The organism is Limnovirga soli (assembly GCF_013106755.1).
In the GTDB taxonomy this organism is placed as follows: Bacteria; Bacteroidota; Bacteroidia; order Chitinophagales; family Chitinophagaceae; genus Limnovirga; species Limnovirga soli.
In genome coordinates this window covers 115,343-159,928 of record NZ_WHPF01000015.1, presented here as the reverse complement: position 1 = coordinate 159,928, position 44,586 = coordinate 115,343, and the positions used below count along the sequence as shown (strand labels likewise).

Here is a 44,586-nt window from a genome sequence, read left to right as displayed (position 1 = left end):
GTTTGGGTTGTATATGCAGCTTTTTGTACAATAAATGTTTTGGCGTAGCATAAACACAAAAGGGCAGCCTGTTACAAACGGCTGCCCTTTTTATATACTGGGTTTTACAAAATTCGGGGCTTAATTATTTACCAACATAAGTACCGTCAGACAAGTAGCTGGCAGTCATGGTTTCGCCATTATAAATAAATTTAACCTGATAAAAAGTATGGTCTTTCCATGTCCAGCGAATGGTAGTAGCGCCGGGGTACATGGCGTTATAGGAAGCCAATACCGGTGGTGGTACATATCTGGCCGTTTTACGGGTTTCTATGGTAACTTTTTCTACTGCACTTTGGTATTGATTGGCAGATACTGCGCTAACGCTTACTAACAGAACTAGTGCGAAAATGATTTTTTTCATAACTTTTGTTTGACTTTTAAAATATGTTTATGGGGAATAATGTTTTTATTGTGCCCATTTATACATAGTTGCAGCCAAAAGCAATAATGTAACCAGCCGCCGTTTTTTATTTTTAATTTTTATACAATAACAACTACCTAGGCTGTATCTATAAATTTATTTGGTAAAATCTGGGATTGCCTTTTTGGTTTTTTAGCTGCACAAAGTACTCAACCGTACAAGTGTGCGACGCAACGGCTGCCCAATAAATGATTTGTTGCCGGGCCCACAAAAAAATGCTTTCCGGTTTATACATATGGTCCCGGAAAGCATTTTCTTATTGTACAATTTATAATGCTACTGTAAAGTTTTTCAGAAGCTCGGGAAGTCCTCCATCGGCCTGCCCTTCGATTGCAAAAATGGAGCGATCTGTGCATTGAATATTGCAGTTAAAATTCCCAAATTCGTTGGTGTGGCCTGTTCCAAAGGGCAGCGCTGTACCACCGGTAACAGATACGCCTACAGCAATACCATCGATTGGGGTGCCGCTATTATTATCGATCTTAAGCAGCACATTTATTTTCAGCAACCGTTCCTGACCGTTAGTTATGCCTGCATCAAAATTGGTATTTATGAGTAAAGACAGGTTTAAATTTGACTGGATAATATCAGGCGAAAAGCCATCGTTGGCTCCGTCAAAACCCAATAGCTGTGCATTGCCTGCAATATCAAATGATAAGCGTACCTGCTTAATATCATTATTTTGTTTTGCCCTGTCAATTGCATTATTCAGGGAAGTAAACATGGCTTGTTTGGCGAGGCCCAATCCTTCGGTTCTTTCGTTTATCAAAGCATCATCTATGCCTGTTGCTTCTGCTTTTGCCATCCAGCTTAGCAGCTTTTTGAGTTCAGGTTTTAATTTTTCAAAATCTGAGGCGGCAGCAGGGATAGCTGGTTTGATATTTTTGTTATAATCATCTTTCATCAACTGCACTATTTTCTGCTCATCGCTTGTTGATAAAGCACCTGCCGGAGAAGCTGCTGCATTATTTAATATATCGTCTATTTGTTTTGATTCGGGAACTGCAGTAACCACCCTATCCCGTTCGTTAGATGAAGCCCCTGAAGTAGGTGACGGTAGTGAAATGGGGGCTGATGAAGATGTAGTTCCAGTTATTTTATCCAGCACTTTTTGCTGGTTAGGGGCTGTAGTTCTTAGGAATGATTCAGGGGAAATGCCACTATCCAAACCAGGTGTGGATTGTTGAGTATCCAATGATTTGGCTGCATTTAAGGCGGCACCTCCGCCTGAGATAGTATTGGTAGCAGGTGTTGGCAATGGTGGCAAGCCCAACAGCATAGGAGCAAGTGATGCAGCAATTTTTGCCATTTCTACCTGGAAATTGGCGAATGTGGCCATGTTGGCGCCTGCCTGATTACCTGCAGCAATAGCGCCGGTAGAAGATGCATTTAATGCACTTTGGGCAAGGGCGGATGTTTGTGCAATACCGCTCATGTCACGGAATAAATTAGCCGCAGTAATGGCCTGCAATACGCCCTGCATGCCGGTTGGGTCTGGTAACGCCTGTGGGGCCTGAATGCTTAATACGGAAGGGTTTAGGTTACCAGTGGTTGGAGCACCATCTACCTGGTGCTGGCCTGCTTGTATGGCTGCAATTTCCGGTGCGGCAAAAGGTATTGGGGAATCCTGCCAGTTCCAGAAGCGGGTCATATCTAATTTTTCTGCAGAGTTAAAGCGACCGAGGACTGCTTCACCGAAAATACCATCGGTGGGTAAAGCTACTTTTTGACGGCTTATTTCTTCTTTATCAATATTGTCTTCTTGCCATTTTATCCATTTAGTATCTTCATTGTCATGAAATATAAATGCTAAACAATTTCCCATAACTGCAATGGGTTTGGGGTCAATATATTCAGTAAGGCTTACCTCTCTTTTAGTAGCAGATCCGGCTCCGACTGTTACTTTATAGGGGCTTAATTGCATAGATAGAAAATTGGGATCCATATTCATCCAGATCTGTTGGCTATAGTAGAGTGCATCCTCGTTTAAGAGGACCCCGAGTTCATTAGTTTTTACAGTTGACTTAAACTTTAAAAGTTCAATTTTGCTTGTATCTGGCGGTATAAGAAAATCAATAGGCATAAAAGCATAAAAGTTACCGCTAACATTAAAATTGAAATTTATAGTAGCGCCAAATTGGGTATGAGATTGCTTACATTCCACATTTATAGAAGCAACAGAGCTTAATGCTATTGGTTCTGGGATAGCCGGATTAATTCCATTTTTGTTATAATTGGTTCCTATATTATTTTTTGTAATCGCTATAATACTGCCATCCTCCTTAACAATATTTATCTTCTCAATCATTTCGTCTCCTATTCCACCCATCCCATCAACATTTACCAAAGAGGAATTTGAAGACATTTTCCATTTAGAATTTTCATGATGATCTGCTGTTACAAGATTTGGCTGAAAGTCTGTTACAAGCCCGGTATTTACACTGAAACTAAGAAATGCTCCCTTACGTGAATTCTGATCATTAATTCTATTATGAATTGCCTTAAGGCGTAATAGCTTACTAGCCTTATCATCAGCGGCAGGCGGCAGTTCTATGCTTTCATAAATATGCTTCGCTACCTGTTCAACATTCACGAAGCTGTTTGTAGTAAAAATTAAATCTTTTATATACTGCGAACGGGCGGTGTTATACAAAACTGACTTAAACTTATTGATTACTCTTTCATCAATAAAGTTTATAATATCCATCGGTACAAAAATGCAACGCTTATATCTGTCAATTTGTAATTCGGTAGTAAAAGACTGCACCACCTGCCAGTATTGTATGGTAAGTGCATGCATGTGATTGTAATTCGTAATACTTCGGGTTGTTATGGTTTCAGATTCAGACTGTGATACTTCTGAAACAATAGAAGAGCGTTTATTTCTTGAGGAAAATGAATTTTGCTGTGTTGAGTTATTAATGTTTTGCTGCATAGAAGAAGAAATATCCCTTTGCCCCGCAGTGGCAGAAACAGAACTTGCAGCAGTGGTATTTAAAGAACCACTTACAGTTCCTCCTGTAAGCACCGGGCCAACCATTCCCCCACCAGCTACTGCAATATTACTAGATGTGCTGATGCTTCCTGTCATAGAAGTTCCAGCCTGTATTTCTGATGCAGTTGCACCAGCAACTTCTGCAATGGCCCTCTTTTGTGTTTGCGAGTTTTCTAACTCTTCTTTCTGAGTTACAATTTCTGCTGTTGTACCTGTCGTTTTACGTTGCCAGTCAATAACAGCAATCTTTGTACTTTCTCCGGGTGCCAGTGCAATACTTTTTATCAGGCTACCCAAGGTAATTCCTTGTGCAAACCAGCTTTGCTTAAATGTAAGGATGGCTCCGAAACCAGGCTCATCATACCCCATACTTCTGTCATCATAGTTCAAACTTACTCTTCCGCTTAAGGGTTGAAGGGCTGCTCTTCTTTTTGGAGCATCCGTCATTACCACAGTATCATAATACACCACTTCTACCGGGTATTCGCCCATTTTGGGTACTAATTCCTGTGGAGCTTCGGGATCGGCAGGTGCTGCTTTTGACGTAATAATAGCAGTTTGGACCGGAACTGTTGCTGGTTCATTTTTGGTTGTTGAACTGTTTGAAGCTGTATTTATACCGAGGTGTTCATTTACAATTATTCTAGCAGCGTAATAGGGTTGCCATTTGGCGAGGTCTTCTATTTTTTTAAATCCAAAATCGCTTTTTAATAAGCCGGCTATAGCATTGCCAATACCAGTAAGTATGGCAGGCTCACGAAACTTTAATTCAGTTAGTGTACCTAATATGTTTTTTTCATCCACCATATCATCCGGCAGTAAACCAGCTTTTGCTTTTAGGTCTTTATTACTGATGCTGGTGATGTATCGGGCATTTTGAAAAATATCTGAAAGACCGAGATCGTATAGGTTATTTATTTTTAAATGTTTAAGCGTGTTTGCCTGCTTTTCTGATACATCAGCTAATACTGATGGGCTCTTTTCTAATAAATCGCCTAACGGAATACTTAGAAATTCTTTCTTAACGAGTTTTTGTAATTCTTTCTTGTCCATAGAGTGGTGTTTATAGTGTGATAGTCGATAGATGAGATAATAGAGGCAACAGATTTAAACAACTATTTTTAGCTTTTTTGCCCGGTATTGGTATGCTGTACAAGTGTGCGACGCAAGCGGTGTTGCCAGTTGCTTTGCAGCCAGGTACATACTTATACGATGAAATGGTTATTGTAATACCATTGTTTTGGTATCAATTAATTGCCCATTCATGATAAGGCTATAGCGGTAGGTACCTGCAGCCAGTTGCGCCGTTTGCAGATTTACCTGTCCTTTACCCCTGGCGGTTAACGTAATTTGTTTTATCAATTTTCCATCTGAGGTGCTTATTTGCAAATAGGCTGTTGTTGCCTGCTGCGGTAGAAAATATTGAATGGTTGTTTGTGCTTTAAATGGATTTGGTGCATTTTGATAAAGTACAGCATTGTTGGGCTGTGTTGCGGGGGAAGATAAAACAACTGTTTGTTGAGGTATTGCCGTATTGGTATTTACAAGGAGGAGTTGTTCAATTTTATCCAACCTGTTTTTAAGTTCTTTGTTCGCAGAGGATAATGCATCATTTTCTGCTGATAGCTCCTGTACAGCTTTTACCAATGGCACAACAAAATCGCTGTAGCGCAGGCCCCAGGTGCTTTTACTGTCGTCTTCGGGTTTATCAATTCCACTAAAATCATATCCAACACTTTTTGCTGCTTTGTCTACATCCTGTGCAAGAAAGCCGGAATAACGTTTCTTAAGTTGTGCAGCTTTTGCTTTTTGTACATCAGCATTTGCTTTGTCTTCTGTGGTTTCTTTTATGCCCCAGAAATTATCAATGCTGTTTACATTATAGTTGTAAGAAACAGGTTTAAGTTTTTTAATAAAATCAAGGCCGTGGGTTTCTTCTTTAATGTTTTGTTTAAAACGGCCATCGCTAAAGGTGGTATAGCTTACCTGTCCACCAATGGAGGTAACAGCCGTATTGCCGAAACGAATTTTGTTACTTGCATCAGTAATAGCGCCATTACCAACAGCGGTAGCATTGGTTAAATTTCCAACTGATACATTGGCACTGCGGCCAATGGCGGTGTTATTGCTGCCGGTAGCATTTATATTAAGTGCATTAACACCAATAGCTGTATTATTGGCTCCTGTGGTATTGGCTATTATTGCATTGGTACCTATGCCAACATTAGATATACCAGTAGTATTATTTACCAGTGCACTGGTACCAAATGCAGTATTAAAATTACCGGTATTGTTAAGTAAAGCATTGTAGCCGGTTGCTGTATTTTCCTGGCCGGTAATGTTTGCAAACAAAGCTTTTGAGCCTACAGCTGTATTAAATCCATTGCCCCCGTTTTGGTTAAGCATGGCAGAGTCTCCAATGGCTACTAAATTATTGCCTGTTTGATTATTGCGAAGCGCATTAATGCCAGTTGCAACATTTGAAAAACCGGTTGTGTTGTTTAGCAAAGCACCGATGCCGTTTGCAACATTGAATGAACCAGTTGAGTTTGAAACCAATGCACTGCTACCAATTGCGACATTAGAGGAGCCGGTTGTATTTGAAAGCATAGTACTGTTGCCAATTGCAGTATTGGATGAACCTGTAGTGTTTAAAAACAAAGCACTATTACCATTGGCAACATTGCTAGATCCTGTGGTGTTTAAAAACATGGCATTGCTGCCATTTGCAACGTTGGATTGCCCAGTGGTATTTGAAAACATTGCATTAAAGCCGGTTGCAGTATTTCTACTGCCGGAAGTATTTGCAAACAGGGCCTTTGAGCCTAGTGCAGTATTTTGCCCAGCACCTCCGTTTTGATTATATAAGGCAGAATCGCCAATAGCTACCAGGTTACTACCTGTTTGATTATCGTGAAGCGCACTAATGCCAGCTGTAACATTTGAAAAACCTGTGGTGTTTGAAAACATGGCATCTCTGCCATTTGCAACATTGTTTGAACCTGTAGTGTTTAAAACCAAAGTACTAGCGCCATTTGCAACATTGTTTGAACCTGTAGTGTTAGAAAACAAAGTACTATTCCCAATCGCAGTATTGGATAAACCTGTGCTGTTTGATAACATTGCATTGCTTCCAATGGCTACATTCGCTGATCCTGTGGTGTTTGCGACCAATGAATTACTGCCATATGCAACATTGTTAGAACCGGTGGTATTTAAGAACATGGCATTATAGCCAGCTGCAGTATTTCGGAAGCCGCTGGTATTTGTAAATAGGGCTTTTGAGCCTAGGGCAGTATTTCTGCTAGAACCACTGTTTTGATTAAATAAAGCAGAATCGCCAATGGCTACCTGGTTGCTTCCTTCTGTATTAAATCTTAACGCGCTGGTGCCAATGGCTACATTAGAGAAACCGGATATGTTTTCCCCCAATGCATTATTGCCATAGGCAACATTATTTGAACCCGTGGTGTTTGAAGTTAATGCACTTGTGCCATGTGCAATATTATCGTTTCCAGAGATATTTTCATATAAGGCACTATTGCCGTTGGCAATATTGCCTGTACCAATGGTATTGGCACTTAATGCGTTAACTCCAATAGCAATATTTGCAAATCCGGTGGTGTTTGAATATAATGCACGTGCACCGTTTGCAACGTTATATGCACCTGTTGTATTTTTAAATAATGCATTATCTCCAATAGCAACGTTTCCATATCCTGTAATATTTGATGCAAGGGTATTTATGCCATTTGCCACATTCTCCCTACCTGTTGTATTTGCGCTTAATGCATTACTACCGGTTGCTGTATTATTTTCACCTGTAGTGTTTGAGGCTAATGCATTATAACCATTGGCTACATTACCAAATCCGGTGCTGTTTGCAAATAGTGTATGAAAACCAGTTGCAGTATTAAAGGAGCCGGTAGTATTAGCAAACAATGCTGATGCTCCAAATGCTGTATTCAAATCGCCTCCAATTCCATTCCCTCTTCCAATTGTGATTCCGTTGATTCTAGCGTCACCATTAACAATTTCCAACTTTGCCTGTGGGGTAGTAGTACCAATACCCACGTTGCCGGCAGTATAAGAAATATTATCTGTACCAGTTGCCCATTGAGAACCTGTAAGTGTTGAGGCTATAGTAAAATTGGGATAAGCGCCACCTATGTTAATACCTGTGCCAGGGTTTAATACTACAATTTGATCTGGCGCTATATTGGCAACAGTGTTACCGCTGATGTTTATGCCATTTCCTGCAATATAAGGGGTAAAAGCAGTTGTTTGCGTACTGCCATCTGCAAATTTTACATTGTACAAATGCACATCTTTATAACGTAAAGACGCAGCCCCAAGACTGATTGTATTGGTTACATTGGGTAGCAGATCAACATTTAATGCCGTGGGTGCAATAAGATTACTTAAACTTTTATCTGCTCCATTACTAGCTCCGCTACCAGTTAAAGAAACCCAGGCGGTGCCGTTATAGCCCTGAAAGTCTCCATTGGCCCAACGTATATTACCAGCCACGGCGCTGTTGCTGTTGCCCACCCTTACGCCACCGGTAAATACGCCATTACCATCATCGGCACCAACGTAAAAAGAAGGAGCAGCTGCATTGTTTCTAAACTCGTACCGCACATTTGTTTGATTAAAATACAAACCATAATTGGGGTTACCAGCAAATGCAAAGGCATACTGATTACCGCCTACACGGTATTGGCTGCTGCCATTAAACGAGAGGTTACCGGTTGCACTATCTATATTGAGATAGTTGGCATTGGAGAAGCCAAATCTGGCGCCACCTTTTACCTGTAGCGTTGCTGATGGATTTGTGGTGTATATGCCAGCCCTGCCTGCGGGAGGAAAAATATTTTGTGCATTAATTTGGTTTACGGTTATCAACAAAAGGAGCGGAAGGCAAATTTTGTATTTCATTTAAATTGATTTTTAGGTATATTTTCTTAATTAATATATTATTAGGTTTAAAGGCTCCATTGCTACAATCATCCCCAGTTGTCTAGATTTTTCCGGTTGAAATAGGACTGACTTTTACACAGTGGCAATAATGATCAAATCGAAATGATTCAATGGAATGTCACATATTGCAGTTGTTAGGTACAGCAGATAAGAATACCATTGGCAGCCATTTATTTTATGAGCACCATTGTTTTGGTGTCAATTAATTTGCCATCCACAATTAATGAATAACGATAAGTACCTGCGGCCAGTTCTGAGGTTTGCAAATTCAACTGGCCATTGTTTTTTGCAGATAGATTAATCAACTTAACTATTTTACCATCTGCGGCAGTAATATTTATTACAGCCTGTTTTGATTGCTGAGGCACCTGGTACCTGATAACTGTATAGTTATTGAAAGGGTTAGGAATGTTCTGCGATAGCGATGCATCTATGCTGCTTAATACGGCCTGCTGTGTTGTTGTGTTTTCAGGCATTGCGTTGCTGTTTGCTGTAATCATTCTTTTTATTTCTTCTATCTGCTGCTGTAAATAATCGTTTTGTTTAGATAGTTCATCATTCTTTTTGAATAGTTCATCATTTTGTTTTGATAGCTCCTGTACTGCATTTACCAATGGCACAACAAAATCGCTGTAGCGCAGGCCCCAGGTACTTTTACTGTCGTCTTCGGGTTTATCAATTCCACTAAAATCGTATCCAACACTTTGTGCAGCTTTGTCTACATCCTGTGCAAGAAAGCCGGTGTATCTTTTCTTAAGTTGTACAGCTTTTGCTTTTTGTACATCAGCATTTGCTTTGTCTTCTGTGCTTTCTTTTATGCCCCAGAAATTATCAATGCTGTTTACGTTATAGTTATAAGAAACAGGTTTAAGTTTTTTAATAAAATCAAGTCCGTGGGTTTCTTCTTTAATGTTTTGTTTAAAACGCCCATCACTGAAAGTGGTATAGCTTACTTGTCCACCAATTGAGGTAACTGCCGTATTGCCGAAGCGAATTTTGTTACTTGCATCAGTAATGGCGCCATTACCAACAGCTGTAGCATTGGTTAAATTTCCAACAGATACATTGGCACTGCGGCCAATGGCGGTGTTATTGCTGCCGGTGGCATTTATATTAAGTGCATTAACACCAATAGCTGTATTATTGCCTCCTGTGCTATTGGCTATTATTGCATTGGTACCTATGCCAACATTAGATATACCAGTAGTATTATTTACCAGCGCATTGGTACCAAATGCAGTATTAAAATTACCGGTATTGTTAAGTAAGGCATTGTAGCCGGTTGCTGTATTTTCCTGGCCTGTAATGTTTGCAAACAAAGCTTTTGAGCCTACTGCTGTATTAAACCCATTGCCCCCGTTTTGGTTAAGCAAGGCAGAGTCTCCAATAGCTACTAAATTACTGCCTGTTTGATTACTGAGGAGGGAATTAATGCCATATGCAACATTTGAAAAACCGGTTGTGTTTGAAAATAATGCACCGCTGCCAGTGGCAACATTGGAATAACCAGTTGAATTTGAAGCCAATGAACCACTACCGTTTGCAACATTAAAGTAGCCAGTTGAGTTTGAAAACAATGCATCCTTGCCGTTTGCGACATTTGAATGTCCGGTGGTATTTGATTCCAATGCACCGCTGCCGGTTGCAACGTTGAAAACACCTATAGTGTTTGAAAACAAAGCATTGTAACCATTTGCAACATTGAGAAAACCTGTAGTGTTAGAAAACATTGCATTAAAGCCGGTTGCAGTATTTCTACTGCCGGAAGTATTTGCAAACAGGGACTTTGAGCCTAATGCTATATTTTGCCCAGCACCGCCGCTTTGATTATATAAGGCAGAATCGCCAATGGCTACCTGGTTATTACCTGTGGTATTGCTTCGCAAAGCATCAACACCAATAGCCACATTTGAACGGCCAGATGAATTACTAAATAATGCCGCTACCCCAAATGCTACATTTGTATTGCCGGTTGTATTAAAACTGAGCGCATTAACCCCAAATGCACTATTGGACTTGCCCGTTGTGTTTTCAAAAAGCGCACCTACTCCTACAGCGGCATTACTACTCCCAGTAGAATTTTTAAACAAGGCGGCGTACCCGTTTGCAGTATTATTGGAGCCTGAACTATTTAATTGCATGGCGGCAAAACCTGTTGCAGTATTAAAGGAGCCTGTAGTGTTGGAAACCAAGGCAGTTACGCCAAATGCTGTATTCAAATTACCTCCAATTCCATTCCCTCTTCCAATTGTGATTCCGTTTATTTTAGCGTCACCATTAACAATTTCCAACTTTGCCTGCGGGGTAGTAGTACCAATACCCACGTTGCCAACAGTATAAGAAATATTGTCTGTACCAGTTGCCCATTGAGAACCTGTAAGTGTGGAGGCTATTGTAAAATTGGGGTAAGTACCACCTACACTAATACCTGTGCCAGGGTTTAATACTACAGTTTGATCTGGCGCTGTATTAGCAATGGAATTACTGCTTATACTAATGCCGTCTCCTGCATTATAGGGCGTAAAGGCAGTAGTTTGCGTTGTGCCATTGGAAAACTTAAGATTAAACAAATGCACATCTTCATATCGAAAAGTAGTAGAACCAAGACTGATTGTATTGGTTGCGTTGGGTAACAGATCAACATTTAATGCGGTGGGTGCTATAAGATTACCTAAACTTTTATCTGCTCCATTACTGGCTCCGCTACCAGTTAAAGAAACCCAGGCGGTGCCATTATAGCCCTGGAAGTCTCCATTGGCCCAACGAATATTACCAGCCACGGCACTGTTGCTGTTGCCTACCCTTACCCCACCTGTAAATACACCATTGCCATCATCTGCTCCTACATAAAAAGATGGTGCAGCCGCATTGTTCCTGAACTCGTATCGCACATTTGTTTGATTGAAATACAAACCATAATTGGGGTTGCCTGAAAAAGCAAATGCATACTGGTTACCACCTACACGGTACTGGCTACTACCATTAAATGAGAGGTTACCTGTTGCACTATCTATATTAATATAGTTAGCATTGCTGGCGCCAAACCTGGCTCCACCTTTTACCTGTAGCGTTGCTGATGGATTAGTAGTGTAGATACCAGCCCTGCCTGCTGCTGGAAAAATATTTTGTGCTTTACTCTGTTGTACAGTTAATAACAACAGTAGAGGAAGCCATATTTTGTATTTCATTATAAGTGATTTTGTATGCATTTTGTTATTTACCTTCTTTTGCTGGCTATATTGCTACTGGCATAGATTAATGTTTGTGATTTTCTTAAACAAAAGCACCCTTCTATAACCTGTTATTATCATAGGTAAAGTAAACTTGTAGCTTGAGCTTTGATTCTGAAGTACAAGTGTGCGACGCAAGTAAAGCTGCCATTGGATCTACTGCCTGGCTAAAACTTTTTTATTGCTTTAAAATTTTTATTGATTTGTAAGCTCCACCATTGGTATAAGTTAGCAAATAAATACCTGCACTTAAATGGGCAATATTTACAGTTGTACTGCCGCGGCCAATGGATTGTTGAAGCATAATTCTACCTTGTAAATCAGTGATTACTATGCTATTTTTATCAGTATTGAAACCTGATATTTGAAGTATGTCTTTTGCAGGATTTGGTGAAATTCTTACACCGATATTTTTTAAATCATCAACCCCATTTGATACAATTGCAAAAGCCGCATCGTCATTTCGAATGATACCCAGTGCTGTATCAGCTGCGCCCAGTATGGTGTTTACCGGATTGCTAAGGATTACATTAAACTGTTCGTTGGGTTCTGGTGTTATATCTCCCAATACGCTGATGGCGATGTTTTTTCTTACCTGACCGGGACTAAATCTTAGTACTTTATTTATAGGTACATAGTCGCTACCTGCGGTGGCAGTTATATTTGCTGTTTTATAGCGCACTGAAATTGTACTGTCATAAGGGCGGTTTAGTGTTACTGTAAACTTCATGTCTGTGGTATCTGTATTGTCCTCGGCTAAACTTTTATTGGCTATAGAAATGGTAGGTATTACGGTTCCAATACTACCTAAGATATACTCCGCATTATCACCGGTAAGTGTAAATGTATTAGATGTTAGGTTTTGCGTAGCTGAAGTAATACCCCAAACCGAAGCCGCATTATCGGATCTGCTAAATAAGCGCATGGTAGGCTCTGTGGCAATGAAAGGGTTGCCGGTATAATTGTATACTGTAGTAATTTGAGGGCTGTTGATATTAGCGGTGAATACACCGAAATACCTATTGTTATTACCCACACCTTCTATGCCATTGGTGGTATTCGGTTGTTCGTCTACGCGAAATAGATGCACGCCTGCAGTACCAGAATAAGTTCCTGAGTTTACTGCTATTGATAAATTATCCTGAGCAGGAAAAGAAAGGCTAGTGGATGGCAATCCAGTTGTTACATAATTATTAGCGCTAGCATTGCCAATTGGTGCAGCGCTAGTTACCCTTGCAAGTCCATTGATAAGCGTGCCGTTATTATTATTGGCAGTTGCGTCAAATACAGTTGTACTAGTGCTTTCATCAAAATTATAGTAGGCAGTAAGTGTACTGAATAAGGCATCGTTATTGGGCATTTTCCGACACATTCGTTCACGTATTTGCGTTTGGCTAAGGGCTATATTCCAAATACGTACCTCATCAATTATAGCATTTGGAAATTCTGATATCCCGCCATATTGCTTGCCAATCAATGTTGTGGTTCCGGCAGCACTAATTGCATAATTAGAGATTGATGAAACAAGTATGCCATTCATGTATAAAAAGCCATTGGTGGCGGACTTTACAACACAGAGATGCGTCCATTTATTCAGGGGCATTAAAATACCGGTGTTTTGCCAGGTGTCACCTAATCTTATGATTCCCGTTAAATTGGTAGTACCAATATAAAATGCATCTCCACTTGCACCCTGAGAAATAAATTCACGAAAGCCCTCTGTATTATTCCTGTTAAATACCCAAAGGTCAACAGTAAAGTCTCCGGTAGTTGGAACAGCATAGGCATTTATTGTTACATGGTCGTCTACCCCATCAAAGTTTAAGGCATTGCCGCTACCAGGTAAGTTTTGCGACTGTGCATTTAATGCAAGGCTTAGATATAAGCCTGCAGTTAAGAATAATACTTTTTTCATAAATTCTGTTTGTTTTGGTTTGAAAAAAAGAGGGTATATAAAACTATCAGCAGGTTAGCAACGGGGCAATAACTTAATGTATCTATACAGTTTTGTAATACATGAGCAATCGTTTTCGCAGCTGTTGGCGTCCCGCCAACGGCCTTCGCTTCTATAAAGCCCAATAGAATTATCCCAAAGTACAAGAGTGCGACGCAACGTAGATGCTGTAAGTAATACAGCCGGTTACATATAAATACGTCCCGGCTGTATTTTACATTTTTATTCTTTTATAAACTTTATTGTTTTATAGGTATTGTGCTCTGCATACCGTAGCATATATAAGCCGGGTGTAAGTGTTGAAATATTTACAGGTGCATTGTTGCTTACATTTTGTTTCAACAATACCCTACCTTGTAAATCCATCACTTGTATTAGTGTGCCTACGGTTAACCCCGTTATATGTAACTGGTCTTTTGCAGGATTTGGTGAAATTCTTACACCGATATTTTTTAATTCATCAACAGATGTTGATGTGATTGCAAAAGCCACATCATCATTTCGAATAATACCTAATGCAGTGTCAGCTGCGCCCAGTATGGTGTTTACGGGATTGCTAAGGATTACATTAAACTGTTCGTTGGGTTCTGGTATTATATCTCCCAATACACTGATGGTGATATTTTTTCTTACCTGACCGGGACTAAATCTTAGCACTTTATTTGCCGGCAGATAGTCGCTACCTGCGGTGGCAGTTATATTTGCTGTTTTATAGCGTACAGAAACAGTGCTATCGTAAGGGTGGTTCAATGTTACAGCAAATTTCATATCTGTAGTATCGCTGTTACCCTCAGTTATACTTTTATTAGCTATAGAAACAGTAGGTATACAGGTTTCGTCAATCAGCCCGTCGCCATCATCATCTATGTTGTTGCAGACTTCAAAATTATTATACAGATCATTTACCTGTGCAGCCGTTAAAGCAGTGTTGTAAATTTTCACTTCGTCAATGGAACCGTTCATAGGAAAAGCAAGGCTATTGTTTTCAAGTGCGGCGCCAAAAAACATAACATTGTTATCATAGGGTATTGCACCAGAGTATTCAGATGTATTCACCAAAATGCCGTTTATGTACAACTTCAACTGTCCACTAACGGGGTCTGCCGTCGCGGCAACATGAATCCATGTATTTATTGATAAAGGTGTTGTTACCTGTGCGAAATCGCCACAGGATGTAGTTCTTGAAATCCATGTAGAATAATCAGCGTTTAGTGCTCCAAAATGCCAGGAATCGTTAATGCAAGGCGACAAAGGTTTATCTATGAAGGTTTGCAACCCAGAGTTGTTATTAAGGAATATCCAGGCGGCAATAGTTATGCTTGCAGGATGTAGCAATACATTGTCTGCAACTTCTACACGGTTTGCGGTATTGCCGTTAAATGATATTGCGCTGTTTGCATTGCCAAACCTATCGGTTGTAAAAACAGGAGCACCTATAATACTGCCATTCAAGTTGTTGCCGCTTACATCGTTGGCATTGCCATTAAAAGGATAAAAAGCAACTGGAGTTTGTGCAAAAATCAACTGGTTTAGAAATAATCCTGCAGTTAAGAGTAATACTTTTTTCATAAATTCTGTTTGTTTTGGTTTGAAGAAAGGGGTTTATAAAACTACTTGCAGGTTAGCAACGGCACTATAGCTAGATGTAGCCATAGATTGATAGCGCGGCACTTGGTATTTTTACGAACAAACATATTGTGCTTTTATAGCCACAGCAATAGGTATTTATCCCTATAAATTTTTTATGATGCATTTTAACTACACCTTATTAAGTCCGGTGAAAGAGGAAGATCTCCGGTTAACTTTTGGTGCTTCCCGGATTGTATCGGTGTCTGAGGATCCCATTGCCTTATTTGCACCTACCATTACACATTTTAAAAAACTGGCTATTGGCAATTACTTTTGGTTTATTGCAGACCCTGTACAATGGGTGGTGCATGCAGCAGGTGGTATGCTGGAACAAATGACAGGCATAAAAGAAAGGGAGCTTGTTGGTAGTTCTCCGGAATTAATTTTCAAACACACACATCCGGAAGACCTTACACATATGTTTGCGTTTAGTACCTATTGGGTTAATTATTTTACCAATCTATCAATGGAGCGAAAACCCCATGTTCACGCAACAGTTTATTTACGTTTTAAAAATGCGGCAGGTATATATAGATGGGTAATGGTGCAATACGCAGATACATTGTTGGATACCGATGGGCGAATAAATTATGGGCTTACTCTACTTACGGATATTTCGCATATTAAAAAGGATGGAATGGCTATGATGAGTATTCTTGATACATCAGATGATAGCTGCCAGCAGTTTCTTTGTTTGGATGGCGGAAATTTATCTAAATCTAATGAGGATTTGCCTAAAATTTCGCCACGTGAATTGGAAGTGTTGCGTTATCTGGCTGCAGGCTATAGCAGTAAACAAATAGCCGGTGAGTTTAATATAGCCATTAAAACTATTGATAATCACCGGCAGAATTTATTGCATAAAACCAATACAAAGTCTACAGGCGAGCTGGTTGCTTACGGTATAAATAATGGGTTTATTTAACTACAACTTTTTTATAAAGTAAAAGGAGTATTTAAATAGGAGTAGATGCTGTTTCGGTTATCAAATGCCTACAATAGCTGTAACCAAAAATACATTTGTATTGGGCTGTTTAATAAGCTGCCCTGCCTGATGCAGCACAAGAGTGCGACGCAAGAAATGCTGCCAGATGATTTATGCCCGGTCCAACAACTTATACCAATTTATTTTTGTGTGCCATTGCTACTGCCTCGCCAAGTGAATGTACCTGAAGTTTTTCGTAGATTTTTTTTACATGATTATTTACCGTGAAATAGCTAATGCCCATTTGATCGGCAATCATTTTATAACTAAGGCCTTTTGACAGATGTTTTAATACTTCGGTTTCTTTGAGGGTAAGGTGATAATTGTTAGGTTGTGCTTGTGTACTAAAATAGCGCATTACTTTTAAGGCAATAGAAGGGCTCATACTGGCGCCACCATTCATTACTTCATCAATACTTTGTGATAGCTGTACTATTGAGGCGTTTTTTAAAATATAGCCTTCTGCCCCTGCCTGTATGGCTGCAAAAACTTTATCATCATCATCAAATGCGGTTTGCATTATTATTTTTATATGGGGGTAATTTTTTTTGACCTGTAGTACCCCGCTAATGCCATCTGTTTCAGGCATTTCAATATCCATGAGAATTAAATCGGGTTCAGCGGATTGTATATTGGTAAGAATATGGGTACAGTTTTCAAAGCCACCGGCAAAAAATAAACCCGGCGATAATTGCAAAAACGCCTCCAGGCTTTCGCGCCTTGCTTTATTATCATCATATACCGATACTCGTACCATATAACAAAAATAGAAGTATATAATTTAAAGGGTATGGCTAATTGTAGCTATAGGAAATGTACAATCAATAGTAACCCCACTGCCTGGAATGGATTGTATACTGCAACCCCCATTTAATTGCCGGCAACGCCGTTGTATATTATTTAGGCCGTTACCTGGTATTGTATTTTCTGTATGATACCCTATACCATTATCACTAATAGTAAGTAATAAGGTTTCATTTTGCCGGGTGAGCACTACAGTGGCTGTTGTTGCATGGCTGTATTTTGCAATATTGTTCATGGCTTCTTTGGCAATTAACAATATGTTTCTGCGTACCTGCGGACGTATAATTTTCTTGCTTAGTGTTTCATCTATATTAAACTCACATTCAATATTTTTTGCAGCCAGTAATTCGTTACTATAGTTTTTAAGCCTTGCTGTAAATGAATGTTTTTCCTCATCGGGGGGCTTCATACTCCATATGATATCGCCCATTCTTGTCATTAATTCTTTAGACTGCACAGTTATTTTTGCCACCATGTCTTTACTTGCCTCAGGCTGTGTAAACCATACCTGCTGGGCAAGATCACCATAAATATGCATACTGCTAAGGGTGGCGCCAATATCATCGTGCAGGTCGGCAATAATACGTTCCCTTTCCTGTGCCACAGCGTTTTGTTTGTCCAGTTGCCTTTTAAGCCTTAACCTGTTTAAATAAATGGTAAATAATACCAGCAATACCACTAATAGCCCTGCCAATAAATAATTAATAGTTTCTCTTTTTTTTATTAAATCCTGGTTTAAATTATTTGTAAAATTAAGTGCAGCAATTGACTGATCTTTTTCCTTTACTTTATTAATTATGTAAAGGTTGTTACTGGCTTCCAGGTTTTTTAAATTGAGTAAACTATCGCTGCATTTTTCTTTTTTCTGCAGGTATAATACGGCGCTTTCAAATTGATTTTGTTGAATGGATATGTCTGCCAAAAGCTGGTAACAATCTATTGCCTGTTTCAGATTATTATTGCGGTAAGCCCATTCTAAAGTACTATCGCAAAACTGTTTGGCTGCTGTAATGTTTCCCTTTTTAAAATTGATTGTTGCCAACCTTATATAGGCGGCATCTAATTTATAATATTCACTGCTACTATAAAATAAACCAATTGCTTTTTGATAATAGAAATAAGCGCTATCCGCATTGCCTTTGTGGCTGTGTATATCTCCCATATCAAGATATGCGTATGCATACACGTGGCAATAATCGCTTGTGTCTGGTTCAGTAAAAAGCTTTGTGTAAAAAATGGGTGTTGCTTTTGCATATTCTTTTTGGTCTATATACAAATTAGCTAATGCTTCCAGGCTTTGTAATAATGGGCATCTGGTTGGCTGATTAGCAGCTCTTTGAACAGCCAGCTGATAATACTCCGCCGATTTTTCATACTGGTGCTGCTCCTGGAAAATACTGCCCAGTGCGGCTGCAGTATATACGCCTTGATCTCTTAAAATTTTTTCAGTGGCAATTGCATACAAACTGTCGGCTATTGAAAAATACAGAATGGTATTTTCCATTTCGCCCAGCTGATTATAGATCCTTGCTTTTGTTTGATAGTAATTTGGCAATAGCCTTTTATTGCTTATTTTATTTAAAGCTTCCATACACTTAGCGGAGAAATAAAGTGCACTATCATAATTGGATTTGGTAAGATAAATATTGGCCAGCAGGTCGTTGGCATTTATAATATCATTGCTATCAGTTGCAGCGCCTGTTTTGCTGATGTATAATTGCAGTAACTGTATGGCTGCGGGTAATTCTCTTTTAAACCATTTTGCTTCACCTGCGGTAAAAATGGAACTATAGTTTGCATTTTGTTGTGCCTGTAAATTTTTACCGGTACAAAATAGCAGTGCAAATAAAAGAAATGTGATATACCGTTTGCCATTAAACATATGCATAGTAAAATGTGTATGAATTTATAAAATATATACTATTACAGCATTTTGATTGTATTGGGCCGGGCAACAAATTACTATGGCATCTTTACTTGCGTCGCACACTTGTACTGTAGCAAATAATGGGGCTTTTAACAGCCGGTTTAATTAAAATACAACATATAGGGCAGGTAATTTCAGCCTTTGTTACCAGTATGCCTTAGCGGTATAAAATATTTTTCTTTTGTTTGCTGCACAAAGTATCTAACTGTACAAGTGTGCGACGCAACGGCAGCTATATTTATTACCTGTTGCCGGGTAAATAATTCTACATAGTAGCCTAAGGCTATTTATTTTTTTGTACCGCTTTTTGCATTGGACTAACCCCTTCAGTTTGGCCAAAAGCCTGCGATTTTTCCCTGTAAATAGTAAATCGGGAAGGGGCAGATAATTTGGGCCAGTTATTATTGGTTTCGTCTATATCGGCAGTTTCTTTCATGGGGTCAATTTGTATAGATGCCACTTCTTTAACGGTGATAAACACTTTGCTTACTGCATTTTCATTTTTGCGCCATACCTGTGCAGGAATGTGGTTTAGCGCTTTTGTACCATCAGTAAAAGTAAATTCAACAATAATGGGCATTACCAAACCACCTTTATTGCTAAAGCTTAACTGGTACAGGTATTTGTTGGCGAACTGCTGTTTTTCGGCTGCGGTAATATCTTCCAGTACCGGGGTGGCTTTATAGCTAAAATTAGCATCGTAAGGCTCCAGTCCGCGGTCGTACTTCCAGTAAAAATCACGCAGGCTGGTATCCTTGTCTGTTAAGAACTGTATATTTTTATCAGTACGGTTTCTTATTTTAGAAATATCTTCAAATGCATGCACTATGGGGGCATCTATTTTTTTCATACCCATGCTGTTTACTTCGGGATCGTTATACAGGATTTTGGTTTTGGCAGTTGCATCTAACTTGAAGGCTTTAACGCTGTCTAAAGCAATATCGCAGGGGTCTATACTATAAAACCAGCCACGCCAAAACCAGTCTAAATCCTCGGCACTGGCATCTTCCATGGTTCTGAATAAATCTGCTGGTGTTGGGTGTTTAAATGCCCAGCGCTGGGCGTATTTTTTAAATGCAAAATCAAATAGTTGCCGGCCCATAACGGTTTCGCGCAGTATGTTTAATGCAGTGGCGGGTTTGGCATAGGCATTGGGGCCAAATTGGGCTATGTTTTCGCTATTGGTCATAATGGGCTCCAGCTCGCTTTTAGGCAATTTCATATAATCTGTTATCAGAAATGCGGGGCCGCGTTTGGTAGCATAACGGTTATCATATAATTCCTCGGTAAGGTATTGGCAAAAGCTGTTAAGGCCTTCATCCATCCAGCTCCATTGTCTTTCATCGCTGTTCACCACCATGGGGAAAAAGTTATGGCCTACTTCGTGTATTACTACCATTACCATCCAGTTTTTGGTGGCTTCGCTGTAGGTGCCGTCTTTTTCTGTGCGGCCGGGGTTAAAGCAAATCATGGGGTATTCCATTCCATTGGCAGCTTCTACACTTTGTGCTACCGGGTAAGGGTATGGAATGGTAAAATGAGAATAGGTTTTTATAGTATGCGCCACCAGTTTGGTAGAAAATTTACTATACAGGTTATAGGCTTCTTTACCATAAAAACTCATGCACATTACTTTCTTGCCTTCTACAAAAGCGGGCATTGCATCCCAAATAAATTTACGGGAGGATGTCCACGCAAAATCACGCACCATATTGGCTTTGAATATCCATGTTTTTGTAGCAGTGCTTTTTTGCATTTCTGCTTTTTGTGCATCGGCCAGTGTTACAATTTGCAAGGGCTCTGTAGCTTTTTGTGCCTGCTGCCAGCGGCTATATTGGGTTGGACTAAGCACTTGTTGGTAATTACTGCATTCGCCGGTTGCGCCAACAATATGATCGGCAGGCACCGTCATTTCTACGGTAAAATTGCCAAAAGTAAGGGCAAACTCTCCGCGGCCGGTAAACTGGTGGTTTTGCCAGCCCTGAAAATCGCTGTAAACACAAAGCCTGGGATACCATTGGGCAATAGTAAAAAGGGCATTGCCATCTTCTGAAAAATATTCATACCCACCCCTGGTTCCTGCAAAATGGTTTATTCTTTCTGGTATTCGGTAATGCCAGTCTATTTTTAATACTATGGTAGCACCGGGTTTCATCGGTACATCCAAATCAATACGCATCATGGTTTTATTAATAATATAATTCAGTGGCTTACCGGTTGCATCAGTGAGTTTTGTAATAATATCACCATATCCGTTATCAGTTTGTTGTTCTTCAATTTTTTCCAGTTGTGCCATGGCCATATCGCTGGATAATATGGCAGTATCTTCATAACCTGCATTGTTAACAGAGCTATGTTCGTTCTCGTCCAGCTGAATCCACAAATAGTCCAGCTTGTCAGGAGAATTATTATAGTAAGTAATTGTTTCAGATCCTGTTAAAACCAGTTTATTTTCATCCAGCTTACATTTTATATTGTAATCAGCTCTTTGCTGCCAGTATTTATCGCCGGGTGCGCCGCTGGCGGTACGGTATTCATTTGGCGTAGGTAATATGGTACCCAACTGTTCAAATTTATTACCATGGTTAGAGCCCGGATTGTTTTGAATATTTTGAGCCACAGCATGTAAAGTGGTGATACAAAGCAGCAATAAGAGTGTATATTTCATACAATAATTTATAAGAATAAATGAAGTTTGGAAGTTAACTAAAAAAAGAATGCCATTGAGGTGCGGTGGAATAGTTCAACTGCAGGTAATAGGCTTTGAGGAAAATTGATTTATTTTTACACCTATTAAGGTTTACCACTTTATACAATAACCAATGGCAATATCAAAAGATCCCCTGCATGGCATTACTTTAGAAAATATTGTAAAAACCCTGGTGGCACATTTTGGATGGAATGAACTGGGCAGCATTATTAATATCAACTGTTTTAACAGCAATCCCAGTATTAAATCCAGCCTAACCTTTTTGCGCAAAACGCCATGGGCCCGTAAAAAAGTGGAAGATCTCTATATCTCCATTCTGCCCTATAACAACAATTAATCCGCCAATGGTTTTACCATGATGTTTTTAAAATAAACAATGCTCTTTGGGTCGTGGCCTTGTAAGGCAAAAGTGCCGCTTGAAATAACCCTTTGTACATCATCGGGGTCGCGTTGCACATTGTCGGGCTCAGTATAATCCACAACTGTTTTATCATTAATTTTTATAATAACCCTTTTGCCTTCTACTTTAATATACTCGGTATACCATTCATTATCTTTTACATACACTTCCTTTACATCCTGAATGCCATAAAGGCTGCCTGTTCTTCTCCAGTCGCCATGAGAATTATTTACCTGTACTTCATATCCTTTTTCGGGCCAGCTGCTTTCCTGATACACTGTATGAAAATAAATACCCGAATTTGAGCCAGGCATGGTTTTAACATCAGCCTTAAATTCAAAATTTTTAAACATATGGTTTTTTACCTCGCCATCATAAAATAAATGCGCCGTTGAGCCATGCACAATTATCATCCCGCTATCTACTGAGAATGTAGCAGCGTTACTACCCACTTTCCAGTCTTTAAGCGATTTCCCATCAAATAAAGAAATCCAACCTTGTTTACCTGCCGGTTTTGCCGAGGATAAAAAGATAAGGCAGGTAACTATCCCTGCCAGCAACAGTATTTTTTTCATACACATTATTTAGCGTTCGTTCAATCTTATTTACCTTATGAAGCTACTGCTTTAGCAGGATTTAATGTAGAAAAAACCAGCTGCGGGCTTTAATTGTATTTTTTGAGGCAATGAAAGCCTATTTAGGCCAAATTTTACAGGTGTTGTGTTTTTTATGTAGCAAACTGCAGGTTAAGAATCAGGCTTTACTTGCCACGCTCGGTTCAGGGTTCCTCCCTTGTGGCATCAAAATACAGTTGTATTTAAGCACAAAACCGTAGAAGGTATTAGCATAATAAATATATAAAACCAATGGTTACAACCTCATTCATGGCTGCTACTATAATATGTACCGGTTGAACAAAGGCTTATAACAAGTAACTGTTCTCCGAAAAAAAATTAAACAAACAACAAAAAAAATTTTATGAAAAAAGTTATCCTGGCCGCCGCTTTACTAATTACTATGAGTTCTTCATTTGCAGCAAACTATACTTCAGCAAATGCTGCTGCAACACTTATTCAAGCCGGACGTCCTAATACAACTATTCCACAGGCTTGTGTTAATTCATATAATGCCATGTATCCGGGTGCAACTACGCTTAAATGGGCCAGAAAAGGCGAAGGCGTTTATCAGGTTACTTTTCTGTATGGTGGTGAAAAAATGACAGCAAGGTATTCATACGATGGTACCTACCTGGGAAAATAAATTTTTCCGTTTTTAGTTAAATGATGATGAAAAAGTCCATGGCAATAATTTGCCATGGACTTTTTCATCATTGGTGGGTTAAGTGTAATCTGATTGATTAAGATGTGCTGTTAGAATACATCTCAAAGAAAAATGATCAAATTTTTTAGAACAGTGGTTACATTCTTCATTTTGGTAGCTACTATAATATGTACCGGTTGAACAAAGGCTTACAGCGAGTAACTGTTCTCCGAAAAAAAATTAAACAAACAAACAAAAAAATTTTTATGAAAAAAGTTATCCTGGCCGCCGCTTTACTAATTACCATGAGTTCTTCATTTGCAGCAAACTATACTTCAGCAAATGCTGCTGCAACACTTATTCAAGCCGGACGTCCTAATACAACTATTCCACAGGCATGTGTTGATTCTTATAACGCTATGTATCCTGGCGCAACTACACTTAAATGGGCAAGAAAAGGCGAAGGCGTTTATCAGGTTACTTTTCTGTATGGTGGTGTTAAAATGACAGCAAGGTATTCATACGATGGTACCTACCTGGGAAAATAGAATATTTCAATTTATTTGATAGTACAATAGTCTATGGTGAATAATACACCATAGACTATTTTGTTATCGCATATTACCGTTTGGAATTATTTGTAACCGCTATTGTATTGTCTGGCAATTTTTGATTTGAAAGGAAATATGAGAAATTGTATAGGTAATCGGCAGATTTAAATTGGTGAACCTGTTTGTTGTAAACAGCTGAGGGGCAGAAAGCTGTACAAGTGTGCGACGCAACGGCTGCCTAAGTACATTCTGTTGCCTGGCTAATACTTCCTAATCCCTTACAAAAGCTTGGTGTATACCAGATATAAACATTTTTCTTAATTTTTATGTTTGGTAAAATAATTTTTTTACCAAAGGCAACCTTTGTACACAAATACAGGTTTGCTATAATATAAGATTTGCAAACTGAATTTTTTTGATATCATTTGAAAGAACTATCAGCTATATTAAAAGGATGTGCTGCAAACGAAGCTGCAAGCCAAAAGCTATTGTATGAGCAATATCTGGGCTATGCATTAAAGATTGCACTTCGTTATGTTGGAACCTATGATAATGCTGCCAATGCTGCAAATGATGCTTTTATAAAAATATTCAGGAGTATAGCAAAATTTGAAATTAGAAACTCGGAGGCACTGGAGCCTATGTTACTGGGCTGGATGCGCAGAATTATTATTAACGTATCCATAGACTATGTACGCAAAGAAAGTTTAACAATTGGATTTACCGGCCTGGACGATGCAGAATGGTTACAAGCAGATACCACAAAGGATGGAGATAATCAATTGATGTATAAAGAATTGGTGGGATTAATTAAAAAATTAAGCCCTGCATACAGGGTAGTATTTAACCTGCATGTAATTGATGGGTATTCTCACCAGGAAATTGCAAGAATGCTGGGCATTTCGGCTGGTACTTCAAAGTCTAATTTGTCAAAAGCCAAGGCATTTTTACAAAAATTTCTGATTAAAGATCAAAAAGGTAATATTTTATGTTTTACCTGAACCACGATAATATGGACGATTTGTTTCGGGAAGCCGCTGAAAATCTTCAGCCGGAAACTGATGCTGCCTACGACTGGAACAGGATAGAACAGGCATTGCACGAATCTTCCGATGATGGAGCAGCTTTTATACCCGAAAAAAAGAAAAAGCGCCGCTTTATTTTCTGGTATCTGCTGTTTATTCCATTGGGCTGGTTAGGGCATTATGAGTGGACCCAAAATTTTGGTAATGCACCGGCACCGCAGCACCGCATTAAACCAGGTGTACAGGATAAAGCCATGGAGGATAAAAGACCCGAAATAGCGCATTCAAAGGCTCAAAACATTGGGGCATCTGTTGCAACCAATACAAAGCAAATAGGCAATACCTATACAACACAACAAAAGCAATTAACTGAGGTAAGTAATAATAACAATGTTGGCAGTTTTGCCAATATGCTGTCTGCTGCCAATGGCAGCGCAGTATATGCGGCATCAGAAAATGAAATTGGACTAATTACTACACCAACCTTGCCTGTAAACAATGAGAATGCAGATAAAATTGCACTTAATACAATGTTGAATGCTCCTGCATCTCCATTATCAGAGGAAAAAAGCATTGCTTCTTTTGAACGTACAGATAGTGTAGCAATTACACCAGCCATAAAAAAGAACACAAATAGCATTGAACCACCTGCCGCACCCTTGGCTAAAGCAGCAAAAAAAACGATTTCAGTAAATAAAAAGCAATCGGGCTTTTATGTGGGAGTATTATTTGCACCAGACCTGAGTTTTATTAAAATGCAGCGCACTTCTACGGTGGGTACCTCGTATGGAATAATTGGCGGGTACCAAATAAATAATAAGTGGAGCGTTGAAACCGGGTATTTATTTGACAAAAAAAATTACTATACCAAAGGCGCCTATTTTGATAAAAGCAATGTGCCCTATCTTATAAATAAAGACATTGTATCGGTTGATGGCAAATGCGAAATGACGGAAGTGCCATTAAATGTGCGGTATACGGTTGGCGAAACTAAAAAAGGAAGATGGCTGGCAAATATGGGTACATCAGCCTATTTTATGAAAGAAGAATATTATGGGTATATCTTGAATATAAATGGCCAAAATCAATTTAGGGATCGCACTTATTACCCATCATCCAACAAACTTTTTGCAGTATTGAATATAGGTGGCGGATACGAAAGAAAAATAGGCAGCAGTTTTAATGTAAGGGCCGAGCCTTACTTAAAAATTGCACTGGGAGGTATAGGCACAGGAAATTTACCTATGTCTGGCACGGGTATAAATATTAGTATCACAAAATCTTTTCGCTGATTATGATTTGTTTGTAACCAATTGTTACAACAAACCTGCAAAAGCGATTATAAATAAATACACCAACATACAAATTATTACAAGTGGCCATAATTCAAAGCAGGCCATTAGAATAATGGTATGGGTATCAAACAACAAGACTGGCTGTTGCACATATTTTAAAACACAAATAAAACATTACTATGGAAAGGAGAGATTTTTTTAATTCGTTTGGTACAGCTGCATTAGTGGCAGGCATATCCGGTGTTGCTGCTTCATGTTCAAAATCATCTGGCACACCCTCAGGTGGAACTACTGGTGGCAACGCATTAATTACGGCTGATTTATCTTCAGAACTTGCTTCTATTGGCAGTGCAAAACAGGGTGGAGGTGCCATTCTTATTCGTACTGGTGCAGGTAATACCGTTAGCGATTTTTCAGCGCTTAGCCTTACCTGTACACACCAGGGTTGTACAGTAGCTTACGATCAGTCAAGCTCACAATTTGCTTGCCCCTGCCATGGCAGCGAGTTTACTTCTACAGGTGCCGTATTGCAAGGTCCGGCAGCCACCGCATTGGCTAAATTTAAAATTACTATTAACGGTAATACCATTACAGTAGGATAAGTTTAAGTAACGGTTCCTGTTTTATAGGTTGTGTGGAAGCGCCTTAAGCCGGAATAAAATCCTTCCTTAAAGGATTTTCTAAGCGTTACAGTTGTTGCAGTTTCAAACCCCGGGGGCCAAAACGCCCCTCGGGGTTTTTTATGCAATTCATTTTATAACCTATGACAGTACATAAATTCCCGAAAATTATAGCTATGATATGTGTGGGTCAACTTCAGTTTTTTATGGCATCGCCGCTTGCCACGCTCGTTTCGGGGTGCTGGTTTTATGGCGGCAAAATGTAGTTTTGTGGTATAAAATGGCTGTTATTTGCTGCCATAAAAGTGGAACGATAAAGTGCTTGCGACGCAACAGCCGATGCCATAAAAATATACTGCTGGTATTTACATTTTACCCTAATATCATTGCATGATATTATGCCTGCTGTGGAATAACCGATAATAGTTTAGTAAGCTGATTGGATACGCCAGTAATATGTTGCGGTATGCCTGCTATGCGTAATAGCGGGTATTTTTTTTGCGTATTTGTATACAACGTAAATACGGTTAGGGGTGTTTTACTTTTTGAGGTGGAATAGCTAATACGTTCAATACCCGACACCGGAATATTAATATGCTTACTGCCGCTAATGGATTGCTGAACCATTTCTACCCCCGTTGATGTGATGGTTATTTCAACCATATTTTTTTTGGTAAAACCATATAATGCAACCAGCACTACACCAGTAATAATTACATATATCCAACCCATGGGAATATAGGCGCCAATTTGCTGTAATACAAGCCAGGTTAGCATTATAAGCCCAATTGGTAAGGCGCGGGTAATAATAAAATTAAACCTTTCTCCAACGGCACCCAATGCAATTTGCAAACGGCTATCATCATCTGTAATAACCATATATGGTTCGTAAATATTCATTAATTGTACATCTGGTTTGTTGGTGATGAATAAGGTTACAGGTTTATATCCACTTCATTATCCCAGTTGGGTTTTATGGTTAATTTGCGTGGAATACGCTGTACCTTTTCAGGTTGTTTTCGGGCATCAAAATTTCCAGCATCCCATACACCATTTTTATTGTCATCATATAAAAGCCTTAATTCATATTCTCCCGGCTCAAATAATTTTGCGCTCCAATCTGCACCTGTAAGTATTACTGATTGGTAAATTTTATTCTCCAGCATTAATTGCAGCACCGGGTTTTTGTCAAGATTCAGGTTATTAAAATGCAATCGAACACTACCATACTGGCTTTCTCTTTTAGAAACAAATTTGATGGTATCGTTTTTACTAAGTGTAATGCCGGCACTATCTGCAAAAGATTCTTTTTGAATTACCAGAATAAATGGTTCATTCTCCGGCCATTTATATTGCAGCGAGAATTTTTTAAACGAAGTATCTTTTATAAAACTATAACCACTTAGAGGCTTATAATTGGTATCGCTTAGTATAATTTTTGCAGAATCAAATACAGTAACTTTTCTGCTTAACAGCATGCTTAAAGGGGTAAGCAGGCCTTGTTCGTTTTTATCAATATCGGTACTTAATTTCAGGCGTTTGTCCTCTTCTTTGGCATTCTTTTTATCGTTATTATTACTTGATGAAACACTTGGTTTTGGTTTAGCCTTCTCTTGCTGGTAGGCAAATAACTGAACGCTATCCTTGTAATTGTTTACATCAATGGTGGTATCAAAAAAGGCAAATATTTTGGTACTATCGTCATATCGTTTTGAATAATCGTTGGGCACTACATAAATAGCAAATGTATCTTTTGGAAGGTATTTAAATGTAAAATGGCCGCTGCTGTCTAAATGGGTAAAAAATTCTGGTTTGTTTTTCTTAACAGCACTATCTGTCAGGTTGGTATATAATAAAACCAGCAGGGTAGAATCTGTTTCGCCAGTTTCTGCCAGTGTAACCTTACCCGAAATTGTGCCGCTGGACAATTCTTTTCCGGTAGAAAAAACATAGGTAAAATGCCTTAGTTTATTCCCCTCATTTACATCTTTAATGGCATTGCCAAAGTTGATATAATAAGTGGTATTGGGCTTAAGCGAGTCTTTAAGCTTTACGGTAACATTTTTTAATTTGCCTTCTACAATGGGCATAAAATCAGGGTTGGGCGATACTACCAGTTCATCATTAATCTTATCATCCAGCAATACATATTCTTCAAAAGTGAAAACTATTTTATTGCCTGTAAAATTTAGCGTAGAATCTTTGGGTAATACACTAATCAATACCGGTGGTAAAGAATCTTTTGGGCCACCTGTAGGTGGAATGATATTGGCACAACCCGTATTAAATTGTACAAAAACTACCGCCAGCAAGCCGGCCAGTAAAATGGCTGATACCCTCTTCATGTATTCGTTTTAATAATTCAAGGTGCAAACATAATGGCTTTATATGGTTTAGATTCCTAACAATCCCCTAAAACAATTTAAGCCGATAGCTTTTATGTGCCAAACCAAATGCTGATATCAGCTTTACTTGCGTCGCACTCTTGTACGCCTGGGCCATTGCGCAGCATTTTTACACTTCATCCTCTTCTTCCTGTATTTCGTGCAGGGCTATGGCCAGGTTATTTGTTTTTACAAAATTGCACCAATGGCAGTCGGGCTTTCCGCAGCCAGTATAAAAATCACGTGATTGGATTTTTTCCCACACACTGCTAATCTGATGTTTTACAGTGGTAATATCCTCAGGTTTGATTACCAGTTTTTTGCGTTGGTATTCTTTCTTTTTATCGGGTTCAATAAAATCAAATTCACTGCTTACTACCTGCCAGTCTTTTTGTCCGTAATTATCTACCAGAATTTTATAAAAAACAGCCTGACGCCAATAATCACCACCATCAGGTGCTTTATCATTGGGTGGCAGCAATTTATCTTTTGCATTATCTACATTACCCGTTTTATAATCAACCACGTTTACCTGTTTTCCGTCAAATTCCAGCTTATCCAGTTTGCCCTTTAAAGGCACATTGTTTACTGTAACATTACGTATGTTGCGTTCTACCGCTACAATACGGTTCCAGCTGCCCAGGTATTTTTCGTAATAGTTGCTTAATACTTCCTGCCCATATTCCAGCCGGCGGGCAAATTGTTCTTTTGTAAAACTTTCGCGGTGGCGGTGCAGGTACCATTCAAAATCGCTGATAAATTCCTGTTTGGCAGGAAAAACATTATTGGCCAGTTGCATTTTGGTAAACAGTTTTTCCAACGCATAATGCACTGCCGATCCAAACTCCGTTGCCTCATTTTTTGGCGAGGGTATACGAATCAGGTTTTTATAATAAAACTCCAGCGGGCATTTCAGGTAATTGTTTAATGCCGTTACATTCATTACAAATTTATCCAGCATGTTATGGATAAAATCTTCCTCAATCCGGGCAATTTCAGGTGCAATTATATTGGCTATTTCCAATGCCTGAAATTCTGCTATATCTTCTGCTGGCAGATTAACTTTTGTAAATGATAATGGCTGTTGTTGCTGTATTTCGGCAATAAACATCGAGGGCTCCATTTCCTTACCATCGTTTTTAAACTGACTGTAAGAAATATGCAATTGTATTTCTGCACGTGTTAAGGCTACATAAAATAAGCGGCGTAATTCCTCAATTTCGGCCTGTTTTGGCTGGCTGGTAAAAATAGTATCAGGGAAACTATATCCACCACCTGGTTTGCGCTTTTTTTCCCAAAAGGCAGCATTGCAACCGGCCACAAAAACATAGGCAAACTCTAACCCTTTGCTGCCATGTGCAGTAAGCAGGTTTACACCTTTATCGCTGCCACTTACTTCTACCAATGGTAAAGAAAGGTTTTCCTTTTGCATCAGCTCAATAATATTTACCAACTGCTGCAGCGTTAAAAAGGGGTTGCGGCGGGTTTCTTCTTTTACAAAATCAAATAAGGCCGTAAGTACTTTAAGCAACCATAATTTCTCATCACGCTGCATTATCTGGTTTAATATACCCACCTGCTGAATAATTTGCTCAAACAGCATTTGCAGGGTGGTATTGGGTACGGCACCCACCAGATTTTCAATAATTAGACTCGCCTTTTTTAATTGAGGGTGTACACCCTGTGCAAAAAGATCCCTGGGGGGCTGATTGCTTTTATCAACCAATATTTTGCGTATAGAGGTTTTTTTATCGCTAAACTGGGTGGCCGCCACTTCAATACTGGTTTTGGCAATTTCAATGGGCGGAATGGCAAACCAATCAAAATGCAATAACTCAAACAGCATTTCATCGCCACCAAAGGGAGTATCATGTTCGGCTGCCAGATACCGCAATAGCAATATTATCTTTTGTGCCAATGGTATTTCTAAAATATTCAGGTTGCGTTTACTGTATACCGGTATATTACGCAATTTGCAATATTTGGCCAGCTCCTCGCCATACTTGTTTTCTTTATAAATAATGCCAATACTACCCGGTGCTATGCCTTTTTGTAATAGGGCTTCAACCTGTAGTGTAATGCCAATTAATTCCTGCCGCTGCGTTTCGTATTGAAAAATTTGAGGTTGGTTGGTAAGTTGGTTAATACTAGTATTGGCAGCTTCCAGCTCTTTTGATAATCCTTCTATCTGCCTAACCAGTCGTTCTTCATTATTATCAATTAATATTTTAGAAACATCCAGAATTGGTTGGGTGGAGCGGTAATTACTGGTAAGTACCACAGTTAACAAATGCTGCTGAAACCGATTGGCAAAGGCCAGCATATTTTCTACATTGGCACCCTGAAAACGGTAAATGCTCTGATCATCATCGCCCACTACAAAAACATTGGGTTTATCCCAATAGCTAATTAATTGTTGTACCAGTTGGTTTTGCGTACCACTGGTATCCTGATACTCATCAACCAACACATATAAAAACTGCTCCTGATAACGTGTAAGCAAATGCGGGTTTTGGGCAAAAGCGGTAATTACCCAATTAATCATATCATCAAAATCGTAACGGTTTTTTCTGCGCATCAATTGTTGAAAACGGTCAAACTCATTAACTGCTGCACGCAGTTTTTCCATTTTCTCAGTTTCTTCGTCTACCTTATTTTGTTTTAAATCGCCGGCTTTAAATTGTTTATAGGCTTTTTTATAAATAAACTCGTCACGGGTAGTGATATCCTGCAAATAGGTATCAATGCTGTTATTAATCAACTCAGGTGTCCAGCCTTCCCTTTTCATGGTACTAAACAAAGACTGCAGGTTATTTATTTCAAAATACACATCCCCCCGATACCGTTTTAATGGATGATTTTTAGGAAAGGCATCAATCAATTCCTTAAAGTATTCAATCCTTTCCAGGTCAGATACAGGGTCCATGGCGGTTTTCTCAAACAACTGTAAATTTTCCTGTATAATATCGTTACAAAATGCATGAAACGTATATAAGTTCACCTTGTAGGCATCAGCACCAATAAATTGTAAAAGCCTTTTACGCATGGCCACCACACCTGCATCAGTATAGGTAAGGCAAAGAATGTTCTCGGGTTTTGAATCTGTCTCCAGTAATATTTTGCCTATGCGGGCACTTAGAATTTGGGTTTTACCGGTTCCCGGACCAGCAATAACCATCACAGGGCCTTCAATAGTGTCTACTGCCAGTTTTTGTCTGGCGTTCAGGCGGTCATAAATCTGTTGGTATTTATCGGTTTGCAATGCGTTTGCCATGTTTCAAAGATAGTGCTAAGTGCCAATTGTTTGTGTTACCGGCATGGGTAACATTGTGCAGCATCCTTGTGTCACTCACTTGTACGGCTGGTAATACTATGCAGCTGTTTTAAAATACAAAAATTGGTGAAACGGCATATTAATCAGCCGTAATTATCCGGCCTTAATAATATCGTTTATAATGCTTAGATGATGGGCAGTATGAATTTGCAGAAACTTTATGGTATCCTTTAACCTAAGATGACCAAAAAAAGGATGATTAAAATATTGATCTGCCTGACAGGTTGCAAGGCTGTTTATTTTTTCTTTGGTAAGTTGAATGTGCTGTTGTAGGCTGCCTTCAGTAAAGGTATTGGGTTGCACTGCAGCCGGTGCTTTTGCCCTGCCTCTTGGTATCTTTTTGGTGGTAAAAACAATAAGTTTTGGCAATTTAAACTTCCATTTATATTTAGTTGTATCAGACCGGTGTAATTGATCAATAATAGCATTGATGGTTAATAAACTATGTTCTATATGCCAGCCTACCGGCGATGCTGATATAGCAGCTACTCCAAGGCCTGCCTGCGGAATTTTTTGTGCTAAGTTTGCTACAAGTGTATCTAATGATGGCATATTTTTTTATATAAAGTAACAGGAAATTTACACTAAATAAGTAAGATTTTCAGTTGTTTACCCCATATTTTATCATGTATTAATTGATGATAGGTGCCCTGGAGTACAAGTGTGCGACGCAAGTAATGCCTGATGATTGTTCTTTGCCCGGCCCATAAAAAAGCCCCGCAATGTGTATTTGCAGGGCAATTATTATATGATTGTACGTTTAGTTATTTAGCATTAAAGGCATTACCAGCATTAATACATCTTCATTATCGCCCTGCTCGGTTGGTTTTATAATACCGGCTTTGGTGGGGGTAGAAAGTTCTACTTTAACTTCAGCAGAATCGGCCACACCCAGCATTTCAATTAAAAACTTGGCGTTAAAAGCAATTTGTAAATCTTCACCATCGTACTGGCAGTTCATGCGTTCGTTGCCTTCAAAGCTAAAGTCAACATCCTGCGCTGCAAGTTGTAATTCGCTGCCGCTGATATTTAGTGCAACCTGATTGGTGCTCTTATTACTAAATACACTAACGCGGCGCAAGGCATTTTGAAAATCTTGTTTGTTTACCACCAGTTTATACGGGTTGTCGGTAGGTATTACTACTTTATAATCGGGGAAACGGGCATCTATTAACCTACATACCAGTTGTGTTGAGCCATGGGTTACAAAAAGATGGTTGCTGTTATAGCTAATGCTAAGCTCATCCTCGTTATTAGGCAAGGCATTTTTTAACAGGTTTAACGGCTTTTTGGGCACAATAAAACTGTCTGTTTTGGGGCAGGTAACATCGGTTCTTTTATAACGTACCAGGCGGTGTGCATCGGTAGCTACAAACTGAAGCGCTTCTTTTTTTAGTTCGAAGAAAACACCTGTCATTGCAGGGCGCAAATCATCGCTGCTTACGGCAAATAAGGTATTATTAATGGCAGTTACCAATGCAGTACTGCTCATGGTAAAAGTATTGGTATCATCGGCCACCGGTTCTTTTGGAAAGTTATCGGGGTTTTCGCCCATTACTTTGTATTTACCATTATCGCTGGTAATTTCTACTGCATAGTTCTTGTCTATATTAAAGCTAAGTGGTTGATCGGCAATGTTTTTTAAAGAATCGATCAATATTTTGGCAGGTATACAAACTTTGCCATTTTCTTTACTTTCTACATCCATTTGAACCCGCATAACGGTTTCTAAGTCAGTGGCAATTATATTTAGTTTTTTGCCATCTATGTCGAATAAGAAATCTTCCAGTATTGGTAAAACCGTATTGGCATTAATTACACCACTAATCTGTTGCAGGTGTTTAAGGAGTGAGGAAGCGGAAACTATGAATTTCATAATGCGTAAATGTTATTAATGTATTGCAACAAACCTACTGTAAAATAACTATATAATGCAAGAGGTATTTTTATTACAGCTACTTATTAACAGGCATATGTTAATTATGCGGCTAAAATTAATTGTGCAGGGTTTGTAATACCTGGCTAAACATGTCTTTATATACTGGTTTAATCAGGTAATCTTTAACCAAACTAATTTGTTTTGATCTTGACATATCGTTTTTATCAACCGAGGAGCTCACCAGATATATGGTAATTTTTTTGGATAACATATCTTCAATATTGCGGAAAGAATCCAGAAACTGCCAGCCATCCATTACCGGCATATTAATGTCGAGAAAAATAATATCAGGCAAAGCGGTAGTACTTTGCATTAGGGTGGTTAAATGTTCAATGGCATCACGGCCATGGTTACATACTTTTACCTCACCCGCTAATCCGGTTGCTTCTATGGTTTTTCTTGCAGCAAACTGGTAAACCTGATCATCGTCTACAAGAAGAATATTATATTGGCTGGGATTCATTTTTGTTTGTTTAGTCTCAGAAAGAGTAAATTACGAAATTTTAAAAAGCAGATTCACATTATTTATTAAGACATTGTAAAGATACCAAAGTGCCTGTAGACATACCACCCACCATTGCAGCCAAAATAAAGCAATTCTGTGCTTATCAGGAAAGAAGCCATCAGGAGGTAAAAGAAAAACTATACGGTATGGGTTTATATAAAAGTCAGGTAGAACCCATGCTTAGTATTCTTATTGAAGAAAACTACCTGAACGAGGAACGTTTTGCTACCCAGTTTGCCGGTGGCAGGTTTAGAATAAAAAACTGGGGTAAAACCAAAATAAAATATGAGCTGCAACTTAAAAAAGTAAGTACTGCCAATATAAAACTGGCTTTAAGCCAAATAAACGAAGATGATTATTTGGCCACAGCCCATAAGCTGGCTGCAAAAAAATGGGCACTATTACAAAAAGACCCTGTTCATCAACGCATGTATAAAACACAGCAATACCTGTTACAAAAGGGCTTTGAAAGCGCCATTGCTAAGCAGGCTGCCGATAAAGCTGCTGCCAACACAACATCATAATCCAACTATCTGTTACCTTCGCAAAAAAAATCTTTATGGCACAGTTCCGCAATTTTAAAATGGTTAGCTATGTGGTATATGGCAGGGGCAGTTTTAACCAGTTAGATGAGATACTGGCACCACAACGCAAAGCGGGTGCCCCCATGATATTTTTAATAGACCATTTTTTTACAGGTCATGCTTTACTAAATAGAATTCCGTTAAGGGGCAACGATAAAATTATTTTTGCCGATGTAACACATGAACCAAAAACAACCTATGTAGATGCATTGGCCAGACAACTAAAAGAAGAGTTTGGCACTATTAGCGGCATTATAGGTATTGGTGGCGGTTCAGCAATGGATCTTGCCAAAGCAGTTGCTTTAATGATGAATAACCCCGGCTCTTCGGCCGATTATCAGGGTTGGGATTTGGTAAAATATGCAGGTGTGTATAAAGCCGGTATACCTACATTAAGCGGTACCGGTGCTGAGGTAAGCCGCACAACCGTATTAACCGGCCCTACCAAAAAATTGGGTATGAACAGCGATTTTACCCCCTTTGATCAAATAGTATTAGACCCCGAATTATGTGCCGATGTTCCAGCTAACCAACGGTTTTATACGGGCATGGATTGTTATATACATTGTATTGAAAGTTTACAAGGCACTTTTTTAAACGAGTTTAGCAAAAGCTATGGCGAAAAAGCCCTTGATATTTGCCGCCATATATTTCTTGAAAAAGATGTTTGGGATGCAGAAAGTGACGATAAATTAATGATGGCCAGCTATGCAGGTGGAATGAGCATTGCTTACAGTCAGGTAGGTGTGGCGCATGCCGTAAGTTATGGTTTAAGTTATTTGCTGGGTACAAAACACGGAATTGGCAATTGTATAGTAATGAACCATTTGGATGAATATTATCCCGAAGGCGCCGCCGAATTTAAACGCATGGTAGAAAAGGGGGGATACGAAATACCCACCGGCATTTGTAACGGACTTACAGATGAGCAGTTTAATGCCATGATCAATGTTTCGCTGGGTATGAAACCTTTATGGGAAAATGCACTGGGCAAAAACTGGGAAACTATTATGACCCGCGAAAAATTAAGGGCACTTTACGAAAAGCTATAAAAAGACCTGTTTAATTTTCTTAATACATTTTTTGTAGCCGGCTGTAGTTAAATTATGTGGCTTTACTTGCCACGCTAGGTTCGGGGTTCCACTTTCATGGCGGCAGGAATTTGGGCAGTTATTGGTAAATTCCTGCTGCCCCATAATCAACCGTACAAGAGTGCGACGCAAGAGGCGATGCCCAATGTTTTACAGTTGGGCTAATAACCCATAAAAGCTTTTGAGATTAAGATTGTTTGTTTACACTACCCAGCACAAACATAGCACTGGTGGTGGGGTTTATACTGCCGCCTTTGGGTTCAAGCGTAATAGCAAATGCGGAGGCACCTTCTATAGATTTTAGTTTGCAAAGACCATCGGTACAATCACCAATTAAACCGGCATCAACAGGTTTGCCATTAACAATGGCCCAAAGCTGGTATTGCTTATCCTGTGGTACCTTATCCATTTTTGTTGATAGAAAGTAAACGTCGTGTGAAGTACTGTTCCAGTATACAGTAGCGTGGTTATTTTCTTTGCCTGGTAAACCATTTAATGCAACAAGGGTGTATGCGGGGTTTTGTACAATATCCATACTTTGCTGCAATAAATTCAGCCTGGTTTGGTAAGCGCCATTACTGGCTTGCAGCGAATTTTTCTCCGTTAAAAGCGCCTCGTATTTTGTATTGGTATTTTGGTAATTGCTGTATAAATAAAAATTAAGTATGGCGCTGGCTACCAATAAAATAACCGCGGCTGCGGCAGCAAATTTCCAGTAACCTGCAGCAGGTTGTATGCTGATGTTATCATTTGCATTTGTTGTGGGCAATGTAAAAATAGCGGCTGGTTGTTTAACTGCAAATTCGCCAGCCAGTTGCTGCATCAGGTTTTCTTTTACAGCAGGCGGTGGGGTAATGGCACCTGCCATGGCCTGTTGCTCTATTACAAGTGCAAATGCATCTACGGCGGCTTTTATTTCGGGATATTGAGTACACAATAATTCCAGCTCGGCTATTTCTTCCGGGCTGGCCACACCTAAAATGTAGCTTTCAATAATACCGCTTTCTATATATGCTCTTGTATCCACTTTAATTTTTAACCAATTCTCTTAGTTGTAATAATGCGTTTCTTAGCCGGGTTTTTACCGTACCCAAGGGAATATTTAGCATTTTGGAGATTTCATCCTGCGTATATCCTTCAAAATAAGAAAGCTCAACAAGTATTTTGTATTCGTCTTTTAAAGAGTGTACTACTTTGCGTAATCCTATCTTATCTGTATTGGTAACGGTAGTACCGGCATTAGCATATACGTTTTCTGTTAGCTCCCGGTTTTGTTGGCTGTTATTATAGCTTTTACTGCGTAAAACATCAATTGATGCATTGCGTGCAATATTCATCATCCAGGTAAATAAGCGGCCTTTTGTTGCATCATACAGGGCTACCTGCCGCCATATTTTAACAAATACCTCCTGTAAAACATCGCTGGCTAATTCTCTGTCGGGTATAATTGCCAATACAATATTGAATAATGCCCCTGAATAATTATCGTATAAATAACCAAATGCAGATTGGTCCCGTTCTTTTAACAAGAGCACCAATTCTGTTTCGGTATATTTTATTGTATCTGGCATTTTATAGCGGAAACTGTTAATAGGTTAGCTTTCAGGTTATATTATTTTACCTGCACAACAAAGTACAGCCATTTGGCTTATAACAAAAGATTTTGCCAATGGTTTATTCACCTGGCATTCAACATTGCCATTCTTATCCAACTAATTGCTCGTAAGCTGCAGCATCCATCAGGCCATCAATATCGGCTATATCAGCTACTGCCAATTTAATCATCCAACCTTCTCCATAGGGGTCAGTGTTTACCAGATCTGGTTGTTTATTCAAGGTGGCGTTTACTTCCAGTACAGTGCCGCTTACAGGTAAAAAAAGATCACTTACTGTTTTTACAGCTTCTACGGTGCCAAATACTTCATCTTTTTGTAAGGCGTTACCTACTGTGGCAATATCTACATATACAATATCACCTAATTCCTGTTGGGCAAAATGGGTAATACCAACAAGGGCAATATTTTCAGATTCAATCCTGATCCACTCGTGGTCTTTGGTATATTTTACATTAGAAGGGAAGCTCATTTGATTATGTTTAGATTACAAATATGAATTAAAAATTTTGATAAACCGCAAATGCTAGTTAAGCATTTTCATTTTAAAACGTACGTTTTGTAACGGCCTGTCGCTGCCATCTTTTGGTAATGCTGCAATTTTATCAATTACCTCAAGGCCTTTGGTTACTTCTCCAAAAACGGTATAATTCTGGTCGAGAAATGGTACACCGCCAATGGTTTTATAAATATTTCTTTGTGCGGTGGTATAGGTGAAAGCAGGGTCACTACTGCGAATATTACATTCTACCTGGTTAATTTCAATATCGGTGCATTTTTTACCCTGTACAATATAAAACTGGCAATTACTGCTGGCTTTTTCAGGGTTGTTATCCCTTGCAGCGGCCAAAACACCTTTTTTATGAATCAGCTTGGTATTAAACTCCTGTGGTATTCTGCCACCAGGCGCATCACCAGCTCCCAGCATTTGTCCATCGGGGGCATATTTGCTATCGGGGTCTCCACCCTGAATCATAAACTCCTGAATAATTCTGTGAAACAACAAACTGTCAAAAAACCCAGCTTTTACTTTACTTATAAAATTATCGCGGTGCTGTGGTGTTTCGTTGTACAGCTTAATAATCATCGTTCCATAATCGGTAGTTACCTGTACCAGTCTTTCTTTTACAATGGGCGCAACTTTCTGCCCAGTGGCGGGCTTAGGTTTTACTACAGGTTTGTTTTGCGCATGGGCAAAATTTAATAAAAGAAGTGCGGCTAATAAAAAAAATGATTGCTTCATGAATTTGTTTTTAGAATCCTTGTTTATCGAAGTAAAGTAAAATATGGTCTTTTAAAAAATTTTCCTGTTCTATCAATCCGTTTACGGGTAGTTCATTAATTTGTTTAAAATGTGGCCAACCTTCTTCATCGTGGCCTTCCAATACATAAAAGCCGCTTTGTGCCAGTAAGGTACATACGGCTACATGCATCATATCCTGCTTTTGTTCTTTGGTAATTTTTTGAGGCATAAAATTGGTTTCCTGCAAACCAATTAAAAAAAGGATGCCTTCCATATCGGGCTTTTTGCCAAATTGTGCCAACAATTTAGCTTCTAATTGCCACCAGCGCTGCTGCAAATCATCTGTCACATTCATCATGCCGCAAATGTAAGACAAGTGTATTGGTATGTACCCTGCCGGCTATTAACTTTTTTCGTTAATGGTAATGCGGGCATTACTGTAATTGTTTTTGGCAGTAGCCAATACTTTTGTAGAACCAGGCTTTTTTAAATTTTTTGCTTTACACCTGTTATTTGGTTACCCAAAATTGTTGCCATATATTTTGGTGTACAAGAGTGCGACGCAAGTAAAGCCCACTGCCGGTTACCCATGCCGGGCCCATAAAAATAGCCTTGTTATATGCGCTTAATACTTACAACTTATACCTTTGCCGCAAATTGATGTTATTATGTTACAGGTGAATGTGCTGCGCACAAAAACAGATTGGGTTAAAGAAAGGCTGGCCATTAGAAATTTTAAACAGCCCGAATTGGTAGATGCTATTATTGCATTGGATGATGAACGTAAAAAACTTCAAGCTGCTTTCGATCTTTCGCAATCTAAAATAAACAGTGCTTCTAAAGATATTGGAAAACTAATGGCACAAGGCGATAAAGCCGGCGCCGAAGCCCTTAAAGCCGAAGTAGCAGTTAACAAAACCGAGGTTGCCTCACTTACCGCCAGCATGACGGAAGTAGAAAAAAGGCTGCAGGAAACGCTGGTGCAATTGCCAAATCTGCCCAACGAACAAGTGCCTGCCGGTAAAACACCGGAAGATAATGAAGTGGTTAGGGAAGGTGGCGTAAAACCCACTTTGTACGCCGGCGCCAAACCGCATTGGGATTTGATAAAGGAATTAAAACTGGTTGACTTTGAAACAGGTGCTAAAATTACCGGTAGTGGTTTTCCGCTCTATACGGGTAAAGGGGCCAGGTTACAACGTAGCCTGATACAATATTTTCTGGATTATAATACGGCTGCGGGTTATTACGAATATATTCCGCCATTTATGGTGAACGAAGCCAGTGCTTATGCCACCGGTCAGTTACCCGATAAAGAGGGGCAAATGTATCATGCCACAGAAGATAATTTTTACCTGATACCCACTGCCGAAGTACCTGTTACCAATATTTACAGAGATACCATTGTAAAAGAAAGCGATTTGCCCATTAGAATGACGGCTTATTCACCCTGCTTTCGCAGGGAAGCTGGCAGCTTTGGTAAAGAGGTACGTGGCTTAAACAGGGTACACCAGTTTGAGAAAATTGAAATTATACAAATTGTACACCCCGATAACAGTTATCAGGCACTGGATGATATGATTCTTCATGTAGAAAAGCTGTTACAATCATTGGAATTACCTTATCGCATTTTACGTTTATGTGGCGGCGATATGGGCTTTACCAGCGCCATTACCTACGATTTTGAAGTATATAGCGCAGCACAGGAGCGCTGGCTGGAAGTAAGCAGTGTAAGTAATTTTGAAAGCTTTCAAACCAACAGGTTAAAATGCAGGTTTAAAGATGCCGATGGTAAAATGCAATTAACCCATTCGCTCAATGGCAGTTCGCTGGCATTGCCCCGCATTTTTGCCAGTTTGATAGAAAATAATCAAACCGAAGCGGGTATAAATATTCCTGCTGCTTTGCAGCCATATTTTGGGGCGGCAATCATTAATTAAGAAAAATGTTCACCTTTATGAAGCCTGTTGCCAGAACAGGCTTTTTTTATGTTGGTACTAAGCTGTAGGTTAATAATATAGCGCCGCTTGCCACGCTCGGTTCAGAGTTCCACCTTTGTGGCAGCATAAAAATTAATAAAATCATAAGCCGTATTAATCAATGCTTTATAAAATTTAAAGTACCCTTGCATTGCATTTAGATAATTTTTTACAACCAATAAGATGAACAACTTAAACCCCCAAACCGCCCACACCAATTTTTATTATTTGCGTAGCATTACAAATAGCCTACTGGTAATACTGGCATTACAATTAACTGTTGGCTGCAACAAAAGCAATAGTTTAACCAATATTCATACAGCCGCCAACAATGTAAATGCCCTTCAGGCAAGTACAAAGCCCAATATTATTCTAATACTTGGCGATGATGTAGGCTATGAAGTGCCCACTGTTAACGGTGGCCAATCGTATACAACACCCAATTTAGATAAAATGGCACAGGATGGGATGCGATTTACACAGGTACGCAGTTCACCGCTTTGTTCTCCAAGCAGGGTTAGCCTATTAACCGGCAAATACAATTTTAGAAATTATACCGTTTGGGGTGTAATGGATACTACCAATCGTACCATTGCCAATATGCTACAGGATCAGGGGTATAGTACCCTGGTATCTGGTAAATGGCAATTGGATGGCGGAGATGCTTCTATCAAAAAATTTGGGTTTGACGATTATATGATTTATAACCCTTTTGCATATGATGGAGAAGGCAAAGGCTCACGATATAAAGATCCTTCTATTTATAAAGATGGCGCTGTAATTCCCCGCCAGCAAACTGCCGGATTATATGGTGAAGATATGTTTGAGAGTTATGCCGAGACTTTTATAGATCAGCATCTTAATACGCCATTTTTTATTTATTATACACAGGTATTAACCCACGACCCATTTTCGCCAACGCCCTTAGACCCTGAATTTGCAGGCTGGGATTCAAAAGCCGGTATTTCTGATCCAAAATTTTATCCTTCTATGGCAAAATATATGGATATAAAAATTGGACAAATTATCAATAAGGTAAAAAGTGCAGGTTTGGCCAATAACACCATCATTTTTTATGTGGGCGATAATGGTACCAGCACCCAAATTACTTCCCGTTTTATGGGTCAGGATTACCAGGGTGGCAAAACCCAAAGCACCGAAGCTGGAACACATGTACCTATGTTTGCTCTTTGGCCTGGTAAAATTGCAGCTGGTAGTATTAACCGCGATATGATCAATTTCACCGACTTTTTGCCCACTATTGCCGGTATTGCAAATATTCCGGTACCTGCCAATTATGGCACACTGGATGGTATTAGCTTTTATCCGCGTTTGCTGGGCCAGGCTGGCACTCCAAGAAGCTGGACATTTAACCATTACCAGCCTGAAGTAAAAGGTGGCGCCTCAAATACTTTAAAACGGTGGACACAGGATACAACCTATAAACAATATGATGGTGGAAAATTCTATAATATTATCCTTGATCCTAAGGAATTATCACCCATAAAATCAGCGCAGATGACTGCTGCTGAAAAGAAGATTTCCAAAAATTTTAAAGCAATTATGTCAACATTAAAATAATTATACTTTATCTGAGAATGGGCCCGGGAATTATTGTTCCCGGGCTTTTTTTTACATTCTGTAAAAGCACCTAAGCGGATTAGTGTTGTAGAAAATCTGTTATCTTTAATTGGGTAATAGATATTTGCGTTAGGGATTGTAGTGAAAAGCCCGCAACGAAGCGCAGCGAAGTGAGGACTTGCAACGTAAAGCCCGGCCTCCGGCAACGCCCCTTTATTTGTTACTTCTATACGCCTTTAAATTTTAAAGTATGAAACCATTGCTAAAACGTATTGGAATTTGGGTATTGGTATTTTTTGTGTTGTTTAATGTATTGTGCGCTTTTCAGGCCTATCATTTTACCCGCTTTTACGATAATGTACCCCATAAAAATGCAGCCGATATGGGCTTTTTTGAAAAAACCGGTGCTGTGTTATTAGGAGTGCCCATGGCTAAAAGCAAAGTGGTGGATTCGCTTAGCGTACCACATACAAGTATTGTATTAACTACGAGTGACGGTTTTAAAATTGCCGGCTGGAAATTAGTACACGACAAAACTGATACTGCCAATGTTGCCAGAGGAACTGTAATTATGTTTCATGGCCATGGCAGTTGCCGCAGCGGTATAATACCCGAAGCCACTGCATTTTATAATATGGGCTGGAATGTGTTAATGATAGATTTTCGCTCTCATGGCGAAAGTGAGGGTAATGTATGTTCCATTGGTATTAATGAAGTAAGGGATGTAAAAGCTGCCTATGATACCGTTGTTGCCGGAGGAGAGAAAAAAATAGTGTTATGGGGTATATCTATGGGGGCGGCTACCATTAGCAAAGCCATGCATGATTATGCTGATATACAACCCGAAAAAGTAATTCTGGAAATGCCTTTTGGCACTATGTTAGAGGCTGCAGAAGGACTGGTAAGAAATATGCATTTGCCCGATGAGCCATTGGCAGTTGAACTAACTTTTTGGGGAAGTGTAGAAACGGGTATGTGGTCGTTTGGTAATAAACCACAGGAATATGTAAAAGCCATACATTGTCCGGTTTTATTGCAAAGAGGCGAAAAGGATATAAGGGTAACAGCAGCCGAAACAGCAGCCATTTATGATAATCTGGGCAGTGCCCAAAAAACTTTTGTGTCTTATGAAGGGTTGGGGCATATTAGCCTGTATCAACATGCTACTGAAAAATGGATGCAAACGGTAACCAATTTCTTAAAACCATGATGCTAAGGCCTTATAGTTACTTTTGTGCCTAGTGTAATTATACGGTATAATTCTTCTACATCCTGATTGCGCAGGCTTATACAACCCTGTGTCCAGTTCTGGTATTGATCAATCGTATAATCTTCATGTGGCCAAACACCATGAATGCCAATTGCGCCACCAATATTGGCTTTAGCAGGTATTTGCCCCAGTTGTTTACGGTAATTAAATTTTACATAGCTTTCTTTGGTGGGGTAATCAAGCATCATAAACCTATTCCATTTTTCATGTACCCTTTTATTGATGATGGTAAAAG

The 44,586-nt window shown here is 39.3% G+C and carries 34 protein-coding genes (1 of these 34 running past the window's edge); 12 read left to right on the top strand and 22 right to left on the bottom strand.

What is annotated here, in order from left to right; translation table 11 throughout:
* Nucleotides 1-124: 124 nt before the first annotated feature.
* The 6 genes from GD597_RS18840 to GD597_RS18815 all read right to left on the bottom strand — a co-directional run bounded on the left by GD597_RS18840 (nucleotide 125) and on the right by GD597_RS18815 (nucleotide 15,191).
* Nucleotides 125-403, bottom strand: a complete 279-nt coding sequence (locus tag GD597_RS18840; protein WP_171609461.1) for a hypothetical protein — start codon at nucleotides 401-403, stop codon at nucleotides 125-127.
* A 328-nt stretch (nucleotides 404-731) separates the two neighbouring features.
* The gene (locus GD597_RS18835) at nucleotides 732-4,511 is read right to left on the bottom strand and encodes a hypothetical protein (RefSeq protein ID WP_171609460.1); all 3,780 of its coding nucleotides are present in this window, start codon (nucleotides 4,509-4,511) and stop codon (nucleotides 732-734) included.
* 168 nt (nucleotides 4,512-4,679) lie between these two features.
* Nucleotides 4,680-8,396, bottom strand: coding sequence for a tail fiber domain-containing protein (locus GD597_RS18830; RefSeq protein WP_171609459.1), 3,717 nt, complete (start codon nucleotides 8,394-8,396; stop codon nucleotides 4,680-4,682).
* 212 nt (nucleotides 8,397-8,608) lie between these two features.
* Nucleotides 8,609-11,626 (bottom strand): tail fiber domain-containing protein, encoded by a 3,018-nt coding sequence (locus tag GD597_RS18825; RefSeq protein ID WP_171609458.1) that lies wholly within the window; start codon nucleotides 11,624-11,626, stop codon nucleotides 8,609-8,611.
* A gap of 220 nt (nucleotides 11,627-11,846) precedes the next feature.
* Nucleotides 11,847-13,583 carry a LamG-like jellyroll fold domain-containing protein gene (locus GD597_RS18820; protein ID WP_171609457.1) on the bottom strand — a complete coding sequence of 579 codons (1,737 nt, stop codon included), beginning with the start codon at nucleotides 13,581-13,583 and terminating at the stop codon, nucleotides 11,847-11,849.
* 261 nt (nucleotides 13,584-13,844) lie between these two features.
* Nucleotides 13,845-15,191 carry a LamG-like jellyroll fold domain-containing protein gene (locus tag GD597_RS18815; protein ID WP_171609456.1) on the bottom strand — a complete coding sequence of 449 codons (1,347 nt, stop codon included), beginning with the start codon at nucleotides 15,189-15,191 and terminating at the stop codon, nucleotides 13,845-13,847.
* Between the two features lie 175 nt (nucleotides 15,192-15,366).
* Between GD597_RS18815 and GD597_RS18810 the strand changes: the two genes are divergently transcribed.
* A complete protein-coding gene (locus GD597_RS18810) occupies nucleotides 15,367-16,176 on the top strand; it encodes a LuxR C-terminal-related transcriptional regulator (RefSeq protein ID WP_171609455.1) in 810 nt (269 codons plus the stop codon).
* A gap of 190 nt (nucleotides 16,177-16,366) precedes the next feature.
* Here GD597_RS18810 and GD597_RS18805 read toward each other — a convergent pair whose 3' ends face one another.
* The 3 genes from GD597_RS18805 to GD597_RS18795 all read right to left on the bottom strand — a co-directional run bounded on the left by GD597_RS18805 (nucleotide 16,367) and on the right by GD597_RS18795 (nucleotide 21,635).
* Complete coding sequence (locus GD597_RS18805) at nucleotides 16,367-16,993, bottom strand: response regulator transcription factor (RefSeq protein ID WP_171609454.1); 627 nt, start codon at nucleotides 16,991-16,993, stop codon at nucleotides 16,367-16,369.
* 24 nt (nucleotides 16,994-17,017) lie between these two features.
* Nucleotides 17,018-18,928, bottom strand: a complete 1,911-nt coding sequence (locus GD597_RS18800; RefSeq protein ID WP_171609453.1) for a tetratricopeptide repeat-containing sensor histidine kinase — start codon at nucleotides 18,926-18,928, stop codon at nucleotides 17,018-17,020.
* A gap of 322 nt (nucleotides 18,929-19,250) precedes the next feature.
* The gene (locus GD597_RS18795; protein WP_171609452.1) at nucleotides 19,251-21,635 is read right to left on the bottom strand and encodes a M1 family metallopeptidase; all 2,385 of its coding nucleotides are present in this window, start codon (nucleotides 21,633-21,635) and stop codon (nucleotides 19,251-19,253) included.
* A gap of 154 nt (nucleotides 21,636-21,789) precedes the next feature.
* On the opposite strand from GD597_RS18795, the gene GD597_RS18790 reads away from it, so the two are divergent.
* Nucleotides 21,790-22,014 carry a VF530 family protein gene (locus tag GD597_RS18790; protein ID WP_171609451.1) on the top strand — a complete coding sequence of 75 codons (225 nt, stop codon included), beginning with the start codon at nucleotides 21,790-21,792 and terminating at the stop codon, nucleotides 22,012-22,014.
* Here the strand turns inward: GD597_RS18790 and GD597_RS18785 are convergent.
* The gene (locus GD597_RS18785; protein WP_171609450.1) at nucleotides 22,011-22,652 is read right to left on the bottom strand and encodes a 3-keto-disaccharide hydrolase; all 642 of its coding nucleotides are present in this window, start codon (nucleotides 22,650-22,652) and stop codon (nucleotides 22,011-22,013) included. The genes GD597_RS18790 and GD597_RS18785 overlap by 4 nt on opposite strands.
* Nucleotides 22,653-23,055: 403 nt before the next feature.
* On the opposite strand from GD597_RS18785, the gene GD597_RS18780 reads away from it, so the two are divergent.
* From GD597_RS18780 to GD597_RS18760, 5 genes are all read left to right on the top strand, one after another.
* A complete protein-coding gene (locus GD597_RS18780) occupies nucleotides 23,056-23,337 on the top strand; it encodes a hypothetical protein (protein WP_171609449.1) in 282 nt (93 codons plus the stop codon).
* Between the two features lie 266 nt (nucleotides 23,338-23,603).
* Complete coding sequence (locus GD597_RS18775; protein WP_171609448.1) at nucleotides 23,604-23,885, top strand: hypothetical protein; 282 nt, start codon at nucleotides 23,604-23,606, stop codon at nucleotides 23,883-23,885.
* A 428-nt stretch (nucleotides 23,886-24,313) separates the two neighbouring features.
* Entirely contained in the window at nucleotides 24,314-24,889 is a 576-nt protein-coding gene (locus tag GD597_RS18770) for an RNA polymerase sigma factor (RefSeq protein ID WP_171609447.1), read from the top strand.
* On the top strand, nucleotides 24,877-26,205 hold the full coding sequence (locus GD597_RS18765) for a porin family protein (RefSeq protein WP_171609446.1): 1,329 nt from the start codon (nucleotides 24,877-24,879) through the stop codon (nucleotides 26,203-26,205). Before GD597_RS18770 ends, GD597_RS18765 begins: the two co-directional genes overlap by 13 nt.
* A gap of 182 nt (nucleotides 26,206-26,387) precedes the next feature.
* The gene (locus GD597_RS18760) at nucleotides 26,388-26,810 is read left to right on the top strand and encodes a QcrA and Rieske domain-containing protein (RefSeq protein WP_171609445.1); all 423 of its coding nucleotides are present in this window, start codon (nucleotides 26,388-26,390) and stop codon (nucleotides 26,808-26,810) included.
* Between the two features lie 414 nt (nucleotides 26,811-27,224).
* Here GD597_RS18760 and GD597_RS18755 read toward each other — a convergent pair whose 3' ends face one another.
* The 6 genes from GD597_RS18755 to GD597_RS18730 all read right to left on the bottom strand — a co-directional run bounded on the left by GD597_RS18755 (nucleotide 27,225) and on the right by GD597_RS18730 (nucleotide 34,948).
* The gene (locus GD597_RS18755; protein ID WP_171609444.1) at nucleotides 27,225-27,728 is read right to left on the bottom strand and encodes a hypothetical protein; all 504 of its coding nucleotides are present in this window, start codon (nucleotides 27,726-27,728) and stop codon (nucleotides 27,225-27,227) included.
* A 35-nt stretch (nucleotides 27,729-27,763) separates the two neighbouring features.
* A complete protein-coding gene (locus GD597_RS18750; RefSeq protein ID WP_171609443.1) occupies nucleotides 27,764-29,173 on the bottom strand; it encodes an Ig-like domain-containing protein in 1,410 nt (469 codons plus the stop codon).
* 169 nt (nucleotides 29,174-29,342) lie between these two features.
* Complete coding sequence (locus tag GD597_RS18745) at nucleotides 29,343-32,486, bottom strand: ATP-dependent helicase (protein WP_171609442.1); 3,144 nt, start codon at nucleotides 32,484-32,486, stop codon at nucleotides 29,343-29,345.
* 153 nt (nucleotides 32,487-32,639) lie between these two features.
* The gene (locus GD597_RS18740) at nucleotides 32,640-33,098 is read right to left on the bottom strand and encodes a DinB family protein (protein ID WP_171609441.1); all 459 of its coding nucleotides are present in this window, start codon (nucleotides 33,096-33,098) and stop codon (nucleotides 32,640-32,642) included.
* 208 nt (nucleotides 33,099-33,306) lie between these two features.
* Complete coding sequence (gene dnaN / locus GD597_RS18735) at nucleotides 33,307-34,422, bottom strand: DNA polymerase III subunit beta (protein WP_171609440.1); 1,116 nt, start codon at nucleotides 34,420-34,422, stop codon at nucleotides 33,307-33,309.
* 118 nt (nucleotides 34,423-34,540) lie between these two features.
* Nucleotides 34,541-34,948 (bottom strand): response regulator, encoded by a 408-nt coding sequence (locus GD597_RS18730; protein ID WP_171609439.1) that lies wholly within the window; start codon nucleotides 34,946-34,948, stop codon nucleotides 34,541-34,543.
* A gap of 89 nt (nucleotides 34,949-35,037) precedes the next feature.
* Between GD597_RS18730 and GD597_RS18725 the strand changes: the two genes are divergently transcribed.
* Complete coding sequence (locus tag GD597_RS18725; RefSeq protein WP_317170322.1) at nucleotides 35,038-35,514, top strand: regulatory protein RecX; 477 nt, start codon at nucleotides 35,038-35,040, stop codon at nucleotides 35,512-35,514.
* A gap of 35 nt (nucleotides 35,515-35,549) precedes the next feature.
* Entirely contained in the window at nucleotides 35,550-36,626 is a 1,077-nt protein-coding gene (locus GD597_RS18720) for an iron-containing alcohol dehydrogenase family protein (protein WP_171609438.1), read from the top strand.
* A gap of 226 nt (nucleotides 36,627-36,852) precedes the next feature.
* Here GD597_RS18720 and GD597_RS18715 read toward each other — a convergent pair whose 3' ends face one another.
* From GD597_RS18715 to GD597_RS18695, 5 genes are all read right to left on the bottom strand, one after another.
* The gene (locus GD597_RS18715) at nucleotides 36,853-37,692 is read right to left on the bottom strand and encodes an anti-sigma factor (protein WP_171609437.1); all 840 of its coding nucleotides are present in this window, start codon (nucleotides 37,690-37,692) and stop codon (nucleotides 36,853-36,855) included.
* Between the two features lies 1 nt (nucleotide 37,693).
* A complete protein-coding gene (locus GD597_RS18710; RefSeq protein ID WP_171609436.1) occupies nucleotides 37,694-38,236 on the bottom strand; it encodes an RNA polymerase sigma factor in 543 nt (180 codons plus the stop codon).
* 133 nt (nucleotides 38,237-38,369) lie between these two features.
* A complete protein-coding gene (gene gcvH / locus GD597_RS18705; protein ID WP_171609435.1) occupies nucleotides 38,370-38,750 on the bottom strand; it encodes a glycine cleavage system protein GcvH in 381 nt (126 codons plus the stop codon).
* 54 nt (nucleotides 38,751-38,804) lie between these two features.
* Nucleotides 38,805-39,521, bottom strand: coding sequence for a peptidylprolyl isomerase (locus GD597_RS18700; RefSeq protein ID WP_171609434.1), 717 nt, complete (start codon nucleotides 39,519-39,521; stop codon nucleotides 38,805-38,807).
* 10 nt (nucleotides 39,522-39,531) lie between these two features.
* Entirely contained in the window at nucleotides 39,532-39,879 is a 348-nt protein-coding gene (locus GD597_RS18695) for a hypothetical protein (RefSeq protein WP_235954355.1), read from the bottom strand.
* 310 nt (nucleotides 39,880-40,189) lie between these two features.
* Here GD597_RS18695 and serS point away from each other — a divergent pair, with 310 nt between their 5' ends.
* The 3 genes from serS to GD597_RS18680 all read left to right on the top strand — a co-directional run bounded on the left by serS (nucleotide 40,190) and on the right by GD597_RS18680 (nucleotide 44,291).
* Nucleotides 40,190-41,461 (top strand): serine--tRNA ligase, encoded by a 1,272-nt coding sequence (serS, locus tag GD597_RS18690; protein WP_171609433.1) that lies wholly within the window; start codon nucleotides 40,190-40,192, stop codon nucleotides 41,459-41,461.
* A gap of 222 nt (nucleotides 41,462-41,683) precedes the next feature.
* Complete coding sequence (locus GD597_RS18685) at nucleotides 41,684-43,081, top strand: sulfatase-like hydrolase/transferase (protein ID WP_171609432.1); 1,398 nt, start codon at nucleotides 41,684-41,686, stop codon at nucleotides 43,079-43,081.
* A 250-nt stretch (nucleotides 43,082-43,331) separates the two neighbouring features.
* Entirely contained in the window at nucleotides 43,332-44,291 is a 960-nt protein-coding gene (locus tag GD597_RS18680) for an alpha/beta hydrolase (protein WP_171609431.1), read from the top strand.
* Between the two features lie 2 nt (nucleotides 44,292-44,293).
* Here the strand turns inward: GD597_RS18680 and GD597_RS18675 are convergent, their stop codons facing one another.
* Nucleotides 44,294-44,586, bottom strand: the 3' portion of a protein-coding gene (locus GD597_RS18675; RefSeq protein WP_171609430.1) for a L,D-transpeptidase family protein. It continues 229 nt past the right edge of the window; 293 of the gene's 522 nt are visible here — the last part of the coding sequence; the start codon falls outside the window, past its right edge; it ends in the stop codon at nucleotides 44,294-44,296.

What these genes read in the sequence shown, in the direction of transcription:
- gcvH (WP_171609435.1), bottom strand. Translation starts at nt 38,750, where the DNA reads ATGAGCTTCCCTTCTAATGTAAAATATACCAAAGACCACGAGTGGATC.
- GD597_RS18785 (WP_171609450.1), bottom strand. Translation starts at nt 22,652, where the DNA reads ATGAAAAAAATACTGTTGCTGGCAGGGATAGTTACCTGCCTTATCTTT.
- GD597_RS18760 (WP_171609445.1), top strand. Translation starts at nt 26,388, where the DNA reads ATGGAAAGGAGAGATTTTTTTAATTCGTTTGGTACAGCTGCATTAGTG.
- GD597_RS18830 (WP_171609459.1), bottom strand. Translation starts at nt 8,396, where the DNA reads ATGAAATACAAAATTTGCCTTCCGCTCCTTTTGTTGATAACCGTAAAC.
- GD597_RS18745 (WP_171609442.1), bottom strand. Translation starts at nt 32,486, where the DNA reads ATGGCAAACGCATTGCAAACCGATAAATACCAACAGATTTATGACCGC.
- GD597_RS18825 (WP_171609458.1), bottom strand. Translation starts at nt 11,626, where the DNA reads ATGAAATACAAAATATGGCTTCCTCTACTGTTGTTATTAACTGTACAA.
- GD597_RS18780 (WP_171609449.1), top strand. Translation starts at nt 23,056, where the DNA reads ATGAAAAAAGTTATCCTGGCCGCCGCTTTACTAATTACTATGAGTTCT.
- GD597_RS18685 (WP_171609432.1), top strand. Translation starts at nt 41,684, where the DNA reads ATGAACAACTTAAACCCCCAAACCGCCCACACCAATTTTTATTATTTG.
- GD597_RS18775 (WP_171609448.1), top strand. Translation starts at nt 23,604, where the DNA reads ATGAAAAAAGTTATCCTGGCCGCCGCTTTACTAATTACCATGAGTTCT.
- GD597_RS18805 (WP_171609454.1), bottom strand. Translation starts at nt 16,993, where the DNA reads ATGGTACGAGTATCGGTATATGATGATAATAAAGCAAGGCGCGAAAGC.
- GD597_RS18695 (WP_235954355.1), bottom strand. Translation starts at nt 39,879, where the DNA reads ATGATGAATGTGACAGATGATTTGCAGCAGCGCTGGTGGCAATTAGAA.
- GD597_RS18800 (WP_171609453.1), bottom strand. Translation starts at nt 18,928, where the DNA reads ATGCATATGTTTAATGGCAAACGGTATATCACATTTCTTTTATTTGCA.
- GD597_RS18750 (WP_171609443.1), bottom strand. Translation starts at nt 29,173, where the DNA reads ATGAAGAGGGTATCAGCCATTTTACTGGCCGGCTTGCTGGCGGTAGTT.
- GD597_RS18820 (WP_171609457.1), bottom strand. Translation starts at nt 13,583, where the DNA reads ATGAAAAAAGTATTATTCTTAACTGCAGGCTTATATCTAAGCCTTGCA.
- GD597_RS18835 (WP_171609460.1), bottom strand. Translation starts at nt 4,511, where the DNA reads ATGGACAAGAAAGAATTACAAAAACTCGTTAAGAAAGAATTTCTAAGT.
- GD597_RS18680 (WP_171609431.1), top strand. Translation starts at nt 43,332, where the DNA reads ATGAAACCATTGCTAAAACGTATTGGAATTTGGGTATTGGTATTTTTT.
- serS (WP_171609433.1), top strand. Translation starts at nt 40,190, where the DNA reads ATGTTACAGGTGAATGTGCTGCGCACAAAAACAGATTGGGTTAAAGAA.
- GD597_RS18755 (WP_171609444.1), bottom strand. Translation starts at nt 27,728, where the DNA reads ATGAATATTTACGAACCATATATGGTTATTACAGATGATGATAGCCGT.
- GD597_RS18740 (WP_171609441.1), bottom strand. Translation starts at nt 33,098, where the DNA reads ATGCCATCATTAGATACACTTGTAGCAAACTTAGCACAAAAAATTCCG.
- GD597_RS18765 (WP_171609446.1), top strand. Translation starts at nt 24,877, where the DNA reads ATGTTTTACCTGAACCACGATAATATGGACGATTTGTTTCGGGAAGCC.
- GD597_RS18710 (WP_171609436.1), bottom strand. Translation starts at nt 38,236, where the DNA reads ATGCCAGATACAATAAAATATACCGAAACAGAATTGGTGCTCTTGTTA.
- GD597_RS18810 (WP_171609455.1), top strand. Translation starts at nt 15,367, where the DNA reads ATGATGCATTTTAACTACACCTTATTAAGTCCGGTGAAAGAGGAAGAT.
- GD597_RS18815 (WP_171609456.1), bottom strand. Translation starts at nt 15,191, where the DNA reads ATGAAAAAAGTATTACTCTTAACTGCAGGATTATTTCTAAACCAGTTG.
- dnaN (WP_171609440.1), bottom strand. Translation starts at nt 34,422, where the DNA reads ATGAAATTCATAGTTTCCGCTTCCTCACTCCTTAAACACCTGCAACAG.
- GD597_RS18720 (WP_171609438.1), top strand. Translation starts at nt 35,550, where the DNA reads ATGGCACAGTTCCGCAATTTTAAAATGGTTAGCTATGTGGTATATGGC.
- GD597_RS18840 (WP_171609461.1), bottom strand. Translation starts at nt 403, where the DNA reads ATGAAAAAAATCATTTTCGCACTAGTTCTGTTAGTAAGCGTTAGCGCA.
- GD597_RS18730 (WP_171609439.1), bottom strand. Translation starts at nt 34,948, where the DNA reads ATGAATCCCAGCCAATATAATATTCTTCTTGTAGACGATGATCAGGTT.
- GD597_RS18700 (WP_171609434.1), bottom strand. Translation starts at nt 39,521, where the DNA reads ATGAAGCAATCATTTTTTTTATTAGCCGCACTTCTTTTATTAAATTTT.
- GD597_RS18790 (WP_171609451.1), top strand. Translation starts at nt 21,790, where the DNA reads ATGGCAATATCAAAAGATCCCCTGCATGGCATTACTTTAGAAAATATT.
- GD597_RS18795 (WP_171609452.1), bottom strand. Translation starts at nt 21,635, where the DNA reads ATGAAATATACACTCTTATTGCTGCTTTGTATCACCACTTTACATGCT.